Source organism: Enterobacter sp. PL1 (assembly GCF_945957325.1).
In the GTDB taxonomy this organism is placed as follows: Bacteria; Pseudomonadota; Gammaproteobacteria; order Enterobacterales; family Enterobacteriaceae; genus Enterobacter; species Enterobacter roggenkampii.
This window is the reverse complement of record NZ_CAMFKT010000018.1, coordinates 1-57124: the sequence shown is the minus strand read 5'-3', so window position 1 is coordinate 57124 and position 57124 is coordinate 1. Positions and strand designations below refer to the sequence as shown.

The window sequence follows — 57124 nt, the reverse complement described above, 5'->3', positions numbered from 1 at the left end:
TTTCCCCTGCCGCGATGCGGTCGGTCCAGTCCGGGTAAGCGATGGTGGCACGGCCAACGGCAATCAGGTCGTAACCGTGGTCCAGCGCTTCATTGGCATCGGCGGCATTCACCACGCCGCCCACGCCCATCACCGGTACCTGAGCCAGCGTTTCAGAACGCATCGCGCAGTATTTTTCGATCAGCGGCGTCGGGTCCTGGGTGTCAACAATGGAAGGACGCAGGGTCGCGCCGACGGAGAAGTGGAGGTAGTCCACGCCGCGAGCCGCCAGTTTTTCCAGCAGGTACATGGTGTCTTCAAAGCGGATGCCCGGCACTTCAAGCTCTTCAGGAGAGAAGCGGTAGCCAATAATAAAGGCGTCGTCCGCGTACTGGCGCACCATTTTGTGGGTGATATCCAGTACTGCCAGCGGGAACTTCGCGCGGTTGTCGCGGCTGCCGCCCCACTCGTCATCGCGCTGGTTAGAGTTTGGCGAATAGAACTGCTGAATCAGATAGGTGTTTGCCCCGTGGATTTCCACGCCGTCGAAGCCGGCCTGGATGGCGCGGCGCACCGCTTCACCAAACTTGCCGATCATGCCTTCCACTTCTTCGCCAGTCAGTGCCACTGGCGTTGCTGCGCCCTCACGCGGCGCGGCAACAGCGCTTGGGCCAACCGGCGTACGGCCACCGATCAGTTTCGGGTCGACCATGCGGCCGCCGTGGTAGATCTGCAGCAGGGCTTTAGATCCTTTGGATTTGATCGCCTCCGCGATTTTCGCCAGCCCGGCAATTTTCTCATCATTATCAATCCCGATCGCGCCCGGGAAGGCGAGACCGAGATCGTCGACGAAGCAGCACTCCACAATGATGGTGCCGATGCTTCCGGAACGGGCACGATAGTACTCCACCAGTTCGCTGGTGACGGTGCCGTCGTAATAGCCGGTGCAGGTGGTCATAGGGGCCATTAACAAACGGTTTTTCAGTTCAGTGCCATTCGGTAATGTGAAGGGGCTAAGAATACGTTCGTTAGTGCTCATAATTGAAACTCCAAACTTTTTAAAATTAAGAATTCGTTATCGGATTGATTTTTTAGTTCGTCGTTATTTGCCGATGTCATGATATTAATATAATGATTTTTTTAGTTTCTAAAGTTATTACGTTAGTTAAAAAACTATTTAATCCCTGCAATAACACAATTAACACATTGGTGTTAGCGAATGTCATTTAGCCATTCACAATAATTTAAAATTCGTTAAATAATGATTGGTAAAACCACTTCTCCAAATCACTAAAAAAACCAAACAAAACAAACATATATAAAATCACAGAAAATAAAAATGTTACAAAAATGATAAAATAAACCAATAAAAAAGGGAATACCCACATACGCCAGAGTGGTTATTAATAAAAGCATAAAAATAACGCTGCAATTCTATTTTTTTGATCGCGATCAATAGTTATGGCATCCAAAAGCGCAATATAAAAACATCATCAATTTTTAATTTAGCGCCTCCATAAAAGCGTTAAATTGCTATTACTGAAAATACAAAATCGCACCTTTAATAACTAAAAAAAGCAAAGAAACTTAAGAAAGCAATTTTGACTTTTCAGTGCGACCGAATTTTTGACAACTTAAGACGTGAAACTATGAATACAAAAACTGCTGTAACGCCCCCTGTGGCGAACCAGGCATCAAATGGAAACGCAAAACGTCTGCTGATGATGGCACTGCCCGTCATCGTCGCCGTACTGCTGCTGTTTGTTCCGGTACCGGAAGGCCTGCCTCCTTACGCGTGGCACTATTTCGCTATCTTCGTTGGCGTGATCGTCGGTTTGATCTTCGAACCGCTGCCGGGCGCGGTGATCGGTCTCACCGGCGTGGTCGCCATTGCGCTGTGCAGCCAGTGGGTGCTGTTTAGCCCTGAACAGCTGGCTGATCCGAAATTCAAGCTGGCGGGCGCCTCCTTTAAATGGGCGGTGAGCGGGTTTGGTAACTCTACCGTCTGGCTAATTTTCGGTGCCTTTATGTTCGCCGCAGGCTATGACAAAACCCGCTTCGGCCGCCGTCTGGCGCTGATTCTGGTGAAATACCTCGGCCGTCGCAGCCTGACGCTCGGTTACGCGATTACGTTTGCTGACCTGCTGCTGGCACCGTTCACCCCGTCCAACACCGCGCGCAGCGGCGGGACCATCTACCCGATCATCGCTAACCTGCCGCCGCTGTACGGTTCTAAACCGAACGACCCAAGCGCGCGTAAAATTGGTTCGTACCTGATGTGGGTGGCGATCACCGCGGCCTGTATCACCAGTTCAATGTTCCTCTCCGCCCTCGCGCCGAACCTGCTGGCGCTGGCGCTGGTGAAAAGTACGGTTGGGATTGATATCTCCTGGGGCACCTGGTTCCTCGCCTTCCTGCCTCTGGGTATCCTGTTGATTCTGGCTATGCCGCTGCTGGCCTACTGGTTCTACCCGCCAGAAGTGAAGGTGAACAACGAAGTGCCGCTGTGGGCGACCCGTGAGCTGGAAAAACTGGGCAAACTGTCCCGCAACGAAATCCTGCTGCTGGTGTTCGTGTGCTGTGCGCTGCTGATGTGGATCTTCGCCGCCGCGTGGATTGAACCCGCTATGGCTGCCCTGCTCATCGTCGGCCTGATGCTGTGGACCGGCGTGCTGGAGTGGAACGATATCACCGGTAACAAAGCCGCGTGGAACACCTTCGTCTGGTTCGCCACCCTGGTTGCGCTGGCGGACGGCCTCTCCTCTACCGGCTTTATCAGCTGGCTGGGTAAAGAAGGTGGTCTGTTAATGAGCGGTATCTCTCCGGGCGTAGCGACCATCGTCCTGCTGCTGGCGTTCTACCTGCTGCACTACCTGTTTGCCAGCACCACCGCGCACACCACGGCGCTGCTGCCAGCGATGCTGACCATCGCCTCCACCATTCCGGGCATGAATATGGAAGTGTTCGTTCTGCTGATGGTGACCTCGCTGGGCGTGATGGGGATCATCACCCCGTACGGCACTGGCCCAAGCCCGATCTACTACGGTAGCGGCTACCTGCCAACCAAAGACTACTGGCGCCTCGGCACTATCTTCGGTGCCATCTTCCTGGCGGCCCTGCTGCTGATTGGCTATCCGTGGATGTCCATGATGTTCTGATTCCTGACCGCCGGACTTCTCCTCCGGCGGTTTTATTTTTTTGGAGCAAGCTATGTCAAACAAACCGTTTTTTTATCAAAACCCCTTCCCACTGGCGCACGACGACACCGAATACTATCTGCTGACCAAAGAGCACGTTTCCGTTGCCGACTTCGACGGTCAGGAAGTCCTGAAAGTCGAGCCAGAGGCGCTGACGCTGCTGGCGCAGCAGGCGTTCCACGACGCTGCGTTTATGCTGCGTCCTTCCCATCAGAAGCAGGTCGCCGCCATTCTTAACGACCCGGAAGCGAGCCAGAACGATAAGTACGTTGCCCTGCAGTTCCTGCGTAACTCTGAAATCGCCGCTAAAGGCGTGCTGCCAACCTGCCAGGATACCGGCACGGCGATCATCATGGGTAAAAAAGGCCAGCGCGTCTGGACCGGCGGCGGTGACGAAGCGGCCCTGAGTCAGGGGGTGTACAACACCTACATTGAAGACAACCTGCGCTACTCCCAGAACGCGGCGCTGGATATGTATAAAGAGGTGAACACCGGCACCAACCTGCCGGCGCAGATTGACCTCTACAGCGTTGACGGCGATGAGTACAAATTCCTGTGCATGGCAAAAGGCGGCGGTTCTGCCAACAAAACCTATCTCTACCAGGAAACCAAAGCGCTGATCACCCCGGCGAAGCTGAAAAACTATCTGGTTGAGAAGATGCGCACTCTCGGTACCGCGGCCTGCCCGCCGTACCATATCGCGTTCGTGATCGGCGGCACCTCGGCGGAAGCCACGCTGAAAACCGTGAAGCTGGCCTCCACGCGCTACTACGACGCGCTGCCAACGGAAGGTAACGAACACGGCCAGGCGTTCCGCGACGTTCAGCTCGAACAGGAGCTGCTCCAGGAAGCCCAGAACCTCGGCCTCGGCGCGCAGTTTGGCGGGAAATACTTCGCCCACGACATCCGCGTGATCCGCCTGCCGCGCCACGGCGCCTCCTGCCCTATCGGCATGGGGGTCTCCTGCTCCGCGGACCGCAACATCAAAGCGAAAATCAACCGCGACGGGATCTGGATTGAGAAGCTGGAGCACAACCCGGGCCAGTACATTCCTGAATCACTGCGCCAGCAGGGTGAAGGCGACGTGGTTAGCATCGATCTGAACAAGCCGATGAATGAGATCCTGGCGCAGCTTTCCGCACACCCGGTCTCTACCCGCCTGTCGCTGAACGGGACCATCATCGTGGCGCGCGACATCGCCCACGCGAAGCTGAAAGAGCTAATCGACAACGGTGAGGAACTGCCGCAGTACGTCAAAGATCACCCGATCTACTACGCAGGCCCGGCCAAAACGCCGGAAGGCTACGCGTCTGGCTCCCTCGGCCCAACCACGGCAGGGCGCATGGATTCGTATGTGGACTTACTGCAGTCCCACGGCGCGAGCATGATCATGCTGGCGAAAGGCAACCGCAGCCAGCAGGTGACGGACGCCTGCCATAAGCACGGCGGCTTCTACCTGGGCAGCATCGGCGGCCCGGCGGCGGTGCTGGCGCAAAACAGCATCAAGAGCCTGGAGTGCGTGGCGTATCCTGAGCTGGGCATGGAAGCTATCTGGAAGATCGAGGTCGAGAACTTCCCGGCGTTTATCCTGGTGGATGACAAAGGCAACGATTTCTTCCAGCAGATCCAGAACCAGCAGTGTAAAGGCTGTTCACAGCGCTGATTGCTTCCATACATCCGGCAAGAGCGACAGCGTTTCAGCGATTGTGCTGCGCTTGTCGCTCCCCGGCTTCCAGATGGTGACCATCGTCTGACCAATCCCCTGGCTGCCCACTTCGGTGTGCAGCCTTTTTACGTTTTGCCACTGCCCGGCGTGAAAATGCGTCGGTAAGAATCCCCAGCCGCAGCCGCGCTCCAGCAGACCGCGCAGCATCTCCGGCTCATTGGTAAAGAGGGTATGCCCGGAAATCTGCAGGCGGCGCGCCACCGGCTCGTCCGAGGCGGGGTGCATGACGACCTGAGGTACCAGGGAGAGATCGAGCAGCGACAGAGGGGAAGCACTGTCCGCAAACAGCCCGCTGGCGGCATAAAAATCCATATCGATGGCCCCCAGGGCACGCCACTCCATGTCGTTGCCCACGCTGCGGTTGCGCGCCTGGCAGATGGCCAGATCCGCGTCGTTATTCGCCAGCAGCCGTTCCGATTCATCCCGCGAGGCGCAGATAAGGCTCAGGCGGATTTTTCGCACCGCCATTTCAGCAATCACCCCGTGCAGAAAGGCTCTGGGCGTAAAAGGATCGTAGACCAGCGTCAGGTCCTGCGTCGCACCGTGCGGCACCTCTCTGGCAAACGCCTCAAAGGCTTTTACCTGCCGCATCAGGAGGTGCGCCTGGCGCTGAAGCTGTTCCCCTTCGGGCGTGAGCCGCAGGGTGCGGCCGTCGCGAATAAACAGCGCGTAGCCCAACCCATCCTCAATAAAATCAACCAGATCGCGAAGCGTCGTGCGGTCCTTCTTCAGCGCCACCGCGGCTTTACTGAGGCTCCCATTCTCGGCCACGGCGGTAAATGCCTCGAGCTGTGCAAAAGAGTAAATCAGTCCCGCCACGCTACGCTCCCTCTGTTTTTTTGGGGGATTTTCCCCCATTACGCGTTTTTTATTATAGCCCCGGGGTTTTTAAACTGAAGCCGTTCTTGACCTGTAAGAGACGGATATGAAAAACAGTAAAGTAAACCATGCCCTGCTGGCGGGCCTTGTCTTCAGCACCCTGATCTCCCCTGCGGCAGTGGCGGCCTGTAAAGGCACCGACCTCAGCGCCTGCCCTGCCCCCTTCGACACCACGCTGCCTGACACCCATAAGATGCTCACCTGGAGTCAGGCCGATCGGGTGGTGGGCTTTCGCAATGACTACCGCAACTACACCGGGGATGTTTTCCACCACGGTAACGCTGTGCCGCTGGAAATGTCGGACAAGCCGCTCACGGACGCACACTATCAGGTCAACGGCAGGCGCTACGGCCTTAAGGACTACCTCCAGCGGCAAAACGTCAGCGGCATGCTGGTGCTGAAGGACGGCAAAACCGCCTGGAAGTATCTTGGAGAGGGCAATACCGACTCGACGCTCTGGACCTCGCGCTCGGTTGGGAAATCGGTGGTATCGGCGCTGGTGGGCGTGGCCCTCAAAGAGGGAAAAATTCACTCGCTCGACGACCTGGTCACGCGGTATGAACCCGACCTGAAAGGCACCGCGTGGGACGGCGTGACGCTTAAGCAGCTTATCACCCATACCTCCGGCGTGGCCTGGAACGAGGATTACACCAACCCTAAATCCGACTTCGCGCAGCTCACCGAGTGCGAGGCGAAGCCGGGTACCTATGACTGCGTGCGCAAGCTGGTGAAGGGGTTACGCAGGGCGCACCCGGCCGGAGAGAACTGGTCTTACTCTTCGGGCGGCGCCTGGCTGCTGGGTGACGTGCTGGAGCGGGCCACCGGCATGACGCTCGCAGCCTATCTGGAGAAAAGCATCTGGCAGCCTTACGGCATGGCGAGCGACGGCGTGTGGCATGCCTACAGCAAAGGCCAGCACGACGTCGGCGCGCACGGCTTTAACGCCACGCTGGAGGACTGGGGACGCTTCGGGCAATTTATCCTGAACAACGGTACGTTACCGAACGGTAAGACCATCCTGCCGGAAAACTGGATCCGGCAGTCGTCAGACTGGACGAAGGCCAAAGGCTCGGTCTCAGACGCCCATCCCGAGGGGCTGTACGGCTACCAGTGGTGGAACAATGAAGTGCCCGCCAACGCCGCGGGCGTAGAGCCGACGGCACAGGATTCGCTGAAAGGTTCGCTCTGGGCGCTGGGCATTTTCGGACAGATGATCGTGGTGAACCCGAAGGAAAATCTGGTCATCGTCCAGTGGTCTACCTGGCCGCAGGCGGAACCGTCCTTCAGCGCCCAGCCGCTGGAAGCCTCTCTGATGTTTAGCGCGATTGCCAGGGCGCTGCGCTAAATGGCCTCCGCCGGGTAATAAAGCGGTTACCCGGCTCATTCTGAAACGCGCCTCTGCGCCACATCACAAAATCGCAATATCAGAGACTTACAGAATATTGGTGAATAAAAAGCCAACATTTTGTTAAGTTATTGTTGCCATTAATTGTATTTATTCGCCGGATTATATTCATGCAAGAAATGCATCAGTCGATGCGGCATTTGCGCTTATCTAATTCCTCATCCTGATCCAGTTTTCAGAAACAGACGCGTAAAACGTCAACAATAAACTGGAGATAACCATGTTTTCCTCAACCTCACCTGCAACCGTACGTTCGAAGGCGGGCGCGATACTTCGCGTCACGTCCGGCAACTTTCTTGAGCAATTCGATTTCTTTCTGTTCGGCTTCTATGCCACCTACATCGCCCACACGTTCTTCCCGGCGAGCAGTGAATTTGCGTCGCTGATGATGACCTTCGCCGTCTTCGGCGCGGGCTTTTTGATGCGTCCAATCGGCGCCATTGTGCTGGGGGCTTATATTGACAAGGTTGGCCGCCGCAAAGGGCTAATAGTGACGCTTTCCATTATGGCGGCAGGCACCTTCCTGATCGTGCTGATCCCGTCTTATCAAAGTATTGGGCTTTGGGCGCCGCTGCTGGTGCTGACGGGCCGTCTGCTGCAGGGCTTTTCCGCCGGCGCGGAGCTTGGGGGCGTGTCGGTCTATCTCGCGGAAATCGCCACACCGGGCCGCAAGGGCTTTTACACCAGTTGGCAGTCCGGTAGCCAGCAGGTCGCCATTATGGTCGCCGCCGCAATGGGCTTTGCGCTGAACGCGGTGCTGGAAGAGAGCGCCATCCGCGAATGGGGCTGGCGCATCCCGTTCCTGTTCGGCTGTTTAATCGTGCCGTTTATCTTTTTCCTGCGCCGCAAGCTGGAGGAGACGGAAGAGTTCAGCGCGCGCCGCCATCACCTGGAGATGCGCCAGGTCTTTAAAACGCTGCTCGCGAACTGGCAGGTAGTGGTCGCGGGCATGCTGATGGTGGCGATGACCACCACGGCCTTTTATCTGATCACCGTTTATGCGCCCACCTTTGGTAAAAAGGTGCTGATGCTGAGCGCGTCAGACAGCCTGCTGGTCACGCTGCTGGTGGCGATCTCTAACTTCGTCTGGCTGCCGGTGGGCGGTGCCCTGTCGGACCGTTTTGGCCGCAAGCCGGTGCTGATTGCCATGACCCTGCTGGCGCTGGCGACCAGCTACCCGGCCCTGACGCTGCTGGCGAACGCGCCCAGCTTCTCGATGATGCTGAGCGTGCTGCTGTGGCTCTCCTTCCTCTACGGTCTCTATAACGGCGCGATGATCCCGGCGCTGACGGAAATTATGCCTGCTGAAGTCCGCGTGGCAGGCTTCTCTCTGGCTTACAGCCTGGCAACGGCGGTGTTCGGTGGCTTTACCCCGGTGATGTCCACCGCGCTGATTGAATACACCGGTGACAAAGCCTCGCCGGGCTACTGGATGAGCTTCGCTGCGGTATGTGCCCTGCTGGCAACGCTCTACCTCTACCGCCGTCGTGCGATGTCGCTGCAAAATACCGTCAAGTCACAGGGGGCCGCATGAAACGCACGTCTCGCTATACCGCCAGCGCGCTGGTGCTGATGTTCCTGAGCGTGAGCGCCTGCGCGCAGGACGTGAAGGTCATGATTTCCGGCGGTTTCAAAGCCGCCCTGGAAAAGCTGGCGCCGGAGTATGAACGCCAGACCGGGGATAAAATTGTGGTCATCCCCGGCCCCTCAATGGGCAATACGCCGCAGGCGATCCCAAACCGGCTCGCGCGCGGCGAGAAGGCCGACGTGGTGATTATGGTGGGTGATGCGCTGGAGAAGCTCGAAAAGGCCAGCCAGACCCGGCCGGGTTCGCGAACGGAACTTGCGGACTCTCCCGTCGGCATGGTGGTAAAAAAAGGAGCGGATATACCGGACATCAGCAGCGACGCGAAACTGCGTGAAACGCTGCTGCAGGCCAGCTCCATCGCCTACTCTGACAGCGCCAGCGGCAGGTACGTCAGCCAGGGGCTGTTCAAAAAGCTGGGCATTGAAAAGGAGGTCGCCGATAAAGCGACAATGGTCGAGCGCATTCCGGTCGCCTTAGAAGTGGCAAAAGGAAAATACGCCGTCGGTTTCCAGCAGGTTAGCGAGCTGTTGCCGGTTCAGGGCGTCACCTTTGTCGGGAAAATCCCTGACAATGTGCAATACATCACGCGCTTCGCGGGTGCGGTCACTCGTCACGCTGAACATCCTGACGAGGGGAAAGCGCTGTTGACCTATCTCGCCTCACCGCCCTCACGCGCCGTCATCGAGAAGACGGGGATGATCCCCGTTACGTCCGGCGATACTGCTCGGTGATCTGCTTTTCCAGTTCAGCCGCAATGTAAGACTGGATGCGCCCCCGGCGCCGGATAAGCCCAACGGTGCGTTTCACTTCCGGCGCCACCAGCGGCAGATGCGTCAACAGCGTGTGCTCTGAGGTCGGCATTGACATGGCGGGAACGGCAGCGATGCCAATCCCCGCCTCTACCATACCGAGCATCGTGGTGACGTGACGCGTTTCGCAGACGCTGGGGCGCCCGGGAACTATATCCCCCAGCATCCGATCGAGCAGGTTACGGTTACCTGACGTTTTATCGAGGGAGATATAATCCTGCTGGTAAAACGCCTGCCACGTCAGGTGACTCTTCTGCGCCACGGGGTGATCCTTTCGGCACGCCGCGACGTAGACATCCTCCACCAGCGGCAAAAATTCGATTTCAGACGGCAGGTTTCCTGCGAAGCAGATGCCGAAATCCGCCTGGCTGCGGGCCACGGCGTCAATCACATTCCCCGCGCTGCTGTCGATGAGCTTGATGCGAACGCGCGGATAGCGAGACTGAAAACGCCGGATCACGTCAGGCATAAAGTAACAGGCCGCGGAAGGTACCGCGGCAACCGCGATCAGCCCCGTCCGCTCTTCGCTGGCCTTATCGACATCCGCGAGCATTGACTCCACGCTGTCGAGCAGCTGCGCGGAGCGCTCGGCAAAGTTTTGCCCGTAGAGCGTCAGCGCCACGCGGCGGGTGGTGCGATCGAACAGCCTGTTTCCCAGCGCGGCTTCCAGCTTTTCAATCCTGCGGCTCAGCGCCGACTGGGATAAGCAGATAGATTCAGCAGCGACACGGAAGTTACCGTATTCCACTAACGCTCTGAAAGCATAAAGATCGTTAAGGTCAAAATTCACGGGCATAGCGTCTGGATGTCCTGTCAGGGAATACGCAACAAAGTCAAAAATAATAGCGTCTTATTGACCTGCCGCAACCGGCCAGGCGTTGAAATACCGATCAGAGGTCGTTGAGATGCAGGCGGACGTACCCGGCGCGGTCGGCAATGGCCTGCCGATCCTCTTCCGTCATGTCCGCAAGCTGTTTAAAGACAATGCCCAGGCGGGGATTGTTGCCGAGACGCGCCTGATTGCGCGCAAAGAAGTCCCAGTAAAGGGCATTGAAGGGGCAGGCCTGCTCTCCGGTACGCTGGTTGTGCTGATACCGGCACCCCTGACAGTAATTACTCATCTTATGAATGTATGACGCGCTTGAGACGTAGGGCTTACTGGCCAGCAACCCGCCATCGCCAAACTGGCTCATGCCGAGGGTATTGGGCAGTTCCACCCACTCAAAGGCGTCCATATAGACGCCCAGATACCATTCATGAACCGCCTGCGGCGACAGGCCGCTGAGCAGGCTAAAGTTTCCAATGACCATCAGGCGCTGGATATGGTGGGCGTAAGCCTCGGTGAGCGACTGCCCAACGGCATGCGCCAGGCAGCGCATCTGCGTTTTGCCCGTCCAGAACCAGTCCGGCAGCGGGGCGTGCTGGTCTAAGGCATTCAGTTCCCGATAGCCGGGCATCTGCGACCAGTAGATCCCGCGCACATACTCCCGCCAGCCGAGAATTTGCCGGATAAACCCTTCAACGGCAGGCAGCGGCGCGTGGCCCAAACGCCACGCCTGCTGGGCGGCGGCAACCACTTCCCGCGGATTAAGCATCTTTGTATTCAGCGCAAACGAAATTAACGAATGGAAAAGAAAAGGTTCCTCCGTGTGCATCGCGTCCTGCCAGTTTCCAAACTGCGGGAGCACGTGCGTGATAAATTCATTCAGCCTGGCTTTGGCTTCAGAACGGTTGAGCGGCCAGCGAAAATTGTCGGCCTGCGGTTCGCCGAAGGTTTTTACGCCGCAGCGTTGGATCTCCGCCCATAAGGCGGAACGATCGTGGCAGGGACGCGCGTCCCCCGGCGCGGGAGGCTCGCCGGACCAGCGCTTGCGGTTTTCAGCATCGAAATTCCATTTCCCCCCTTCCGGCTCGCCTGCTGACGTCAACAGTACGCCATACTGACGACGCATTTCCCGGTAAAAGTATTCCATTCGCCAGCTTTTGCGCGACGCAAAAAACGCGCTGACCTGTTCCCGCACGGTGAAAAAATGCTCGCTGCTGACGCAGGCCGTGTCAACGGAGACCGTCTTCGCCCACGCCTGCAGCTGCGTATCAAGACGCCATTCGTCGGGCTCCTGCCATATCACCCTACCCGCGCCGTAATGCGCGACAAGCGCGTTGAGATTGTCTTCCAGCGCGCCGCGGTTTGAGTCATCAGAGAGCCGGACATACCTCACCCGATGCCCCTTCTCCTTTAATGCAGAGGAAAACGCGCGCATGGCGGCGAAGATAGCGATAACTTTCTGGGCGTGATGAAGCACATAGTCGGTTTCTGACCGGAGTTCCAGCATCACGTAAATGATGTTCGGACTGCAGGTATCAAACCAGCTGTGATGCGGATTAAGCTGATCGCCCAGGATCAGACGTAGCTCGGTCAACGGTGGCTCCTGCGACAGCGCTCAGAACAGTATTTAACCTCATTCCAGCATTTCGCCCATTTCTTGCGCCACGTCATGGGCCGCTGGCAGTGCACACACAGTCGACTGGGCAGGTCCTGCTTGTTACCTTTGAAATCGCTCATCTTTTCAATACCGTACTGATTTATTCACCCCACCTGCGGATAAAGGCTACGACAGACTTCACAAAATGAAGGTGATGCCCGCAAACCGCTACCCACCGCTACGTACGAAATGATAGTTTATTCAGGCTGGATTTGTCGCAGCAGGCGATATTCTGGCATCTTAACCGAATCTGACTTTCCCATTTTTGTTCAAGTGACGAGTTTGCGAGCAAAGCGATGATAAAGTGGCCCTGGAAAACGAATGAGGCTGGCCGGGATGTGGCGCTGCCATGGGATGACGCGCTGACGATCCCTGTTCTGGCTAATCTAAACCCGGATGAACAATCGAAACTGGTTCAGCTGGCGGATCGTTTTTTACAGCAAAAGCGCCTGGTGCCGCTGCAGGGGTTTGAACTCGATCCCCTGAAAAACGCCCGCATCGCGCTGCTTTTCTGTCTGCCGGTGCTTGAACTCGGCATTGAGTGGCTGGACGGTTTCCACGAAGTGCTTATCTATCCTGCGCCGTTCGTGGTGGATGACGAATGGCAGGACGATATTGGGCTGGTGCATAACCAGCGCGTGGTGCAGTCCGGACAAAGCTGGCAGCAAGGGCCGATTATCCTCAACTGGCTCGATATTCAGGACTCGTTCGACGCCTCCGGTTTTAATCTAATTATCCATGAAGTGGCACACAAGCTGGACACCCGCAACGGCGATCGCGCCAGCGGAGTACCGCTGATCCCGCTTCGCGAAGTGGCGGGCTGGGAGCACGACCTGCACGCGGCGATGGATAACATCCAGGATGAAATAGACCTGGTGGGCGAAAGCGCGGCCAGCATTGACGCCTATGCGGCAACCGACCCGGCAGAGTGCTTTGCGGTGCTCTCCGAGTACTTCTTCAGCGCGCCCGAGCTCTTCGCGCCCCGTTTTCCGGCCCTCTGGCAACGTTTCTGCCAGTTTTATCAGCAGGATCCGCTACAGCGCCTGCGGCAGAATGAGGCGTCCGGCGGGCATTCGTCCCGCCAGGTCCATTAAGCTTTTTCAGCAGGGGTACGCTCGGTTGACCATACCCCTATGCTCAGGGCTAAAAACAGCAATGCCATTCCCCACGCGGCCACCGTTAAAGACTGCTCCCCGTAAAAGCGCGTCACGACCGGCACAATCAGCGCGCTGACGCCGTAGCCTAACGTGTGGCTGGTGGCGATGACGCCCGCCCCTTTCCCCGTGGTTAGCCGATCGTTCAGCAGCAGCTGGTAGCCCGGCGTGGCCATCGCCGCCCCGAGTGACGTGATAACAATCCCCACGTAGAACAGCGCTAAACCGGCGACAGACATCAGCCCAAGACCGGCCACCATCAGCACCGCCGCGATGCAGAGCAATGTCACCGGGCTGAAATGCTGCGGGCGGACCACCAGAAACTGTGCCGCGAGCGTGGCCAGCGCGGCCACGCTCAGCAGGAGCGCAACATGATGGCTGATCTCCCGGGCGTTGCCGTTCAGCAACGGGCTTAGATGCGGTGACAGGCCAAGCTGCATCAGGCTCACCAGCGCCGCCAGCAGCAGCGCCAGCAGCAGGAACGGCAGCATGGAGGCCTGCAGGCGGGTTGCCTGGTGGGCTACCGGCGGCAGCGGCGGGTCAGCGACTTCGCGAAGCACCAGCAGCAGAGCGAGAAGCGGCGCAATCGCCATCAGCCAGAGCGGTGCTACCGGATTAACGCTGAGCATCAGCGCCGCCAGCGGCGGGCCGAGCAAACGCCCGCAGCTGAGGCCGGAGCTTATTGTCGCCAGCGCCGCCATTCTTTTCTCCAGTCCCGCACGTTGAATCGCCCACGTCTGGGCCGCAGGCACCAGCCCCGAGACCGTCAGTCCATAGAGCAGGCGCGAGAATATAAGCCCCGCCAGCCCCCAGACCGTATCCAGCCTTCCGGCCGCCATCGCCCAGACCACCAGCGCCATCACAACAAAACTGGCCAGATAGCCGCTTAGTGAGGCCAGCATGACGGACTTACACCCCTTCCGCTCGCTCTGACGCCCCCACCAGGGTGATGCCGGTAAAAAGAGCATGGATCCAAACATCAACAGCCCGGCCCAGACCGAGAGTGACAGCCCGGTCAGGGTGACCAGCTGCGGGAGCATCACCAGCAAACCGTTTTGCCCGATGCCCAGTAACCCCGCAGATAGCGCCAGAGGCCAGTTAGCTTTTGAAGTGACGTTTTCCGTCAAGGTTTCAGAGTCAGCGCGCATGAGAATGAGAACATAGTGTCAATAAATGTGTGGAAATTATGAAGTTTATGAAAACAAATATTGCAAAAATGGTTGCGAGTGTAAACAGAATGAATATCATAACGAGAATTATTATCAATCATGGAATGAGGTACATCTATGCGTGCTCTGCTCCGCGCCGCCGGTACAGACGTTGCAGCCCAGTGCTTTTTAAACGCCCTGTTGCGTGAAACGAAAGACTGGCGCTATCTCCCCGCTACCGATGCGGATGCGCTATCTGAGATCCATATCCCGCTTTCCCAAACCCAGGCGCTTCGGGTGCCGGTACGCTATTTCTCACCCACCCAGCATCATCAGTACCGTTTCCCGGCAACGCGGATTCAGAGCAACAGCGACAGGGGTGACGCCGTCACTTTCCCTCAACTGGTTGATTTAATTCTTGAAAAACCGTCCGTAAAAGGCTCGCTGGATGCCGATACGCTGGCGCGTTTTAACCAGCGCGTTCTCGAAAGCCATGCCCACACCTGGCAGGCGATTGATTTACGCCACCGCTGGGCAACCCTGCGCGATAAGCCGCTGACGTTTGCCGAAGCGGAACAGGCGCTGCTGGTCGGCCATGCGTTTCACCCGGCACCGAAGTCCCACGAGCCGTTCAACGAAGCCGAGGCGCGCCGCTACCTGCCTGATTTCGCCTCCCGCTTCCCGCTGCGCTGGTTTGCCGTTGAGAGCACGCTCGTTGCCGGCGACAGCCTGAACGCCTCCCTGCGTGAACGTCTGCTGCGCTTTGCGGCCCAGAGCGCGCCCGAGCTGCTCGGCCACTTTACCGACACCCGCTGGCTGCTGCCGATGCACCCGTGGCAGGCCGACTATCTGCTGGAGCAGGACTGGTGCCAGCGTCTGGTGGAAAACGGTTCGTTGCAGGACCTGGGTGAAGCGGGCGCACAGTGGCTGCCCACCAGCTCCTCCCGCTCGCTGTACAGCGAGACCAACAGCGACATGATTAAGTTCTCCCTCAGCGTGCGCCTGACCAACTCCGTGCGCACGCTGTCGGTGAAAGAGGTAAAGCGCGGCATGCGCCTGGCGCGTCTGGCAAAAACGGAACGCTGGCAGGAACTACAGGCACGCTACCCGACCATGCGCGTGATGCAGGAAGACGGCTGGGCGGGGCTGCGTGACGAAAGCGGCACTATTCAGGAAGAGAGCCTGATGGCCCTGCGCGTCAATCTGCTGTTCGATACGCCAGACACCCAGACCAACGTGCTGGTGAGCCTGACGCAGGCCGCGCCGGACGGCGGTGACAGCCTGCTCGCCGCGGCGGTGCGCCGTCTGAGCCAGCGTCTTGATTTACCGCTCGCCCAGGCCGCCCGCTGCTGGCTGGACGCCTACTGCGACCGCGTGTTACTTCCGCTGTTCAGCGCCGAGGCGGACTACGGTCTGGTCCTGCTGGCGCACCAGCAAAATATCCTCGTTGAGATGCAGCAGGATTTCCCGGTCGGGCTGATCTACCGCGACTGCCAGGGCAGCGCGTGGACCGAAAGCGCCGACGCGTGGCTGAAAGAGGCGGGCGAAACTGAGGTGGAAAACCGCTTTGGCGAGAGCCAGCTGCTGCGCTACTTCCCTTACTACCTGCTGCTGAACTCTACCCTTGCCGTCACCGCCGCCCTTGCCGCCGCCGGTTTTGACAGCGAAGAGAGCCTGATGTCCCGGGTGCGCGACGCGCTGGCAGAACTGCGCCGCACGGCGAAGCAGACCCGCTGCCTCGACTACGTGCTCGACAGCCCGACCTGGAACTGCAAAGGCAACTTCTTCTGCTACCTGCACGATCGCAATGAAAACACCATCGCCGATCCGGCGGTGATCTATTTCGACTTTAGCAACCCGTTCTACAAGGAGAAGGCGTGATGGCTATCGCGAATATCGTCCATTCCGGCTACTGCTTTCACTGCACCGCAACGGATCGCGCCCTGCCGCTGGCGTTGGGTCTCGACGGCAGCGCGGTGCTGGAGCGTCTGAAGGGGATCCCGGACGGCTGGCTGGTGGAAGCCCTGGATCAGCTGTTTGTGGCCGCCCCCGCGCTGACCGGCATTACGTTGCCGTGGGCGGACTGGCAGGATGAACCCCAGGCGCAGGCGCTGTTTGGCCTGGCCCACGGTGATTATCTGGCGCGCGACGCCTTCTGGCAGTTGCCGCTGTGGCTGAAGGGCGAACGCCCGCAGGCGAGCGGCGGAATGCAGTTTGACGAGAGCCGTCAACTGTACTTCCCGCTGCGCCCTCGCCGCCCGCAGGGTGAGGTGTATCGCCGTTACGATCCGCAAATTAAGCGTACCCTCAGCTTCCGCGTGGCCGACGTGGCGCTGGACGGCGAGCGTTTTACCCGCTGGATGAATAACCCGCGCGTGAACGCCTTCTGGGAGATGGCGGGCCCGCAGGCCGAGCAGGAAAACTACCTGCGCCGTCAGCTCGACTCGACCTACTGCTACCCGGTTATCGGCTGCTTCGACGATCAACCGTTCGGCTATTTTGAACTCTACTGGGCACCGGAAGACCGCATTGGCCGCCACTACCGCTGGCAGCCGTTTGACCGCGGGCTACACATGCTGGTGGGGGAAGAGAACTGGCGCGGCGCGCAGTACATCCGCAGCTGGCTGCGCGGTCTGAGCCACTACCTGTATCTCGATGAACCGCGCACCACGCGCATCGTGGCCGAGCCACGCTTCGACAACCAGCGCCTGTTCCGTCACCTTTCCTCTGCCGGTTTTGACACGGTGAAAGAGTTCGACTTCCCGCATAAACGCTCGCGCCTCATTATGAGCCAGCGTCACCGCTTCTTCAGCGAGGTGGGCCTGTGAACGCGCTCTGGGAAAAAGTGAACCGCGAGATGGTGGCGAAGATCCTCGCCGAGCTGGAATACGAGCGCACCCTGCGCGCCGAGCCGCTTTCGTCGGACGCCTGGCGCATCACCATGGGCAACGCGTCCTGGCAGTTTTGCGCCACGCGCGGGATCTGGGGCTGGCTGCATATCGACCCGGACAGCCTGACCACCGCCAGCGGCGATGCCGTCGAAGCGGAAAGCGCGCTGCTGCAGCTGGCGACGGTGCTGGAGATGAGCGACGCGCAAACGGCAGAGCACATGGAGGACCTCTACGCCACGCTGCGCGGCGACATGCAGCTGCTGCAGGCGCGTGACGCGCTGGATGCGGACGCGCTGATCCACCTCGATCCGGACGAATTACAGTGTCTGATGCGCGGTCACCCGAAGTTTATTTTCAACAAAGGTCGCCGCGGCTGGGGGCTGGACGCGCTGCGCCAGTACGCGCCTGAGTACCGCGGACGTTTTCGTCTGCACTGGGTTGCCGTTCAGCGAGAGCATCTGGTCTGGAGCAGCGACGCCGATTGCGATATCAGCGCCCTGCTGGCGAGCGCCATGGACAACGCCGAGCGCGCCCGCTTTGACGCCCGCTGGCAGGCGCTGGGCCTCGACGAGAGCTGGCTGCCCGTGCCGCTGCACCCGTGGCAGTGGCAGCAGAAGATTGCCATTCATTTCCTGCCGCAGCTGGCGCGCGGTGAGATGGTTGAGCTGGGCGAGTTTGGCGATGAGTACCTGGCGCAGCAGTCCCTGCGCACGCTCACCAACGCCAGCCGTCGCGCGCCGTTTGACATCAAGCTTCCGCTGACGATCTACAACACCTCCTGCTATCGCGGTATTCCGGGCAAATACATTGCCGCCGGGCCGCTGGCCTCGCGCTGGCTGCAGCAGCAGTTTGCCACTGACGCTACGCTTGCCCGCTCTGGCGCACAGGTGCTTGGCGAACCCGCCGCCGGATATCTGTCGCATCCGGGCTATGCGGCGCTGCCGAAAGCGCCGTACCGCTATCAGGAGATGCTGGGGGTGATCTGGCGCGAGAACCCGTCCTGCTATCTGCAGGAGGGCGAACAGGCGGTGCTGCTGGCGGCGCTGATGGAAACCGACAACGCCGGGCGCCCGCTCATCGACGCGTGGATCAGCCGTTCCGGGCTAAGCGCCGACGCGTGGCTGGAAAAGCTGTTTGAGTCATCGGTGATCCCGTTCTATCACCTGCTCTGCCGCTACGGCGTGGCGCTGATCGCCCACGGCCAGAACGTGACGCTGGTGATGAAAGACTCTATCCCGCAGCGCATCCTGCTGAAGGATTTCCAGGGCGATATGCGCCTGGTGGACGAGGATTTCCCGCAGGCCCGGAGCCTGCCGGAACAGGTGAAGGCCGTCACGGCGCGCCTGAGCGCGGATTACATCATCCACGATCTGCAAACCGGCAACTTCGTGACGGTGCTGCGTTTTATCTCGCGCCTCACGCTGCAAAGCGGCGTCAGCGAAACGCGTTTCTATCAGATCCTCGCCGGCGTTCTGCACCGCTATATGGCCGCGCACCCCGAGCTTGCCGAGCGCTTTGCGACGTTCGACCTGTTTAAGCCGCAAATTATTCGCGTGATCCTCAACCCGGTCAAACTGACCTTCTCCGAACACGACGGCGGCAGCCGCATGCTGCCGAACTACGTCACCGACCTTGATAACCCTCTTTTTCTGGCCTCCCGGGAGTCCGCGCAATGAAAACCTATGATTTCATCGGCATTGGTATCGGCCCGTTTAACCTTAGCATCGCCGCCCTCGCAGAAGGGCTGGACGGCTTTAGCTCGCTGTTTCTTGAGCGCAAACCGCACTTCTCCTGGCACCCGGGAATGATGGTGCCGGACTGCCACATGCAGACCAGCTTCCTGAAGGATCTGGTCAGCGCCGTGGAGCCGACCAACCGCCACAGCTTCCTGAACTACCTGGTGCAGCGTAAAAAGTTCTACCGCTTCCTGACCACCGAGCAGCGCACCGTTTCACGGGAGGAGTTTGCCGATTACCTGTGCTGGGCGGCGGACAACCTCACCAACCTCGCCTTCAGCCAGCAGGTACAGCAGGTGAGCTTTGATGAGAAAAGCGGCCTGTTTGAGGTAGTGACCCAACGCGATCGCTTCCTGGCGCGCCACGTCTGCGTGGGGATCGGTAAGCAGATCAACCTGCCGGACTGCGTCACGACGCAGGACGATAGCTGCTTCCATGCCAGCGAGATGATGCTGCGCACGCCGGATCTCGCGGGCAAGCGCGTTACCGTCGTCGGCGGCGGCCAGAGCGGTGCCGACCTGTTCCTGAATATTTTCCGTGGCGAATGGGGCCAGCCGCTGAGCCTGAACTGGGTCTCGCGCCGCAACAACTACAACGCGCTGGATGAAGCCGCCTTTGCTAACGAGTATTTCACGCCGGAGTACGTGGACAGCTTCTCCACGCTCGGTGAAGAGGCGCGTCGTCAGATGCTGCACGAGCAGAAGATGACCTCCGACGGGATCACCACCGAATCCCTGCTGGCGATTTACCGCGCCATGTACCACCGTTTCGAAGTGCTGCGTGAAAAACCCTGGGCGCACCTGATGCCGTCCCGCTCGGTGACGGCCCTGACGCGCCTGGAAAACGGACAGCGTCTGAGCATACAGCATCACCTCGACGGCGGCCGTGAGCAGCTGGAGAGTGACGTTGTGATCTTCGCCACCGGCTATCGCGCCGTGCAGCCTGCATTCCTCGCGCCGCTGTCTCACCGCCTGCATCTGGATACGGACGAAGCCTTCTGCATCAACAACGATTTCACCCTCGAATGGGACGGCCCGCAGAGTAACCGCCTGTTTGCCGTGAATGCCGGGATGCACCGTCTCGGCATTGCCGAACCCCAGCTCAGCCTGATGGCCTGGCGCGCGGCGCGAATTTTGAATCGCGCGCACGCCGACGAGCCGTTTGAGCTGGCTACCACCCCCGGCGTTATCCACTGGCGAAGCACCACCAGCCCGGAGAACAGCCAGGTTTTTAAATCATTAGCAAAAACCTCCGAGTACTGACACACACAATCAGGGTCAACATAACAATGAAACGTTCTCATCTTTGGGTTTTAAATCCTTGCTTGCTTGCAATGCTTTCTACCTCTGCGTGGGCGGAAGAACAAAAGGAAGAAAATATCGTGGTCTCCGCCAGCCGCGCGCACCGCAGCGTGGCGGAGATGGCGCAGACCACTTGGGTCATTGAGCGGGCTGAAATTGAGCAGCAGGTTCAGGGCGGGAAAGAGATTAAAGAAGTGCTGGCGCAGCTGATTCCGGGCATGGACGTCAGCAGCCAGGGACGTACCAACTACGGCATGAACCTGCGCGGCCGCTCCATGATGGTGATGGTGGACGGCGTGCGCCTGAACTCGTCCCGCAGCGACAGCCGCCAGCTCGACTCTATCGATCCGTTCAACATTGACCGTATCGAGGTTATCTCCGGCGCCACGTCACTCTACGGCGGCGGCAGTACCGGCGGTCTGGTGAACATCGTCACCAAAAAAGGCCAGCCTGAGACCGAAGTCGAATTCCAGACCGGGGCTAAAAGCGGGTTTAACAGCCACAACGACCACGATGAGAACGTGTCGGCAGCGGTCAGCGGCGGCAACGATAACGCGTCCGGTCGTCTGTCGGTGTCGTATCAGCGCTACGGCGGCTGGTATGACGGCAATGGCGACGAGGTGATCATTGATAACACCCAGACCGGCTTACAGTATTCTGACCGTATCGACGTGATGGGCACAGGCACCCTCAACATCGACGATCATCAGCAGCTGCAGCTGACGACCCAGTACTACAAGAGCGAGTCCGACGGCAAGCATGGTCTCTATCTCGGGAAGAACTTCTCGGCGGTCACGGGGGATGCGACCGCGTACAACAAAGGTAACCTCGATTCTGACCGCGTGCCGGGTACCGAGCGCCATCTGATCAACCTGCAGTACTCCAATACCGACTTCTGGGGCCAGGATCTGGTCGCGCAGATTTACTATCGCGACGAGAGCCTGACCTACTATCCGTTCCCAACCCTGACCAAAGGCGTGGTCACCAGCATCGGCGCGTCGCAGCAGAAAACCGATTTCTACGGCGGCAAGCTGACGCTGAACAGCAAACCGGTGGACGATTTGACGCTGACCTGGGGTATGGATGCCGACCACGAAACCTTCGATGCCAACCAGCAGTTCTTCAACCTGAAAAAAGCTGCGGCGAGCGGCGGCATGGAGCTGGATAACGCCTACAACGTGAGCCGCTACCCGGGTTATAGCATCACCAACCTCGCCCCGTTCCTGCAGGCCAGCTATGACATTGACGCCATCACCCTGAGCGGCGGCGTGCGCTACCAGTACACCGAGAACAAGGTGGACGATTTTGTCGGTTACACCCAGCAGCAGGCCATCGCTACCGGGAAAGCTACCTCCGCCGACGCGGTGCCGGGCGGGAAAACCGATTACAACAACTTCCTGTTTAACGCCGGGATCCTCGGTCGGCTGACCGAACAGCAGCAGGTGTGGTTTAACTTCTCCCAGGGCTTCGAAATCCCGGACCTGGCGAAGTACTACGGCTCCGGGACCTATCAGCTCAGCAACGGTCACTATCGCCTGCTGAACAGCGTCAACGTCAACGACTCGAAGCTGGACGGTATCAAGGTCAACGCTTATGAGCTGGGCTGGCGCTACACCGGGGATAACCTGCGCACCCAGGTTGCGGCGTATTACTCGCTCTCGGATAAAACCATCACCATCAACAAGACGGACATGACCATTAACCTGGAAGACGACAAGCGTCGTATCTACGGGGTGGAAGGTCAGGTGGACTACTTCTTCACCGACAGCGACTGGAGCACGGGCGCGAACTTTAACGCCATTAAGTCGGAAACTCGCGAAAACGGGAAATGGGAGAAGCTGACGGTAGACAGCGCCAGCCCGTCGAAAGCCAGCGCGTGGGTCAACTGGGCGCCGGGCGACTGGACCCTGCGCGTGCAGAGCACGCAGACCTTTGACGTCTCTGACGCCGACGGCAAGAAGATCGATGGCTATAACACGGTCGACTTCCTGGGCAGCTACGCCCTGCCGGTGGGTAAAGTCAGCTTCAGCGTGGAGAACCTGCTGGACAAAGACTACACCACCGCCTGGGGCCAGCGCGCGCCGGGGCTGTATAGCCCAACCTACGGTGCACCGGGTCTGTATACCTATAAAGGCCGTGGACGGACGTTTGGTCTGAACTACTCCGTTCTGTTCTAATCCTCAGCGTCGCCTGCGGGCGGCGCATTTTGCTGTGTAATTTCGAAGCAAATTTACTATAAAATCAGCGATTTGCTGAAATTGTCGGCAAACGAACAAAAAGCGCGATTTCACCCTTTGACAAGGCGAACTGAGGTCGCTACTATGCGCCTCGTTCACACGATTCCTCTGTAGTTCAGTCGGTAGAACGGCGGACTGTTAATCCGTATGTCACTGGTTCGAGTCCAGTCAGAGGAGCCAAATTAGAAAAGCCTGCTTTTGAAGCAGGCTTTTTGCTTTTCTGCGTCGGGTAAAATTGTCGGGTGGCGGCTTCGCCTTACCCGACCTACGGAACTGCATCTCTGAAGTTATCTCTAAATCGCATCCAGCCTGGCAATCACCTTTATCTCAAACTGGAATCCGTACAGCCACGTCACGCCGATCCCGGTCAAGGTAGGATAAGGCGCGTCCCCCCAATATTCTGGCAGGATACTCCAGATAGCGTCGAGGTTTGACTCGGGATCGACGACAAAGAGGGTCACGTCAACCACGTCAGCGAACGTGCAGCCCGCAGCCGCGAGGACAGCATTAAGATTATCGAAGGCCAGCCTGACCTGCGCTTTCAGATCGGGTTCAGGCGAACCATCCTCGCGACTACCCACCTGCCCCGAAACGAACAAGAAACCGTTGGATTTGATGGCCGGTGAATAGCGATTGCGCTCATAGAGCGCCTGCCGACCGGAGGGGAAAACTGCTTCGCGTGCTGTCATGTTTGTACCTTTGCAATAGGGCAAAATCAGCCCGTTGAACATAAAGACACTTTACAGGTGCAGGTTCGGGCGGATAAACAAGCGACTTTGTCCATCATTGTTTGTAATATCCAAACAATCGGTGAAAAGAGAGGATAAGGAATGGATCGTTTCGACGCGATGCGCACCTTTGCTCGCGTGGTGGAGGCAGGTAGTTTCACAAAGGCTGCCCAAACGCTTCATATGAGCAAAACCACGGTGACGCAGCTCATTCAGCAGCTGGAAGCGCGCCTGCGCGTCAAATTGCTCCATCGCACCACCCGCAGGCTCGGTGTGACCCCCGATGGCGCGGTCTACTACGAACGCGTCATCCGCCTGCTGGCGGACATGGAAGATGCTGAAAACAGCCTGTCCAGCGCGACGATGACGCCCAGGGGACGGCTACGGGTTGATGTGCCCAGTCCGCTGGCCCGCCTCATCCTGGTGCCGGCGCTACCGGCTTTTCACGCACGCTACCCGGATATCCAGTTCGATATGGGCGTGAGCGACCGGGTGGTGGATCTGATCGGCGACAACGTGGATTGCGTCCTGCGCGGTGGCGAAATCAACGACCAGTCCCTGATCGCACGCCATGTCGGCGATTTGCACATCGGTGTTTACGTCGCACCGAGCTATCTGGAACGCCTCGGCGCCCCGGCGCACCCGCGAGAGCTGGAAAACACCGACCATCGCATTGTAGGGTTCTTGTCCTCACGCACCGGTAAGATTGATCCGCTGGTACTGCGCAGTGAGAGTGAACATATTGACATCACGGGCAGCTATGTCCTTGCCGTGGATGATGGCAATGCTTACCTCGAAGCTGGGTTAGCCGGGTTAGGCGTGATTGCGCTGCCGGTCTATATGGCAGAAGCGCATCAGGCTTGTGGTTCCTTGATTCGGCTATTCGAACATTGGCGTATTAAGCCAATGCCCCTGTACCTGGCATTTCCGCCTAACCGCCACGTCAACGCCAGACTGCGCGTTTTTATTGATTGGATCGTTGAATTGATGCAGCAGCATATCCCTAATTCCAATAATAAGTCACTCCCTCCCAGCCCCTGATTCGCTCATTAGGGTTGGTTACTTTCCACAGCACTCACCGCTCGCCGCCAGGCCGCCACCTCCTCATCCAGCCACGCCACAAAAAGCCCCACCTCCGGCTTCTCCTCCTTTGACTGCGCTGTCACCAGCCAGTAAGGCCAGGGATATGGCGCAGTGATGGAGGTTAGCTGGACCAGTTCACCTCGGGTGATGGCATCCTGAACCAGAGAGCGACGCTCCAGCGCGATGCCTTTCCCGAGCCGAACGGCTTCGATAATGATATTAGAGTCGTTAATACATAAACCGCCAGGCACGATCTCTTTCTCCAGCCCCGCATTCACGCACCACGTTTTCCACGACTCCATGGAAAAAATAAGATGACTCTTTGCAATCTCCGCTGGCGTAGCGGGCAGCACGCCCCCGTTATAGCCCGGTGCGGCCACCACAATGAGCTCATCGGAAAAAAGATAATGACTTTCGCTCCCTTCCCAGTTTCCCTGCCCCATCCGTATCGCGATATCTATCCCTTCCTGCTGCAGGCTGGTGACCGTCAGACTGGCCTGGATCCGCAGGGTGATAAGCGGATACTTCGTCCGAAAGCGTTCCAGACGCGGTAATAACCAGTGGCATCCAAATGACGGCACCATCGCCAGCGTCAACTCCTGCTTTCTCGGCTTCACCTGCACGAGCCGGGTGGCATCCGCGATGTGGTTCAACGCCTCGCGTACCTGTAAGGCATAGAGCCGCCCTTCTTCGTTGATCTGCACTCCTCGCCCCTGACGGATAAACAGCTTTACGCCCACCATCTCCTCCAGCGTTTTGATCTGCTGGCTGATAGCGGAATGGGTAACGTGGAGTTCTTTCGCCGCCAGCGTCACGCTGCCAAGACGGGCGACGGCTTCAAAGCTTCGCAAACTGGCAATGGGTGGAAAATCCGACATGAAAGCACTTCCTTATCTGCGCTGGATATACAGCGGCAACCTGACCATATGTCAGTAATACTAACCCTTACGGTAAGATACTGAAGATATTCGCCATGCAAATTGTATTGTAATGTCGGGTCATCCTTTTCAATGACGCGTTCTTTCACACAGACAGGAAAACGGGAAAGATGATTAAGCTTGTTGGCATGATGGATTCACCTTATGTACGGCGCGTGGCGATCTCCCTTGAGCTTTATGGCGTTGAGTTTGAAAGCCAGCCGCTGTCAGTCTTTAGCACCTTCGACGCATTCTCCCGGATCAACCCCGCGGTAAAAGCCCCGACGCTGGTTCTGGATAACGGAATACGTCTGATGGATTCCTCGCTGATTCTGAATTATTTTGAGGCTCAGGCCGACCCCGAGCGGAGACTCCTGCCCGTCACGCCGGATGCGCAGGCAAACGATCTTCAGACGCTGGGCTTTATTCTCGCCGCCGCTGAGAAAGCGGTGCAAAATGTGTATGAACACAACCTGCGCCCGGTGGAAAAGCAGCACGTTTCATGGGTCGAACGCATTACAATCCAGCTGCTGGCGGCCTGCAGGGAATGGAATACCTTACTGGAGGGGCGTCCCGCCACCGCCGTTCCCGATCAGGTTGCCGTCACGAGCACGGTTGTCTGGACTTTTATTCAGTCGATGATCCCGCAGGTCGTTAACGCAGCGGATTTTAGAACGATTCAGGCGTTTGCCGAATCATTCGAATCGCAGTCGGCCTTCAAAAAATATCCATTCAATTAAATGCAGAGCCCGGTAAGCACTCGCCACCGGGCAAACCCGCACCTAAATCTGATAATCAATCGCCACTTCTTCCGGCTCCATCACCTGACGTTTAATCTCATCCACCGACAGCCCGGCGTTGCAGAGCTCGATAAAGCGCCACACATAGTTACGCTGCAGCTGTCCGCGCTTCAGGCCAAGCCATACGGTGTTGGCGTCAAACAGATGACGCGTGTCAAGACGCACCAGGTTCCCGTCCTCGCGTTCTCCGCTGGACTGTTCCGCCACCAGGCCAATACCCAGACCCAGCTCGACGTAGGTTTTGATGACGTCAGAGTCCTGCGCGCTCAGCACGATGTCGGGCGTTAACCCTTTACGATTGAAGGCTTCATCTATACGCGAGCGTCCCGTGATCCCCTGGCGATAAGTAATGAGCGGCCATTTCGCAATGTCTTCCAGCGTCAGGGGAGAGACCTGATTCAGCGGATGATCGACCGGGAGCAGTAAGCTGTGATACCAGCGGAACCAGGGGAACGCCACCAGCAGCGGGTCGTTGCTCAGGCGTTCGCTGGCGATACCGATATCCGCCCCACCGTTTTGCAGCAGCACTTCAATTTCCTGCGGCGTGCCCTGGATAAGCTCCAGACGCACCTCCGGAAAAAGTTCGCGGAACGCCTTAATCACCGGCGGCAGGCTGTAGCGCGCCTGGGTATGGGTGGTGGCGATGGTGAGCACGCCGGAGGCATCATTGGTGAAGAGATCCGCCAGGCGACGCACGTTGCTGGCCTCGTTGAGGATCCGCTCAGCGATGGTGAGCAATGCCTTACCCGGCTCCGTCATGCCGAGCAGCCGCTTGCCGCGACGGATAAAGATCTCTATGCCCAGCTCCTCCTCCAGCTCGCGGATATGGCGGCTGACGCCGGACTGAGAGGTATAAAGCATATTGGCGACCTCGGTCAGGTTGTAGTCCCGCCTGGCCGCCTCACGGATAATTTTAAGTTGCTGGAAATTCACGATTCACTCCGGCGCATCTGACATAGCTCTATTGTTAGAGTCAGCCGAGCTGCAGAACAAATAATAAAAACCAGCATCTTATGCTTTTATGGAATATCAGCTCACGAGCTGGAGTTCACGGTTCTCAAGCGATGGCTTGCTGACCAGCGACATCAGAATCTCTTTTACCGCCTGCGCCTGTGGCGACAGCGAACCGCGTGCGGACATATTCAGCGAGAGCGGCAGGCTCATCGAAGGCGTGGTGATCCGCGCCATCCAGCCGTTTGCCGCGCTGCACAGCGAACGCGCGGCGGATTCCGGCAGCACGGTGACGCCCATGCCGCTGGCAATGGCCGCGGTCAGCGTGGAAATCGAGTCAATTTCGCCGATGATTTTGGCCGTCAGGCGGCGCAGGGAGAACGCTTCGTCCACGCGCACGCGCACGGCGCTGTAGTCGCGCGGTAGATAGAGGTTCATCTCTGCCACGGCGGTAAGGTCGACACTCTGGCCCGGACAGTCGCGGGTGCCCACGAGATAGAGATCTTCTTTCAGCAGCGGCTGGCTGGTGATCCCGGCCACCGGGGAGCGATCGTAAAGGACCGCCATGTCCAGCTGGCCGTTGAGCAGTTTGTCATTCAGTACGGACCCGCTGTTTTCGTGCAGGTACACCAGCACTTCAGGCAGCTCAGCGCGAACGGCCTGCAGCAGCGGCATGGTAATAGAGGACGCGGCCGTTCCCGGCGCCAGGCCAATAGAAACGTGTCCGCTCAGGGTCTGGCCCACGTTATTCACCGCCAGCTGCGCCTGCTCGCACTGGCGCAGAATCGTGCGGGCATGGGTATAGAGAATTTTTCCGGCTTCCGTTGGCGTGACGCCGCGTTTGGTGCGGATCAACAGCTGCTGATCCATCTCGCCTTCCAGAGTAGCCACCTGCTGGCTCAGCGCAGGCTGCGCGATATGCAGCACTTCTGCTGCTTGAGTCAGGCTGCCGATATCGACGATTTTTACGAAGTATTTCAGTCGTCTTAAGTTCATTTTGCCCCCTGTTCGAAATGCTGTGCCGGAACCGGCTGTCGTTGTTGAACAGGTTTTGCAATATGAATGCCACTTTTACCAGGCGGTCTGAATCGGGCGCTAAGCGCCTGAAAATAAGGAAACCTAATCATGGAGGGGGGTTTTATTACCGAAACAGCAGTTTATGATCTGCCCCATTAGAGGTATATCCGCACCAAAGCGGTGCATTCCGCTGTCAAAAACAGCACTTTGCCGATTTTGTCAGCAAACGATCAAAAGGCGGCGATCCACCCTTTGACAAGGTGAACGCAGGTCGATAATATGCGCCCCGTTCACACGATTCCTCTGTAGTTCAGTCGGTAGAACGGCGGACTGTTAATCCGTATGTCACTGGTTCGAGTCCAGTCAGAGGAGCCAAATTTGAAAAGCCTGCTTTTAAAGCAGGCTTTTTGCTTTTCTGGGTTGGGTTAAATTGTCGGGTGGCGGCTGCGCCTTACCCGACCGACAAAAACCTCGAATCGTAGGCCGGGTAAGGCAACGCCGCCACCCGGCGAAAATGTCCTCAATTGCCGAGCTTCACCGGCATCCCTGACCGCCGTTCCAGCTCAGCACCTGCACCCTCGTTGATCAACTCTGTCCGCAGCGCGGCCGATATCGGCAGCGGCACTTTCCGGGTCGATTCAAATTCCGCACGGTTACGTGACAACGGCTCATGCACTTCCACCCAGCGGCTGCCGTCCGGTTCCGTGGTGACTTTAACGGGCCGATCGATAAGCTGCACGCGGGTTCCGACGGGAACATTATCGAAAAGGTATTTGATGTCGTTATTCCGCAGACGAATACAGCCCTGGCTCACCCGCAGCCCGATGCCGAAATTAGAGTTTGTGCCGTGTATGGCATACAGCCTGCCGATATAGATCGCATACAGCCCCATCGGGTTATCCGGCCCGGCGGGTACGAAGGCAGGCAGAGTTTTTCCCTCTGCCGCATAGGCACGGCGCGTATTGGGCGTCGGAGACCAGGTGGGTCCCACCTGCTTACGTTCAACCGCCGTTACCCAGTTACGCGGGGTTTCGCGCCCGGCCTGACCGATGCCGATGGGCAGCACTTCAACGGTATTGCTGCCCGGCGGGTAATAGTAGAGACGCATTTCCGCCACGTTAACGACAATCCCCTCGCGAACGGTGTCGGGCAAAATCAGCTGCTGGGGAATGACCAGCCGGGTGCCGGATTTAGGCAAAAAAGGATCCACGTCCGGGTTCGCTTCCAGCATATTGCTCAACCCCTGCCCGTACTGCGCGGCAAACGCCTCAAGCGGTAACGTATTATGATCCGGCACGGTAATGACCTGCGAGCTCCCCACCAGGCGACTGCCCGTCGGCGGTAAAGGATAGCTCACCGCCTGCACGCTCTGGCTGATGAGTAACGCAGCAAGACAGCCCAACGCCTTTTTACGACACATATTCCCTTCCTCAGTCGCTTCGCTCTTTAGTAAGCATAGCGTAGCCGTTTTGCATTACCCATCAGGAAATAAAATCAGTTTGCACAGGCCCCCTGTCGCGGTAGTCTCATAGGTTCCGTTTATATGACGGCCGCTATGTGAGTGACCTTTTCTTATACCAATAATTAAAAATCAGTGCAGACAGGACAACTATGGACTCCACTCTCACCTCCACACATCCCAACGAGGAGACACCTTCGCTCAATCGTGCCCGCCGCGCCGCACTCGGCAGCTTCGCGGGTGCCGTCGTCGACTGGTATGATTTTCTGCTCTACGGCATTACCGCCGCGCTGGTGTTTAACCGCGAATTTTTTCCGCAGGTCAGCCCCGCGATGGGCACCCTCGCCGCGTTTGCCACCTTCGGCGTCGGTTTTCTGTTTCGCCCGCTGGGCGGGGTGATCTTCGGCCACTTTGGCGACCGCCTCGGCCGCAAGCGCATGCTGATGCTTACCGTCTGGATGATGGGGATCGCCACGGCGCTGATTGGCATTCTCCCGTCGTTTTCCGCGATTGGCTGGTGGGCACCGGTATTGCTGGTGACATTACGGGCGATTCAGGGCTTCGCCGTGGGCGGTGAATGGGGCGGTGCGGCGCTGCTATCCGTTGAGAGCGCGCCCAAAAATAAGAAAGCGTTTTACAGCAGCGGCGTGCAGGTCGGATACGGCGTGGGTCTGCTCCTTTCTACCGGGCTGGTCTCCTTGATCAGCCAGCTCACCACCGACGAGCAGTTCCTGAGCTGGGGCTGGCGCATTCCGTTCATCTTCAGCATCGTTCTGGTCATCGCCGCGCTGTGGATCCGTAACGGCATGGAGGAGTCGGCAGAGTTCGAAAAGCAGCAGGAAAAACCGGCCGTCAAAAAAAGGCTGCCGGTCATGGAGGCACTCGTCCGGCATCCTGGCGCTTTTCTGAAAATTATTGCCCTGCGCCTGTGTGAACTGCTGACGATGTATATCGTCACGGCGTTTGCCCTGAACTACTCGACGCAGAACCTCGGCCTGCCGCGTGAACTGTTCCTGAATATCGGCCTGGTGGTTGGCGGGATCAGCTGCCTGACCATCCCCTGCTTCGCCTGGCTGGCGGACCGCTTTGGCCGCCGTCGCGTCTATATCACCGGGGCGCTGGTGGGAACCCTCAGCGCCTGGCCATTCTTTATGGCGCTGGAGGCACAGTCGATCTTCTGGATTGTCTTCTTCGCCATCATGCTCGCCAACGTCGCTCACGACATGGTGGTCTGCGTCCAGCAGCCGATGTTTACCGAACTGTTCGGCGCCAGCTACCGCTACAGCGGCGCGGGCGTGGGCTACCAGGTCGCAAGCGTGGTCGGCGGCGGGTTTACGCCATTTATTGCCGCCGCGCTGGTGACCTTCTCCGGCGGGAACTGGCACAGCGTGGCGATTTATCTGCTGGCCGGTTGCCTGCTCTCTGCTGCGACGGCCCTGGTGATGAAAGAGCCCCGCCACACCTGATCGCCCTTTTGTTTCACAGGCGTGTGACATACTATCGGGTAGAGTCGCACACCTGTGGAACAAGGAGACAGAGATGAATAATAAGGGCTCCAGCCTGACCCCGGCTCAGGCGCTGGAAAAACTCGACGCGCTGTATGAACAGTCCGTCAATGCGCTGCGCAGCGCCATCAGCGAATATATCGAAACAGGGAAACTTCCCGACCAAAAGGCCAGAAACGAGGGCCTTTTTGTTTATCCATCGCTCTCTGTGACCTGGGACGGCAGCGCCAGCACGACGCCAAAAACCCGCGCCTACGCCCGTTTTACCCACTCCGGTTGCTACAGCACCACCGTCACCCGCCCGGCCCTGTTCCGCCCGTATCTTGAAGAACAACTTACGCTGTTGTACCAGGATTACGGCGCGCACATTGCCGTTGAGCCCTCGAAGCATGAGATCCCCTATCCGTACGTAATTGACGGTTCGGCGTTAACCCTTGACCGCTCCATGAGCGCGGGGCTGACCCGCCACTTCCCGACGACGGAACTGTCGCAGATTGGCGATGAGACCGCCGACGGGATTTATCACCCGGCAGAATTTTCTCCTCTGTCGCACTTTGACGCCCGCCGGGTCGATTTCTCCCTGGCGCGACTGCGCCACTACACCGGTACGCCCGCTGAACATTTTCAGCCGTTCGTACTCTTTACCAACTACACCCGCTACGTCGACGAGTTTGTCCGCTGGGGGTGCAGCCAGATCCTCGACCCGGAAAGCCCGTATATTGCGCTCTCCTGCGCGGGCGGGATCTGGATCACCGCAGAGACCGAAGCCCCCGAGCAGGCCATCTCCGATCTGGCATGGAAAAAGCATCAGATGCCGGCCTGGCACCTGATCACCGCCGACGGTCAGGGCATTACGTTGATTAACATTGGCGTCGGCCCCTCGAACGCCAAAACCATCTGCGACCATCTGGCGGTACTGCGCCCTGACGTGTGGCTGATGATTGGCCACTGCGGCGGCCTGCGTGAAAGCCAGCTGATTGGCGACTACGTGCTCGCCCACGCCTATCTGCGCGACGACCACGTGTTGGATGCGGTGCTGCCGCCGGATATCCCGATCCCGAGCATCGCCGAAGTACAGCGTGCGCTGTATGACGCCACCAAAGCGGTCAGCGGCATGCCGGGTGAAGAAGTTAAGCAGCGCCTGCGCACCGGTACGGTCGTCACGACGGATGACCGCAACTGGGAGCTGCGTTACTCAGCCTCCGCGCTGCGGTTCAACCTGAGCCGCGCGGTGGCCATTGATATGGAGAGCGCCACCATCGCCGCACAGGGCTATCGCTTCCGCGTCCCGTACGGCACGCTGCTGTGCGTCTCCGATAAGCCGCTGCACGGCGAAATTAAGCTGCCGGGCCAGGCCAACCGTTTCTATGAAGGGGCCATCTCAGAGCATCTGCAAATTGGCATTCGCGCCATCGACCTGCTTCGGGCGGAAGGTGACAGACTGCATTCCCGCAAGCTGCGCACCTTCAACGAGCCGCCGTTCCGCTAATAACGATAAGGAATAACCATGTCCAGCACATCTCCGCTCTCTGCCCTGCGCCACTGGCTTGAGGCCAGCCATCTCGACGGGATGATCGTCCCGCGTGCGGATGCGTGGCAGAGCGAATACTGCGCGCCCTGTGACGAAAAGCTGGCCTGGCTGACGGGCTTTGACGGTTCTGCCGGCGTCGTGCTGGTACTGAAGGATAAAGCGCTGCTGTTCGTCGACGGGCGCTATCAGGTGCAGGCCCGCGTTCAGGTGAATCTGGACGAGATTGAAATTCACCACCTGCACAACGAGCCGCTGGCTGAATGGCTGGCAGAAAACGTGGAGGCAGGCACGCGCATCGGTTTTGACGCACTGCTGATGACCAATACGGAGTTTGAGCAACTGTCCGCCACGCCGTGCAAGCTGGTACCGCTGAAGGCTTCGCCGTTTGACGCCTTATGGACCGATCGCCCTGCCGCACCGGCGGGGCTTATTCGTGAAATGCCGGTTGAAGTAAGCGGTGAAAGCAGCCAGGACAAACGTCAGCGCGTCGCTGCCGTGCTGGCCGCGAACAATGCTGATTATCTGGCCGTTACGCTGCCGGATAACATTGCATGGCTGCTCAACGTAAGGGGCTCAGATATCCCAACCAGTCCGGTACCGCTCTCATTTGCCCTGCAGAGTCGTGACGGCCACGTTGAGTGGTTTGTAAACGACAACAAGCTCGGCGCCCTGCCTGAAGACGTGCGTAATGCGTTTACGATTGCCCCGCAGGACGCCTTCATCGAACGCTGTCAGCAGATTGCTGCAGGCAAACGGGTGATGGTTGATGCCGATTCCGCTCCGGTCGCCCTGCGCTTTGCCATTGAACCACGGGGAGAGATTGTCTGGCGAACCGATCCCATCACCCTGATGAAGGCCACCAAAAACCCGATCGAGCTGGCTGGGTATCGCGCGTGCCATCACCAGGACGGTGCCGCCTGGGTCAACTTCCTGGCCTGGCTGAGCCGCGAAGTGCCGCTGCGCGAGGCGGCAGGAAATCCGCTCACCGAGCTGGAAGTGCAGGCGCAGCAGCTCGCGTTCCGTAAACAGCAGCCCGGGTTTATCGAGCAAAGCTTTGCGACCATCTCCGCCTCTTCGAGCAATGCGGCGATGTGCCACTATCATTCGAGCGAGGCCAGCAACAAGCCCATCGGCCATGATCATTTTTACCTGAACGATTCCGGCGGTCAGTACGTTAATGGCACCACCGACGCCACGCGCACGCTGGTCTGGGGTAAGGTCGACCCGCAGCAGCGCCTGCACTACACCGCCGTGCTGAGAGGCTTTCTGTCGCTCATTACCCTGCAGTTCCCCTCTGGCACTCAGGGGCATCAGCTGGATGCCTTCGCGCGTCGTCCGCTGTGGGAGATGGGGCTGGATTACGATCACGGCACAGGGCATGGCGTGGGGCATCAGCTTCTGATCCATGAGAACCCGCATCGCATCGCCAAATAGGTCAACCCGTGGCCGCTGGTGGCGGGCAATATCATGACGATTGAACCTGGCTACTATCTGGGCGATAGCCACGGGATTCGCATTGAAAACCAGGTGGAGATTGTGGAGAGCCGTCCGGGATTCTGTAAATTTGCCTCGCTGACGCTGATCCCGATTGATTTAAGCCAGGTCGAGCTGGATCTGTTGAGCGAACAGGAAAAAGCGTGGCTGGATGCGTATCACCAGCAGGTGCGTGAGGCGCTGTCACCACTGGTGAACAGCGATGCGCGTTCGTGGCTGGAAGAGGCGACGGCACCGGTTCGTGTGAACGGATAGTGCGGCTTTTACCCGACGCAGAAAAGCAAAAAGCCTGCTTTAAAAGCAGGCTTTTCAAATTTGGCTCCTCTGACTGGACTCGAACCAGTGACATACGGATTAACAGTCCGCCGTTCTACCGACTGAACTACAGAGGAATCGTGTGAACGGGGCGCATATTATCGATGCTCCCCCATGATGTCAAAGGCAGAATGCATATTTCCGATCGTTTGCCGATTTATTCTCCACTTCGCGCAATTGTCAGGCATTTTTCCGCGGGTATTTCCACAGCCAGCGCCCGCTGACCATGCGCCAGTAGAACAGCGCGCCCCGTACGGCCCAGTCCAGGAACATACCCAGCCAGACGCCGACTACGCCCCATCCGAGCATCACCCCGAGCGTATACCCCGCCACAACGCGACATCCCCACATGCCGAGCATCGACACCCACATCGCAAAGCGGGCGTCACGCGCGCCCTTCAGCCCGGCTGGCAGTACCCATGAGGCCGCCCAGATGGGCATAAAGGCCGCATTGAGCCAGATGAGGATTTTAACGACCTCTTTAACGTCCTCTTCGTGGGTATAGAACGAGGCCATCAGCCCGGCAAACGGCGCCGTTCCCCAGGCAATCACGGTCAGTCCAATGGTTGACAGCCAGAAAACGTGGCGCAGCTGCCGCTCAGCCTGGCCAATCTGTCCTTTCCCGAGCCGTTTCCCGGTAATGATAGTCGAGGCCGAACCCAGCGCGTTACCCGGCAGGTTAATCAGCGAGGCGATAGAAAAGGCGATGAAGTTACCGGCGATAACGTCGGTGCCCATCCCGGCGACAAACATCTGCGTCAGCAGCTTCCCGCCGTTAAACAGCACCGACTCAATACTGGCGGGAATGCCGATCCCCATCACTTCCCAGATAATGGCGAAGTTAAAGGGGCGGAAATAGCTCTTCAGCGTGAGGCGCAGCGAGGGGGTGATCCCCGCCATCAGCACCCCGATAATCGCCGCCGCACCGATATAGCGTGAAATGGTTAACCCCAGTCCGGCGCCGACGAACCCCAGCCCGTCCCACGAGAACACGCCGTAGATCAGCACGCTGCTGATGATGATATTCAGGATATTCATTCCGCCGTTGATCAGGAGCGGAATTTTGGTGTTACCTGCCCCGCGCAGCGCGCCGCTGCCAATCAGGGCGATAGCCGCCACCGGATAGCTGATGACGGTCATCTCCAGATAGGTCAGCGCCAGGTCTTTAACCTCGTTCGTGGCTTCCCCGGCGACAAAATCGATAATCTCTTTACCGAAATAGTGAATCACCGCCGCCAGAACAATCGAAAAGACAGTCATGATCATCAGCGACTGGCGGGCTGCCTCGCGCGCACGTTTGGGATCGAGCTTGCCGAGGCTAAAAGCCACCACCACCGTCGTCCCGAGATCGATGGCAGCAAAAAATGACATCACCACCATGTTAAAGCTGTCCGCCAGCCCGACCCCCGCCATCGCCTCTTTCCCCAGCCAGCTCACCAGGAAGGTGCTCAGTACCCCCATCAGCAGAACGCAGGTATTTTCCAGGAAGATAGGCACAGCAAGAGGGGTGATTTCACGCCAGAACAGGACACGATAGCTTTTACGTTTTGCATACCATGGCGTGCGCGCGATCGCCTGGCGTAAGGAGGCAGTGACGTTCAAAATGGACCTTAGCGAGAAAAGTTGAAACTCCATTTCAAATGATGGGGGAGAAATGCTAATCCTGCAAAGTATTTTCCTGAAAAAAGATGTGTGGAATTACAACAAACTGACGACAGAATCAGCAATCAGTCGATTTTCCCTAAGATCAGGTTTGACAAAAGTTTTTTCGCCGCTAAGATAAGCCTCCACAACGATTCCTCTGTAGTTCAGTCGGTAGAACGGCGGACTGTTAATCCGTATGTCACTGGTTCGAGTCCAGTCAGAGGAGCCAAATTTAAAAAGCCTGCTTTTAAAGCAGGCTTTTTGCTTTGCGGATGAGGGAAAATGAACGCTCTGTTTGTCTACGGCACGCTGCGCCCGGGCCATTCTAATGCGCATATCCTTGAAAACATCGGCGGTGAATGGCTGGCCGGTTTCGTCTCCGGTACGTTCTACGAGCGCGGCTGGGGTGCGGCGGCGGACTTTCCCGGGATTGTCCTCCACTCCGATGGACCGCGCGTCGAAGGCTATCTGTTTATCTCTGATAACCTTTCCGCACACTGGCAAATGCTGGATGAGTTTGAAGACGGCTATGACCGGGTTGAGGTCACGGTGACCACCACTGAAGGCAAGCAGGTTCAAGCCTGGATTTATCAGCTACAGCCACATTCTGAGTCATAAAAAAAGGCTCTCTGTCACCAGAGAGCCTTTTTCACGATTCGCTGCGATTACTCGCTTTTTGCTTCGCCGTTTTTGATTTCGCCCATCACTTTCAGCTTCTTAGAGATGTCGCGACGCTCTTTGGACAGTTCAGCATTTTTGATGATGTAATCATCAACACGGTCTTCATAGTCGCTCTTCATGCTGGCGATGATGCCCTGAATAGCTTCAACGCTCATGCCTGGCTTGATATAGTCGCTCAGGTTGTCGAGCAGCAGAACACGTTTCTGGTTGTCACGGATCTTCTTCTCAACGTCCTGGATTTCACGCTGCAGCTTGTTTTTGCGGCGGAACAGGCGGACGAATTCCAGAACATCCTGGAACGAAGGCTTGGTAGTTTCCATTTTTACACCCCTGATAATGTGAGATTCGGATTCGTTAAAGCAACCGTTGTAACAATAACCTTACTGACAGCGGCTGCGAATGACAATGAGTATATCGTTTAAACCTATCATAACCCCAATTGCTGCTGAATCGAAGCAGCAGGCGTCACATCCGCGTTTTATTTGCGCAGCGCCCGACAAATCAGATGCGATAGCAGCTCAAGCTGTCGCGCCAGTTCCATACTCAGCCAGACATAGCCATGAATGGGCGTTTCCGCCACGTTATCGCCCTGCCGCTCATTGATTAACTGCTTCAGCTCCGCAACGATCTCATTCAGCCGCTCGCTGTTTGCCAGTATCGGCTGCGGGTTACCTTCGTAGAGCGCATGAGCGATGGTCAACAGCGTTTGCTGCGTCATCTGCTGGGTCTCTTTGAGGGTCTGCGCGTTAAGCATCAACAGATGGCTCGGGCGAGAGGCCCAGTGCGCGTTGATTTGCAGTTCAAGCATGCACACCAGGTTGCGGCTTACCGTCTGGATGGCTTCGAAAATCGCTTTCTGAATATGGGTCTCTTTGCTGGCGGGCGTGATCAGGCCGCGCATTTTGACCACGTCGTTGAGAATGGTTTGCAGATGCTTTTCCAGCCGGGGGCGTTCAACCAGATTAGGGGAAAAACCGGCCTGATAGACGCGGTTAAACGCGGTGACATAGTTGGCCATCTGGATACGCCAGTGCAGAAAAGCCCGCTGCGGCCAGATGCCGGTAAACAGCATGGCGAGCAGTGAACCCAGAATGACATCCCCGCTTCGCCACAGCGCCGTGGTCATATCGCCGGCGGGTGCGCCGACCACCACCGCAAGCGTGATACCAATCAGCAGCGCCTGATAAGGACGCTTGCCCAACGCCAGCCAGCCGCACAAGAACATGGCGGCACCGCACCATATCAGCATGACCGGAAACGAGATAAGCTCCAGCTTCAGGGCGATAAGCCCCAGGGCCGAACCTAACACGGTCCCGCCAATACGCTCGAAGGCGCGCGGGACAACGTTGCCCCAAAACGAGATGGGCCCCATCACCACCACCAGCGTGATCAGCGGCCACGTCCCTTCCGGAACCTCCAGCAAGCGGACCAGTACAAACGTCAATACGAATGCCAGCGCGATGCGACACCCGTGCACCACGCGGTAGTGTTTATACAACCGAATTTCAAAAGGGGTTAATGATTTGTCGGGACGCACACCCGCTCTCCAGCTACACGGCAAATCACAATTGTACTGTGTTTTCAGCCGGGCGGAACGGTCCCGGCTGAAAAACCCTTTATTCAGCAGGCCTAAACCGGTTTGTGCTCAACCGCGATATACATTTCAATATCCCAGTAGCCATCCGCGTTGCCGTCATTCAGGTAGCGCTCGAAGCAGGGTTTGAGCGCCATCTGATACGTATTGTCCTGCAGCAGGGAATTGAAGAACTGATACCACGGCGTGGCAAAGTCGTAGTTTTCCACACGCGCCGTCGCCACGGCATAATCCCCTCCCGCGATTTCCGTCATCATGACGCCTTCGCTGTTTTCCGGGATAACAAAATCGTCCGGTACGGTAACGGCCGTATCGCAGCGCAGTTTTTCGGCCGGGACCTCATCGGGGTTATCGTAGTAGACCGCCACCCACTCCAGCGGCTCAATGTGACGCCCGTCGACCCACATGACCAGCTGTTCAAAGCCCTGTTTTACCGTGTGTTCCCACGGACCGACCAAATGAAAACCGGCAATCTTACGTTTCTGTTGCTGCGTAATGCTGTAGTCCATGCTGCCTCCGCTTATCACTGTATATTTATACACTATAAAACTGGATTATCATTATCAGCAAACAAGGAGTGTTTATTATGTGAGCAGACTCGCAACCCTGCCAGTCTGCTCATCGGCGGTTAAAGCGTGTGATGCAGATAATCGCTCAGACGAGAGAACAGGCCGCCTTTATCAACGGCTTCCAGCGTGACCAGCGGCCAGTGGGCTACCACCTTGTCGCGATCGTAAAGCTGGATCTCCCCGACACGCTGATGCGCGGCAATCGGCGCTTCCAGCTCTTTTTTATCCAGCACGTATTTGGCTTTGATGTTGGGCACCTCCGCTTTCGGCAAGGCCAGCCAGAAGTCCTGGTCGGTGCCCAGTTTTACCTGCTCCTTGTCGCCGTACCAGATGCGCTCCGTTCCCACTTTTTTTCCGTTATGCAGGATCTGCACCGTATCGAAATTCTGCTGACCCCAGTGCAGCAGTTTCCGGGCCTGGTCTTCGCGCCCTTTCGGGCTGTCCGCCCCCATCACTACCGCGATTAACCGGCGCTGGCCGTCAACGGCGGACGCAATCAGGTTAAAACCCGCACCCGAGGTATGCCCTGTTTTCAGCCCGTCCACGTTCATGGTTTTATCCCACAGCAGGCCGTTACGGTTTTGCTGGGTGATCCCGTTCCAGGTCAGGCTCTTTTCGCTGTACATATGATAAAACTCGGGCTCACCGTGGATGATGGCGCGGGAGAGTACGGCCAGGTCATAGGCCGAGCTGTGCTGGCCCGGCGCGTCCAGCCCGTGGACGGTTTCAAAATGCGTATCGCGCAGGTTCAGCTTCTGCACGTAGTCGTTCATCATCTTCACAAACTGCGGCTGCCCGCCCGCCACGTGATCGGCCAGCGCCACGCAGGCGTCGTTGCCGGAATCGACAATCAGGCCGCGGCTCAGATCGCGCACGGTGACGCGATCGCCCTCCTTCAGGAACATCAGCGATGAACCGTCAAACACCGGGTTCCCTTTTGCCCAGGCATCACGCCCTACGGTGACGATGTCATCCGGGGTAATGCGGTGGCTGTCAATGGCCCGATCGACTACATAGCCCGTCATCAGCTTGGTCAGGCTCGCCGGATTACGTTGTTGATGTTCGTTGCCCGCCGTTAAAATCTGACCAGTCGTGTAATCCATCAGCACCCAGGAGCCAGCCTGAATGGCCGGAGGCTGCGGCGAAAAATCCAGTGGTTCGGCCGCAAAAGCAGATGAGACACTCGAAGCGAGTAAAGAAACAGCAATAAACAGACGGCGTTTCAACGGTATATCCTCAGGTCATTAAAAATCGATGACCTTTTTACGGGAGTTCTGATGTCGTTACCTGGCTTAATTGCAAAAAAATGTGACAGAGCGCAGATTTTTCTCTGAAGCTGGCGCGCAAATTTGCGACGCGGCGGTGCTTTTTATTCGGTCTGACCCGCACGATCGTTTACCATAGTGACGTCATTTTTTAACAGGATGGTATTACTGGTGTCTGACTCTGCCGCTCGCCCGACTTTTTTGTTCCACGACTACGAAACCTTTGGTACGCATCCGGCGCTGGACCGACCGGCGCAGTTTGCCGCCATCCGTACCGACGACGAATTCAACATCATCGGCGAGCCTGAGGTCTTTTACTGCAAGCCAGCGGATGATTACCTGCCGCAGCCCGGCGCGGTGATGGTCACTGGGATCACCCCGCAGGAAGCGCGGGAAAAAGGCGTTAACGAGGCAGAATTCGCCCGACGCATCCACGACCTGTTTACCGTTCCCAATACCTGCGTGGTCGGTTACAACAACATCCGCTTCGATGACGAAGTGACGCGCAACATCTTCTATCGCAACTTCTACGATCCCTACGCCTGGAGCTGGCAGAACCGCAATTCACGCTGGGATTTACTCGACATCATGCGCGCCTGCTACGCCCTGCGTCCTGAAGGCATTCACTGGCCGGAAAATGAGGAAGGTCTGACAAGCTTCCGGCTGGAACACCTAACGCGCGCCAACGGTATCGAGCACAGCAATGCCCACGACGCGATGGCGGACGTCTATGCCACCATTGCCATGGCAAAGCTGGTGAAAAGCGCACAGCCCCGGCTGTTTGAGTATCTGCTGAGCCATCGCAGCAAGCAGAAGCTTATGACCCTTATCGACGTACCGCAGATGAAACCTCTGGTGCATATTTCCGGCATGTTTGGCGCCTGGCGCGGCAATACCAGCTGGGTTGCGCCGCTGGCCTGGCATCCGGACAACCGTAATGCGGTCATCATGGTGGACCTGGCGGGCGATATTTCACCGCTGCTCGAACTCGACAGCGATACCCTGCGCGAACGGCTTTATACCCCGAAAAACGAGCTCGGCGATCTGCCGGCGGTGCCGGTCAAACTGGTGCATATCAATAAATGCCCGGTCCTGGCGCAGGCGAATACGCTGCGCCCGGAAGATGCTGACAGGCTGGGCATTAACCGCCAGCACTGCCTCGATAATCTCAAAGTGCTGCGTGAAAATCCGCAGGTGCGCGAGAAAGTCGTGGCCATTTTTGCCGAAGCCGAGCCGTTCGTGCCGTCTGAAAACGTGGACGCCCAACTCTATAACGGTTTCTTCAGCGATGCCGATCGCGCGGCCATGAATATCGTTCTGCAAACAGAGCCGCGCAACTTACCGGCGCTGGATATCACCTTCGCCGATAAGCGCATCGAAAAGCTGATGTTTAATTACCGCGCGCGTAATTACCCCGGCACGCTGGATGAAGCCGAGCAGGAACGCTGGCTGCAGCATCGTCGCAACGTGTTTACGCCAGAGTACCTGCACAGCTATGCACAGGAGCTGGAGATGCTCTACGGCCAGTATGAAGGGAATGCTGAAAAACAGGCGCTGCTGAAATCCCTGTTCCAGTACGCGCAAGAGATAGTTTGATCGATGGGTATAAAAAAGCCGGAGGCGATGTCTCCGGCTTTTTTTTGCCCGGTGGCGCGGCGCTTACGCGGGCCTACGGGTTATGGAGGTCGGGTAAGGCATAGCCGCCACCCGACACAGTCTTACGCGACGTCTTCGTACTGTGGAACCGGGTTACGGAAGCTCTTCGTGACGCAGGCCAGGTAAACCAGACCGATACCCGCCCAAATCAGGCCAAGCACCATTGAGCTCTCTTCCAGGTTAACCCACAGCGCGCCCACGGTCAGGGCACCGCACATCGGCAGGAACAGATACTGGAAGTGATCTTTCAGCGTCTTGTTACGCTTTTCACGGATCCAGAACTGAGAGATAACCGACAGGTTAACAAAGGTGAACGCCACCAGCGCACCGAAGTTAATCAGCGCCGTTGCCATCACCAGGTCAAAGTTAATCGCCAGAAGCGCGATCGCACCGACCAGGATAATGTTCATCGCCGGGGTACGCCAGGTTGGATGCACGTAGCCGAAGAAGCTTTTCGGGAATACGCCATCGCGGCCCATTACGTACATCAGACGCGCAACGCCTGCATGCGCGGCCATACCGGACGCCAGTACGGTGATGGTGGAGAAGATCAGCGCGCCGACCTGGAACGCTTTACCCGCCACGTACAGCATAATTTCCGGCTGAGACGCATCCGGATCCTTGAAGCGAGAGATATCCGGGAAGTACAGCTGCAGGAAATAGGTCGAGAAAATAAAGATCAGACCGCCAATCAGCGCCGTCAGGAAGATGGCACGAGGAATTACGCGCTCTGCATCTTTGGTTTCTTCAGAGAGGTTGCTGATCCCGTCAAAACCGGTAAAGGAGAAGCACAGAATGGTTGCCCCGGTAATCATCGGGATAACATGCGCATCACCAGACCAGAACGGCTTGCTGCTCGCCAGGGTGCCCGCGCCTTCGCCGTGGAATACGCCGTAAATCACCATGCCAAGAATAACCGCAATCAGGACAACCTGAAGCACAACGATAACGGAGTTAAAGTTGGCGACAGACTTGATGCTGCGCAGGTTAAAGGCCGTCATAAAGGCCACCAGCGCCACAACGAACATCCAGGATGGAATCGACGGCACCAGCGCTTCAAAATAGATTTTTGCCAGCAGAATGTTGATCATCGGCGCGAACAGATAGTCGAGCAGCGAAGACCAGCCCACCATAAAGCCAACCGTCGGGCTGATGGATTTCTGGGCATAGGTGTAGGCGGAACCCGCAGACGGGTAGCGACGCACCAGTTTACCGTAGCTCAGCGCGGTAAAAAGGATCGCAATCAGCGCGAAGCCATATGCCGTTGGCACATGACCGTCTGTGAGGCCTGATACGATACCGAATGTATCAAACAGCGTCATCGGTTGCATATAGGCCAGGCCCATCATAACAACCGGAATCAACGTAAGCGTTTTACGTAATTCCACGCGAGAGGTGTTTGGAGTTGCGTTATGCGACATAGTTATTCTCCTTTACGGTGATAACCGCCACGTAAGCGAAAAATTGCCCCATTTCTTTCTTCCTCAGCGACAACAACTGTCGGATTTTAGTAAATATCTATCCGGTACGAAGCCCGGCCTCTTGGTTTTTAGTTTCGTTTCGTACATGCAAAAAAAAATAACCGACGCCTTTTATATCGTCGATTATTCATTTGGTTGCAGCGGCGGCATTTTGCCCCACATCGGATACAAAAGGCAATACTTTGCAACGCACCGGGTAATTTTCTTTTTGCTAACTGGCTGATTTCTCGACGCTGCCCTGAGCATATACAGCAGCGATAGCACTATTTGCTAAAATTTCGTCCCGCCACCAGGCACTCGCCAGCCCGGCGGTCTGTTCATTCCAGCCCACCCACACCGATTCATGGCTGTTTTGAGCAAGTACCTGTTTTTCAACAAGCGCACCGCTGTCAATAAAGCGCTGCGCCAGATAGCGGGGTAAATAGCCGCAGCCCAGACCGCTAATTTGCAGCTCAAGCTTGGTTTTAAAGTCGAAAACGGTAATCGCTTCCTGCTCATCAAGCAGCTGCGAGGAGACCGCACATTCCGGGCGAGAGCTGTCACCCACTACAATCGCGCGGTAGCCTTTAATCACGCGGCGGTTAAGCGGCTCGGGCTCCTGAGCCAGCGGATGATGAGGCGCCACGGCAAATACCTGCTCCAGCACGCCAAGGCGGGCAAAACCAAATTCACTGAGTTGGGGAGGCTCATGCAATGCACCGACAAAAATGTCCGCCCTGCCCTGGGTTAAGGCATCCCAGGAACCGCCCAGCACGCCGTTGATGAAAATAAGCCGGGTGACGCTGTGATGTTGGTAAAACATTTCAATCAGCGGCGTCAGGAGAGAAAACGGAAAGGTGTCATCCACCCCAATCACCAGCTCGTTTTCCCATCCCTGATGCAGTTTGACGGCCTGTTTTTCCAGTTCACGAACGGTATGGAGGACTTCGCGGCCTTTTTCCAGCAGCATCTGTCCGGTGCGGGTAAAGCGTGCGCGATGCCCGGAGCGATCGAGGATCTGGATATTGAGGTCGCTTTCCAGTTTTTGGACGGTATAGCTCAGGGCCGAAGGGGTTTTGTAGAGCTTTGCCGACGCAGCGGCAAAGCTCCCCTCTTTTTCCAGTGCATCCAGAATAATAAGAACATCCAGCAGCGGTTTCATGCTCGCCCCCTTCTGGTGTGCGATCGTCTCCGCTGCGTAACTTATTCCATGGGCATCACCAGCGGATCGGGATACTGATACTCAAACCCCAGCTCATGACAAATGCGATTGCCATCAACAATTTTGCCTTTACTGCCATCTTTTGCCTCACCAAAGACCGGCGGAGCCAGGCCCAGCTGACGTGCCATCAGCGGGTAAAAGGTGCTGCGCGCCGGATGAGTCGGTGCACATATATTATAGATGTGTCCGCCTTTCGGAGCCTGTAAGAGTAGCTCAATTGCGCCAATAACATCCTCAAGATGGACAAGATTCACGCCATGCTGGCCGTCTGGCGCAGTCTTTCCGGCAAAGAAGCGTCCCGGATGGCGGCCAGGGCCCACCAGCCCCGCCAGACGAACGATATCGACCTGCGTGCCGGGAAGATTGTGCAGCCAGTCTTCCAGCTCTTTCAGGACCTGACCGCTCGCGGTAACGGGACGGCGCTCGGAACTCTCTTTCACTACGCCCTCAACCTCACCATAGACCGACGTCGAGCTGGTGAAAACAATGCGCGGTACGTGATGCGCCAGCGCGCTGTCGACTATCTCCTGCATCGCCTGCAGATAAAATGATTCACCCGGGCCGCTGCGCCGCGCGGGTAGCGTAATCACCAGCGCATCGACGTTCATCAGCGTGTCCAGATCGTCCGCATCACATACCAGTTCCGGCTCCAGACGCAGTTCAACGCCCTCAATACCGCACATGCGCGCCGCTTCGACCCCATCTCGGGTGGTCTTGCTCCCGGTCACCTGCCAGCCTTTCGCGGCTAATGACATCGCCAGCGGCATTCCCAGCCATCCTAAACCGACAATCGCGACCTTTTTCATGCGAATTCTCCTGACTCTCACTCGTCTTTCATAAGGCTACGCCAGCCCGGCAGAACACACAATTCATAGCATCAATATGAAATGAATTAATGATCAAAAAAAGCCCTTGCAATATGTCGCACAACTGGTTTAGGTTAAAAGACATCAAATGAATAAGCATTCATCGAGAATTTATATGACACGCGTTCAATTTAAACACCACCATCATCACCATCATCCTGACTAGTCTTTCAGGCGATGTGTGCTGGAAGACGTTTGGATCTTCCAGTGGTGCATGAACGCATGAAAAAGCCCCCGGAAGATCTTCTTCCGGGGGCTTTTTTTTGGACCGAATTCAGACAGGTTAAAACAGGTTAACGAGGAATAAAGAATGTTAGATAACTCACGTTTACGCATAGCTATTCAAAAATCAGGCCGTTTGAGTGACGATTCACGCGAACTGCTGGCCCGCTGCGGGATTAAAATTAACCTGCACACCCAGCGCCTGATTGCTCTGGCTGAAAACATGCCCATCGACATTCTCCGCGTGCGTGATGACGATATTCCCGGCCTGGTGATGGATGGCGTCGTTGACCTCGGCATCATCGGTGAAAACGTGCTGGAAGAAGAGCTGCTGACCCGCCGCGCGCAGGGCGAAGACCCGCGTTACTTCACCCTGCGTCGTCTGGACTTCGGCGGCTGCCGCCTGTCGCTGGCGACGCCGGTTGATGAAGCCTGGGACGGCCCGGCCGCGCTGAACGGCAAACGTATCGCCACCTCCTACCCTCACCTGTTAAAGCGCTATCTGGATCAGAAAGGCGTGCAGTTTAAATCCTGTCTGCTGAACGGTTCTGTTGAAGTGGCGCCGCGTGCGGGTCTGGCGGACGCCATCTGTGACCTGGTCTCTACCGGCGCGACGCTGGAAGCGAACGGTCTGCGCGAAGTGGAAGTGATCTACCGCTCTAAAGCGTGCCTGATTCAGCGCGACGGCGAGATGGCCGACGCTAAGCAGCAGCTGATCGACAAACTGCTGACCCGCATTCAGGGCGTGATTCAGGCACGTGAATCCAAATACATCATGATGCACGCCCCAACCGAGCGTCTGGATGAAGTGATTGCCCTGCTGCCGGGTGCCGAGCGCCCAACCATCCTGCCGCTGGCGGGCGATCAGCAGCGCGTGGCGATGCACATGGTGAGCAGCGAAACCCTGTTCTGGGAAACCATGGAAAAACTGAAGGCACTGGGCGCAAGCTCCATCCTGGTGCTGCCAATTGAGAAGATGATGGAGTAATGGCCATGAGCTTTAACACAATCATCGACTGGAATACCTGCAGCGACGCACAGCAGCGCGAGCTGCTGATGCGCCCGGCGATTTCCGCCTCTGAAAGCATCTCGCGCACCGTGGCGGAGATCCTGGATAACGTCAAAGCCCGCGGCGATGACGCGTTGCGTGAATACAGCGCGAAGTTTGATAAGACGGACGTCGGCGCATTAGAGGTTACCGAGCAGGAAATCATTGATGCCAGCAATCGCCTGGGGGATGACATCAAGCAGGCGATGGCCGTCGCGGTGAAAAACATTGATACCTTCCACACCGCGCAAAAGCTGCAGACCGTGGATGTCGAAACCCTGCCCGGCGTGCGTTGCCAGCAGGTGACGCGCCCGGTTGCGTCCGTCGGCCTCTATATTCCCGGCGGCTCTGCCCCGCTTTTCTCCACCGTGCTAATGCTGGCGACTCCCGCACGCATTGCCGGGTGTCAGAAAGTGGTGCTGTGCTCACCGCCCCCGATTGCCGACGAGATCCTTTACGCGGCGAAGCTGTGCGGCGTGCAGGCGGTCTATAAAGTGGGCGGCGCGCAGGCGATATCCGCCCTGGCATTCGGCACGGAATCCATTCCCAAGGTCGACAAAATCTTTGGCCCGGGCAATGCGTATGTGACCGAGGCTAAGCGTCAGGTCAGCCAGCGTCTGGACGGCGCGGCCATCGATATGCCTGCCGGCCCGTCTGAGGTGCTGGTGATTGCCGACAGCGGCGCCACGCCGGATTTCGTCGCGTCCGACCTGCTTTCCCAGGCGGAACACGGCCCGGACTCGCAGGTCATCCTGCTGACGCCGGATGCCGATATGGCGAAACGCGTGGGTGAAGCCGTGGAGCGTCAGCTTGCCGACCTGCCCCGCGCCGACACGGCACGCCAGGCGTTAGCGGCCAGCCGACTGATTGTGGCGCGCGATCTCGAGCAGTGCATTGCCATTTCTAACCAGTACGGTCCGGAGCACCTGATTATTCAGACCCGAAATGCGCGCGATCTGGTCGACAGCATTACCAGCGCGGGCTCGGTGTTCCTCGGCGACTGGTCACCGGAATCCGCGGGCGATTACGCCTCCGGCACCAACCACGTGCTGCCAACGTATGGCTATACCTCAACCTGTTCCAGCCTGGGGCTGGCGGATTTCCAGAAACGCATGACCGTGCAGGAGCTCTCCCGCGAAGGGTTTGCCTCGCTGGCGTCCACCATTGAAACCCTGGCCGCCGCCGAGCGCCTGACCGCTCACAAAAACGCCGTTACGCTGCGCGTTGCAGCCCTGAAGGAGCAAGCATGAACATTGAAGAATTAGCCCGCGAAAATGTCCGTCGCCTGACGCCTTACCAGTCTGCGCGTCGTCTGGGCGGTAAAGGGGATGTCTGGCTGAACGCCAACGAATATCCTACGGCGGTGCAGTTTGAGCTGTCGCAGCAGACGCTGAACCGCTATCCGGAGTGTCAGCCGAAGGCGGTTATTGAGAACTACGCGCAGTACGCTGGCGTGAAGCCAGAGCAGGTGCTGGTCAGTCGCGGCGCGGATGAGGGCATTGAACTGCTGATCCGCGCCTTCTGCGAGCCGGGCAAAGACGCGGTGATGTACTGCCAGCCGACCTACGGCATGTACAGCGTCAGCGCGGAGACCTTCGGGGTGGCGTGCCGCAACGTGCTCTCACTGGAGAACTGGCAGCTGGATCTGCAGGGGATTGCCGACAATCTCGAAGGCGTAAAAGTGGTGTTTGTTTGCAGCCCGAACAACCCGACCGGGCAGATTATTAACCCGCAGGATATCCGCACCCTGCTGGAGATGACGCGCGGTAAAGCCCTGGTGGTCGCGGACGAAGCCTACATCGAGTTCTGCCCGCAGGCGACGCTGGCTGGCTGGCTGGAAGAGTACCCGCACCTGGTGGTACTGCGTACGCTGTCGAAGGCTTTCGCCCTCGCGGGTCTGCGCTGCGGATTCACCCTGGCGAATAAAGAGGTCATCGACCTGCTGCTGAAGGTGATCGCCCCGTACCCGCTCTCAACGCCGGTTGCCGATATTGCGGCACAGGCGCTGACGCCTCAGGGGATTAGCGCGATGCGCGAGCGCGTGGCGCAAATCCTGGAGGAACGTCAGTACCTGGTGACCGCCCTGAAGGATATACCGTGCGTGGAGCAGGTGTTCGACTCGGAAACCAACTACATCCTGGTGCGCTTTACCGCCTCCAGCGCCGTATTTAAATCTTTATGGGATCAGGGCATTATCTTACGAGACCAGAATAAACAACCTTCTCTGAGCGGATGCCTGCGCATTACCGTCGGCACCCGTGCAGAGAGCCAGCGCGTGATTGACGCCCTGAAAGCGGAGAAAGTATGACCCAGAAGATCCTTTTCATCGATCGTGACGGCACCCTTATTTCGGAGCCACCAGCTGATTTTCAGGTCGACCGATTCGACAAGCTGGCGTTTGAACCTGACGTGATCCCGGTGCTGCTCAAGCTGCAAAAAGCCGGGTACAAGCTGGTGATGATCACCAACCAGGACGGCCTGGGTACCGACAGCTTCCCGCAGGCAGACTTTGACGGCCCGCATAATTTAATGATGCAGGTGCTGACCTCTCAGGGTGTGGTGTTTGATGAAGTGCTGATTTGCCCGCACATGCCAGCCGACGAGTGTGACTGCCGTAAGCCAAAGGTGAAGCTGGTTGAGCGCTATCTGGCAGAGGATGTGCTGGATAAGGCCAACAGCTATGTTATCGGCGATCGCATCACCGATATTACGCTGGCGGAGAACATGGGCATCGCGGGGCTGCGCTATGACCGCATCAACCTTAACTGGGCGATGATTGGCGAGCAGCTGACAAAACGTGACCGCTACTCGCACGTTGAACGCAACACCAAAGAGACGCAAATTGATGTGAAGGTCTGGCTGGACCGCGAAGGCGGCAGCAAGATCCACACCGGCGTGGGTTTCTTCGACCATATGCTGGACCAGATTGCCACCCACGGCGGTTTCCGCATGGAGATCGCGGTAAAAGGCGACCTCTATATTGACGATCACCACACCGTGGAAGATACCGGCCTGGCGCTGGGTGAAGCCCTGAAGCTGGCGCTCGGCGATAAACGCGGCATCAACCGTTTTGGCTTTGTCCTGCCGATGGACGAGTGTCTGGCGCGCTGCGCGATGGATATTTCCGGTCGTCCGCATCTGGAATACAAAGCAGACTTCAATTACCAGCGCGTGGGCGATCTGAGCACCGAAATGGTGGAGCACTTCTTCCGTTCATTGTCCTACACCATGGGCCTGACGCTGCACCTGAAAACCAAAGGCAAGAACGACCACCACCGCGTGGAGAGTCTCTTCAAGGCCTTTGGCCGCACGCTGCGCCAGGCAATTCGCGTGGAAGGCGACGCCCTGCCCTCATCAAAAGGAGTGCTGTAATGAACGTGGTGATTCTGGATACCGGATGCGCCAACCTCAACTCCGTAAAGTCGGCCATCACCCGCCACGGCTACGAACCGGTGGTCAGCCGTGACCCTGACGTGGTGCTGCGTGCCGACAAGTTATTTCTGCCGGGCGTGGGCACTGCGCAGGCCGCGATGGATCAGATTCGCGAGCGCGAGCTGGTCGATCTGATCAAAGCCTGTACCCAACCGGTGCTGGGCATTTGCCTGGGTATGCAGATCCTGGGCCGCCGCAGCGAAGAGAGCAACGGCGTTGACCTGCTGGGCATTATCAACGAAGACGTGCCGAAAATGACCGACCACGGTCTGCCTCTGCCGCATATGGGCTGGAACCGCGTGTACGCCAAAGCGGGCGACCGGCTGTTTCGCGGCATTGAAGACGGTGCGTACTTTTACTTTGTGCACAGCTACGCCATGCCGGTGAACGTCAATACGATCGCCCAGTGCACTTACGGCGAGGCGTTTACCGCAGCCGTGCAGAAAGACAATTTCTTCGGCGTACAGTTTCACCCAGAGCGCTCGGGCGCCGCGGGCGCGCAGCTGCTGAAAAACTTCCTGGAGATGTGATGATTATTCCCGCGTTAGATTTAATTGACGGCACGGTTGTCCGTCTGCATCAGGGTGATTACGGGCAGCAGCGAGACTACGGAAACGATCCGCTGCCGCGCCTGCAGGAGTATGCCGCCCAGGGTGCGCAGGTACTGCATCTTGTGGATTTGACGGGCGCGAAAGATCCGGCGAAGCGCCAGATCCCGCTGCTGAAAAATCTGGTTGCCGGTGTTGATGTGCCGGTACAGGTCGGCGGCGGCGTGCGTACGGAAGATGACGTGGCGGCGCTGCTGGACGCGGGCGTGGCGCGCGTGGTGGTCGGTTCAACCGCCGTCAAAGATCCTGAGACGGTGAAGGGCTGGTTCCGCCGCTTTGGCGCCGACGCGCTGGTGCTGGCGCTGGACGTGCGCATTGACGAACAGGGTAATAAACAGGTGGCGGTCAGCGGCTGGCAGGAAAACTCCGGCGTGACGCTGGAGGCGCTAGTTGATACCTATCTGCCCGTTGGCCTCAAGCACGTGCTGTGCACGGATATCTCCCGTGACGGCACGCTGGCGGGTTCCAACGTTTCTTTATATGAAGAAGTTTGCGCCCGTTATCCGCAGGTGGCGTTCCAGTCATCTGGCGGCATCGGTGACTTAGCCGATATCGCTGCGCTGCGGGGAACCGGCGTGAAGGGCGTGATTGTGGGCCGGGCCCTGCTGGAAGGTAAATTTACGGTGACGGAGGCGATTCAATGCTGGCAAAACGGATAATCCCTTGCCTGGACGTGCGTGACGGCCAGGTCGTGAAAGGCGTGCAGTTCCGCAACCACGAGATCATTGGCGACATCGTTCCGCTGGCAAAACGCTACGCCGATGAAGGCGCAGACGAGCTGGTGTTCTACGATATTACCGCGTCCAGCGATGGCCGCGTAGTCGACAAAAGCTGGGTCGCGCGCGTAGCGGAAGTGATCGATATTCCGTTCTGCGTGGCGGGCGGGATTAAATCCGCCGACGACGCCGCCAAAATTCTCTCGTTTGGTGCCGACAAGATTTCCATCAACTCTCCTGCCCTGGCCGACCCGGAGCTCATTACCCGCCTCGCCGATCGTTTTGGCGTGCAGTGTATAGTGGTAGGGATTGATACCTGGTTCGACGCCGCGACCGGCAAATACCACGTCAATCAGTATACGGGTGACGAAAGCCGCACGCGCGTTACGCAGTGGGAAACGCTCGACTGGGTGCAGGAAGTGCAGAAGCGTGGCGCGGGCGAGATTGTCCTCAACATGATGAACCAGGACGGCGTGCGTAACGGGTATGACCTCGAGCAGCTGAAAAAAGTTCGTGAGGTCTGCCACGTTCCGCTGATTGCCTCCGGCGGCGCGGGCACCATGGAACACTTCCTGGAAGCCTTCTGCGATGCGAACGTAGACGGCGCGCTGGCCGCTTCCGTGTTCCACAAACAAATTATTAATATTGGTGAGTTAAAAACGTACCTGGCCGACCAGGGCGTGGAGATCAGGGTATGTTAACAGAGCAACAACAGGCGCAGCTGGACTGGAAAAAAACGGACGGATTACTGCCGGTGGTTGTCCAGCATGCCGTCTCAGGCGAAGTGCTGATGCTGGGCTATATGAACCAGGACGCGCTGGCGAAAACGATCGACAGTGGCAAAGTGACCTTTTTCTCGCGCACGAAACAGCGCCTGTGGACCAAAGGCGAAACCTCGGGTCATTTCCTGAACGTGGTCAGCATTACGCCGGACTGCGATAACGACACCCTGCTGGTACTGGCAAACCCCATCGGTCCGACCTGCCATAAGGGCACCAGCAGCTGCTTTGGAGAGGCGAGTCACCAGTGGCTGTTCCTGTACCAACTGGAGCAGCTGCTGGCGGAGCGTAAATCGGCGGATCCGGAGAGTTCTTATACCGCGAAGCTGTACGCCAGCGGAACCAAGCGTATTGCACAGAAGGTGGGTGAAGAAGGCGTTGAGACAGCGCTGGCCGCGACCGTGCATGACCGCGAGGAGCTGACGAACGAAGCGTCTGACTTGATGTATCACCTGCTGGTGCTGCTGCAGGATCAGGCGCTGGATTTGACGGCGGTGATTGAGAATTTACGTAAAAGACATAAATAAACACCCTACCTGGGGAGCACTCGCCTCCCCTTTTCCTGTAATAAAGCAGTTATCATTCCTTCCGCGAGCGGGTATCATCAGCCGATAGTGTAACGCACGATTTTATGCGTTAAGAGTTACTCATTTAACATTGAGGTTGAAGATGAAATTTCTGGTCACCGGCGCTGCCGGCTTTATCGGTTTCCACGTCAGCGAGCGCCTGTTGCAGGCAGGACATCAGGTTGTAGGAATTGATAACCTTAATGACTATTACGATGTCAATCTGAAGCAAGCACGACTGGATCTGCTTACGTCGGACAATTTCACTTTCTATAAGCTGGATCTGGCGGATCGCGAAGGGATGGCCTCGCTGTTTGCTACTGAGAAATTTGACCGCGTGATCCACCTCGCCGCGCAGGCTGGCGTACGTTACTCTCTTGAAAATCCGCACGCTTACGCGCAATCAAACCTTATTGGCCATCTCAACGTACTGGAAGGCTGCCGACACAATAAGGTGCAGCATTTACTGTATGCTTCTTCCAGCTCTGTTTACGGCCTGAACCGGAAGATGCCGTTCTCCACCGATGACTCGGTTGATCACCCGGTTTCCTTGTATGCCGCGACGAAAAAATCCAACGAACTGATGTCGCACACCTACTCTCATTTGTACAATCTGCCGACAACCGGCCTGCGCTTTTTCACCGTGTATGGGCCATGGGGCCGACCTGATATGGCACTGTTCAAATTTACCAAGGCGATGATCGAAGGTAAAAGCATCGACGTTTACAACTACGGCAAGATGAAGCGCGATTTTACCTATATCGATGATATTGCCGAAGCCATTATCCGTCTGCAGGACGTTATCCCTCAAGCCGATGCGAACTGGACCGTTGAAACAGGGTCCCCGGCGACCAGCTCTGCCCCGTATCGCGTTTACAACATTGGCAACAGTGCGCCCGTGGAGCTGATGGATTACATCACCGCGCTGGAAGAGGCGTTAGGCAAAGAAGCAGAGAAAAATATGATGCCTGTTCAACCTGGTGACGTGCTGGAAACGAGCGCGGATACCACGGCGCTGTATGACGTCATTGGCTTTAAGCCGCAGACGTCGGTGAAGGAAGGCGTGAAGAATTTTGTGGACTGGTATCGTAATTTCTACAAGGTCTAAAAAACAAAACCCGGCGAATGCGCCGGGTTTTTTATTTGTTACGAACACTATTCAGTCGCTACCGAACAAATCGCGGGTATACACTTTATCCGCAACGTCCGCCAGCTCTTCCGCCATACGGTTAGAGATGATCACGTCCGCCTCTTTCTTGAATGCATTCAGATCGCGCACCACGCGGGAATGGAAGAACTCATCTTCCTTCATTACCGGTTCATAAATAATGACCTGTACACCCTTGGCCTTAATGCGCTTCATGATGCCCTGAATGGAAGAGGCACGGAAGTTATCTGAACCACTTTTCATAATCAGGCGATAGACGCCCACCACTTTCGGCTGACGGGAAAGGATTGAATCAGCAACAAAATCTTTGCGCGTCCGGTTGGCATCAACAATCGCCGAGATGATGTTGTTAGGAACAGACTGATAGTTAGCCAGCAGCTGCTTAGTATCTTTCGGCAGGCAGTAACCGCCATAGCCAAACGACGGGTTGTTATAATGATTGCCGATACGTGGATCCAGACAAACGCCTTCGATAATTTGACGGCTATTCAACCCCAGGCTCTCTGCATAGCTGTCCAGCTCGTTAAAATATGCCACACGCATGGCAAGATACGTGTTAGCAAAAAGCTTGATGGCTTCCGCTTCGGTCGAATCGGTAAACAGCGTCGGGATATCTTTTTTGGTCGCCCCTTCCTGGAGCAGCGCGGCAAACCGCTCGGCGCGCTCTGAACGCTCACCAATAACGATACGTGATGGGTTCAGGTTATCGTACAGCGCACGCCCTTCACGGAGAAACTCCGGTGAGAAGATGACATTATCAATGCCGTATTTTTCTTTAACGGACTGGGTAAAACCAACCGGGATGGTGGATTTAATGATCATCACCGCGTTCGGGTTGATTTCCGTAACATCGCGGATAACCGACTCAACGCTCGACGTGTTGAAGTAGTTGGTTTTAGGATCATAGTCGGTCGGCGTGGCGATAATCACATAGTCCGCCCCACGGTAAGCATCCTGCTTGTCGGTGGTTGCGCGGAAGTTTAGCGGCTTCGTTGCCAGATACTCTTCAATCTCTTTATCTACAATCGGGGATTGCTTCTTGTTAAGCATGTCCACTTTAGCCTGCACGATATCCAGCGCAACCACTTCGTGGTTCTGAGCAATCAGAATACCGTTGGAGAGACCTACATAACCTGTACCGGAAATTGTTATTTTCATTCGCGAATAACTTCTGTAAGTGAGCTGTAGAGATGACCGCAGGGCCATCACGATAATCAATAACTGTAGGGCTTTTTACCTCCTGCCTTGTGGGAGTGTCAAGGCGAAGCCTCAGGAATAGCCCATCCAGGTACAACATTCAGACTACTTCGAATATATGGTTGTGATTTTGGTGAAAAAAAACCCGGAGAATATCTCCGGGTTTATATAACAACCTGAGGCTAAATCAGATTAGTCCAGCCATTCCGTGTGGAACACACCTTCTTTATCTGTACGTTTATAAGTATGCGCACCGAAATAATCACGCTGAGCCTGAATGAGGTTAGCCGGCAGTACCGCAGCACGATAGCTATCGTAGTAGGCTACTGCAGCAGAGAAGGTCGGAACCGGGATACCGTTCTGCACAGCGTAGGCAACCACGTCACGCAGCGCCTGCTGGTATTCGTCCGCAATTTTCTTAAAGTACGGTGCCAGCAGCAGGTTGGCGATACCGGCGTTTTCAGCATAGGCATCGGTGATTTTCTGCAGGAATTGTGCACGAATGATGCAGCCCGCGCGGAAGATCTTCGCGATTTCACCATAGTTCAGATCCCAGTTGTTCTCGTCTGATGCCGCACGCAGCTGAGAGAAGCCTTGCGCGTAAGAAACGATTTTCCCCAGGTACAGTGCACGACGCACTTTCTCAACGAACTCCGCTTTATCACCCGCAGGTTTAGCCTGCGGGCCAGACAGCACTTTAGATGCTGCCACGCGCTGCTCTTTCAGGGAAGAGATGTAACGCGCGAAGACAGATTCGGTGATCAGAGACAGCGGTTCGCCCAGATCCAGAGAACTCTGGCTGGTCCATTTACCGGTGCCTTTGTTCGCTGCTTCATCCAGAATCACATCAACCAGGTATTTACCCTCTTCATCTTTCTTCGTGAAGATATCTTTGGTGATGTCGATCAGGTAGCTGTTCAGCTCGCCTTTGTTCCACTCGGTGAAGGTTTCCGCCAGCTCTTCATTGGAGAGGTTCAGGCCGCCTTTCAGCAGGGAATATGCTTCCGCGATCAGCTGCATATCGCCGTATTCAATGCCGTTGTGCACCATTTTAACATAGTGCCCTGCACCGTCCGGACCGATATAGGTCACACACGGCTCGCCATCTTCTGCAACAGCTGCGATTTTTGTCAGAATAGGCGCCACCAGCTCGTATGCTTCTTTCTGGCCGCCAGGCATGATGGATGGGCCTTTCAGCGCGCCCTCTTCACCACCGGAAACACCGGTGCCGATGAAGTTGAAGCCTTCAGCAGACAGTTCACGATTACGACGAATGGTGTCCTGGAAGAAGGTATTACCGCCATCAATGATGATGTCGCCTTTTTCGAGGTAAGGCTTCAGGGAGTCGATAGCAGCATCGGTACCCGCGCCCGCTTTCACCATTAACAGGATACGACGAGGGGTTTCCAGAGATTCAACGAATTCTTTCACCGTATAGAAAGGGACCAGTTTCTTGCCTGGGTTCTCGGCAATCACTTCTTCGGTCTTATCACGGGAGCGGTTGAAAACGGAGACAGTATAACCACGGCTTTCGATGTTGAGCGCCAGGTTGCGCCCCATCACTGCCATACCGACAACGCCGATTTGTTGCTTAGACATTACATACTCCTGTCAGGTGTGGATACCCAGCCAGATAAAGACCTGGCGGGCTTAAAAGCAAGTAATAATTATGTTAACTCAATACTCAGCTAAAGATATAGCAACTGATGCGCTATAGCCCACGCTCATTGCCTCGCTCATGACCTAACAAGCGTGTCAGCGCAACAGTTGGTTGACTCTCTATATCTGCCTGAATAAACGACAATAAAAATTGTACGCCAAGTATAATAGGTAACGCAGCGAGCATCACTGTACCACTTGTTGCCGGAGTATTCGTTGCGACAGAGTGATACCAGGCACCAGTACCATAAATGATCCCGAAGATGAAGAGTAATGTTCCTAATACTAATTCAATAGAGGCAATCGAAAACCCACGAAGGAAATAATTATAAAATATACGCTTACAAAGATTCTTAATATTACCTTTCAAAAAAGGAAATAATATTTTCTTAATATTAAGGTTTGATACCTCATCACCGTAAACAGCATCCATTGGGAT

At 57.1% G+C, this 57124-nt stretch carries 49 protein-coding genes, 4 tRNA genes, 2 pseudogenes and 1 other annotated feature (1 of these 56 cut by a window edge); of the genes and pseudogenes, 31 read left to right on the top strand and 24 right to left on the bottom strand.

The features are described 5' to 3' along the window. Nucleotides 1–1018, bottom strand: the 5' portion of a protein-coding gene (locus tag N6P30_RS16540) for a flavocytochrome c (RefSeq protein ID WP_023293866.1). It extends 1763 nt beyond the left edge of the window; the window shows 1018 of its 2781 coding nt (coding positions 1–1018); its start codon is at nt 1016–1018; its stop codon lies beyond the left edge, outside the window. A 610-nt stretch (nt 1019–1628) separates the two neighbouring features. On the opposite strand from N6P30_RS16540, the gene N6P30_RS16535 reads away from it, so the two are divergent. Together N6P30_RS16535 and fumA are read left to right on the top strand one after the other, a co-directional pair. Next, nucleotides 1629–3137 (top strand): anion permease, encoded by a 1509-nt coding sequence (locus N6P30_RS16535; protein WP_008500292.1) that lies wholly within the window; start codon nt 1629–1631, stop codon nt 3135–3137. 52 nt (nt 3138–3189) lie between these two features. After that, nucleotides 3190–4839 carry a class I fumarate hydratase FumA gene (fumA, locus tag N6P30_RS16530; protein WP_023293865.1) on the top strand — a complete coding sequence of 550 codons (1650 nt, stop codon included), beginning with the start codon at nt 3190–3192 and terminating at the stop codon, nt 4837–4839. On the opposite strand, the gene N6P30_RS16525 is transcribed toward fumA, so the two are convergent. Beyond that, entirely contained in the window at nt 4828–5760 is a 933-nt protein-coding gene (locus N6P30_RS16525; protein ID WP_050582417.1) for a LysR family transcriptional regulator, read from the bottom strand. The genes fumA and N6P30_RS16525 overlap by 12 nt on opposite strands. Before the next feature lie 67 nt (nt 5761–5827). Between N6P30_RS16525 and N6P30_RS16520 the strand changes: the two genes are divergently transcribed. The 3 genes from N6P30_RS16520 to N6P30_RS16510 all read left to right on the top strand — a co-directional run bounded on the left by N6P30_RS16520 (nt 5828) and on the right by N6P30_RS16510 (nt 9505). After that, complete coding sequence (locus N6P30_RS16520; protein ID WP_023293863.1) at nt 5828–7126, top strand: serine hydrolase domain-containing protein; 1299 nt, start codon at nt 5828–5830, stop codon at nt 7124–7126. Between the two features lie 280 nt (nt 7127–7406). Next, nucleotides 7407–8720: an MFS transporter gene (locus N6P30_RS16515; RefSeq protein WP_023293862.1), complete on the top strand. Its 1314-nt coding sequence runs from the start codon at nt 7407–7409 to the stop codon at nt 8718–8720. After that, on the top strand, nt 8717–9505 hold the full coding sequence (locus N6P30_RS16510) for a substrate-binding domain-containing protein (protein ID WP_023293861.1): 789 nt from the start codon (nt 8717–8719) through the stop codon (nt 9503–9505). Before N6P30_RS16515 ends, N6P30_RS16510 begins: the two co-directional genes overlap by 4 nt. On the opposite strand, the gene N6P30_RS16505 is transcribed toward N6P30_RS16510, so the two are convergent. From N6P30_RS16505 to N6P30_RS16495, 3 genes are all read right to left on the bottom strand, one after another. Further along, the gene (locus tag N6P30_RS16505) at nt 9480–10379 is read right to left on the bottom strand and encodes a LysR family transcriptional regulator (protein WP_023293860.1); all 900 of its coding nucleotides are present in this window, start codon (nt 10377–10379) and stop codon (nt 9480–9482) included. The genes N6P30_RS16510 and N6P30_RS16505 overlap by 26 nt on opposite strands. Before the next feature lie 94 nt (nt 10380–10473). Beyond that, the gene (locus tag N6P30_RS16500; RefSeq protein WP_023293859.1) at nt 10474–12003 is read right to left on the bottom strand and encodes a cryptochrome/photolyase family protein; all 1530 of its coding nucleotides are present in this window, start codon (nt 12001–12003) and stop codon (nt 10474–10476) included. Beyond that, on the bottom strand, nt 12000–12146 hold the full coding sequence (locus N6P30_RS16495; protein WP_071530926.1) for a DUF2256 domain-containing protein: 147 nt from the start codon (nt 12144–12146) through the stop codon (nt 12000–12002). The genes N6P30_RS16500 and N6P30_RS16495 overlap by 4 nt, the downstream gene beginning before the upstream one ends. A 216-nt stretch (nt 12147–12362) precedes the next feature. Between N6P30_RS16495 and mtfA the strand changes: the two genes are divergently transcribed. After that, the gene (gene mtfA, locus N6P30_RS16490; RefSeq protein WP_023293858.1) at nt 12363–13160 is read left to right on the top strand and encodes a DgsA anti-repressor MtfA; all 798 of its coding nucleotides are present in this window, start codon (nt 12363–12365) and stop codon (nt 13158–13160) included. Here mtfA and N6P30_RS16485 read toward each other — a convergent pair. Then, nucleotides 13157–14368: an MFS transporter gene (locus N6P30_RS16485; RefSeq protein WP_023293857.1), complete on the bottom strand. Its 1212-nt coding sequence runs from the start codon at nt 14366–14368 to the stop codon at nt 13157–13159. The genes mtfA and N6P30_RS16485 overlap by 4 nt on opposite strands. A 138-nt stretch (nt 14369–14506) precedes the next feature. On the opposite strand from N6P30_RS16485, the gene N6P30_RS16480 reads away from it, so the two are divergent. From N6P30_RS16480 to N6P30_RS16455, 6 genes are all read left to right on the top strand, one after another. After that, on the top strand, nt 14507–16249 hold the full coding sequence (locus N6P30_RS16480; RefSeq protein WP_023293772.1) for an IucA/IucC family protein: 1743 nt from the start codon (nt 14507–14509) through the stop codon (nt 16247–16249). Continuing rightward, a complete protein-coding gene (locus N6P30_RS16475; protein ID WP_021241408.1) occupies nt 16249–17196 on the top strand; it encodes a GNAT family N-acetyltransferase in 948 nt (315 codons plus the stop codon). The genes N6P30_RS16480 and N6P30_RS16475 overlap by 1 nt, the downstream gene beginning before the upstream one ends. Further along, entirely contained in the window at nt 17193–18935 is a 1743-nt protein-coding gene (gene iucC / locus N6P30_RS16470; RefSeq protein WP_021241409.1) for an IucA/IucC family protein, read from the top strand. The genes N6P30_RS16475 and iucC overlap by 4 nt, the downstream gene beginning before the upstream one ends. Further along, nucleotides 18932–20257 (top strand): lysine N(6)-hydroxylase/L-ornithine N(5)-oxygenase family protein, encoded by a 1326-nt coding sequence (locus N6P30_RS16465; RefSeq protein ID WP_021241410.1) that lies wholly within the window; start codon nt 18932–18934, stop codon nt 20255–20257. Before iucC ends, N6P30_RS16465 begins: the two co-directional genes overlap by 4 nt. Before the next feature lie 26 nt (nt 20258–20283). Continuing rightward, a complete protein-coding gene (locus tag N6P30_RS16460; protein WP_032663244.1) occupies nt 20284–22473 on the top strand; it encodes a TonB-dependent siderophore receptor in 2190 nt (729 codons plus the stop codon). Between the two features lie 164 nt (nt 22474–22637). Beyond that, nucleotides 22638–22713: transfer RNA gene (locus tag N6P30_RS16455), tRNA-Asn, on the top strand. A gap of 113 nt (nt 22714–22826) precedes the next feature. Here the strand turns inward: N6P30_RS16455 and N6P30_RS16450 are convergent. Further along, nucleotides 22827–23222: a RidA family protein gene (locus N6P30_RS16450; protein WP_023293769.1), complete on the bottom strand. Its 396-nt coding sequence runs from the start codon at nt 23220–23222 to the stop codon at nt 22827–22829. A gap of 141 nt (nt 23223–23363) precedes the next feature. On the opposite strand from N6P30_RS16450, the gene N6P30_RS16445 reads away from it, so the two are divergent. After that, nucleotides 23364–24302, top strand: coding sequence for a LysR family transcriptional regulator (locus N6P30_RS16445; RefSeq protein WP_023293768.1), 939 nt, complete (start codon nt 23364–23366; stop codon nt 24300–24302). Between the two features lie 8 nt (nt 24303–24310). Here N6P30_RS16445 and gcvA read toward each other — a convergent pair whose 3' ends face one another. Next, the gene (gene gcvA / locus N6P30_RS16440; RefSeq protein ID WP_032663243.1) at nt 24311–25222 is read right to left on the bottom strand and encodes a transcriptional regulator GcvA; all 912 of its coding nucleotides are present in this window, start codon (nt 25220–25222) and stop codon (nt 24311–24313) included. Between the two features lie 170 nt (nt 25223–25392). Between gcvA and N6P30_RS16435 the strand changes: the two genes are divergently transcribed. Then, on the top strand, nt 25393–26001 hold the full coding sequence (locus N6P30_RS16435; protein WP_023293763.1) for a glutathione S-transferase family protein: 609 nt from the start codon (nt 25393–25395) through the stop codon (nt 25999–26001). A 42-nt stretch (nt 26002–26043) separates the two neighbouring features. Here N6P30_RS16435 and cbl read toward each other — a convergent pair whose 3' ends face one another. Together cbl and nac are read right to left on the bottom strand one after the other, a co-directional pair. Next, on the bottom strand, nt 26044–26994 hold the full coding sequence (cbl, locus tag N6P30_RS16430) for an HTH-type transcriptional regulator Cbl (protein ID WP_023293762.1): 951 nt from the start codon (nt 26992–26994) through the stop codon (nt 26044–26046). Nucleotides 26995–27090: 96 nt separating this feature from the next. Beyond that, complete coding sequence (gene nac / locus N6P30_RS16425; RefSeq protein ID WP_008499475.1) at nt 27091–28008, bottom strand: nitrogen assimilation transcriptional regulator NAC; 918 nt, start codon at nt 28006–28008, stop codon at nt 27091–27093. Nucleotides 28009–28328: 320 nt separating this feature from the next. Here nac and N6P30_RS16420 point away from each other — a divergent pair. Further along, a tRNA-Asn gene (locus N6P30_RS16420) sits at nt 28329–28404 on the top strand. 145 nt (nt 28405–28549) lie between these two features. Here the strand turns inward: N6P30_RS16420 and ldtA are convergent. Next, nucleotides 28550–29449: a L,D-transpeptidase gene (ldtA, locus tag N6P30_RS16415; RefSeq protein WP_023293773.1), complete on the bottom strand. Its 900-nt coding sequence runs from the start codon at nt 29447–29449 to the stop codon at nt 28550–28552. A gap of 191 nt (nt 29450–29640) precedes the next feature. Here ldtA and shiA point away from each other — a divergent pair, with 191 nt between their 5' ends. The 3 genes and pseudogenes from shiA (at nt 29641) to N6P30_RS16400 (ending at nt 34273) form a co-directional block, all read left to right on the top strand. Next, a complete protein-coding gene (gene shiA, locus N6P30_RS16410; RefSeq protein WP_008499472.1) occupies nt 29641–30954 on the top strand; it encodes a shikimate transporter in 1314 nt (437 codons plus the stop codon). A gap of 73 nt (nt 30955–31027) precedes the next feature. After that, entirely contained in the window at nt 31028–32482 is a 1455-nt protein-coding gene (locus N6P30_RS16405; protein WP_023293774.1) for an AMP nucleosidase, read from the top strand. 18 nt (nt 32483–32500) lie between these two features. Further along, nucleotides 32501–34273: pseudogene (locus tag N6P30_RS16400) on the top strand (aminopeptidase P family protein). 61 nt (nt 34274–34334) lie between these two features. On the opposite strand, the gene N6P30_RS16395 reads toward N6P30_RS16400, so the two are convergent. Both N6P30_RS16395 and emmdR read right to left on the bottom strand, forming a co-directional pair. Further along, a tRNA-Asn gene (locus N6P30_RS16395) sits at nt 34335–34410 on the bottom strand. Between the two features lie 103 nt (nt 34411–34513). Beyond that, a complete protein-coding gene (gene emmdR / locus N6P30_RS16390) occupies nt 34514–35968 on the bottom strand; it encodes a multidrug efflux MATE transporter EmmdR (RefSeq protein WP_123277552.1) in 1455 nt (484 codons plus the stop codon). A gap of 162 nt (nt 35969–36130) precedes the next feature. On the opposite strand from emmdR, the gene N6P30_RS16385 reads away from it, so the two are divergent. Next, nucleotides 36131–36206, top strand: a tRNA-Asn gene (locus N6P30_RS16385). 53 nt (nt 36207–36259) lie between these two features. Beyond that, on the top strand, nt 36260–36595 hold the full coding sequence (locus tag N6P30_RS16380) for a gamma-glutamylcyclotransferase family protein (RefSeq protein WP_008499468.1): 336 nt from the start codon (nt 36260–36262) through the stop codon (nt 36593–36595). A 47-nt stretch (nt 36596–36642) separates the two neighbouring features. On the opposite strand, the gene N6P30_RS16375 is transcribed toward N6P30_RS16380, so the two are convergent. The 4 genes from N6P30_RS16375 to dacD form a co-directional block, all read right to left on the bottom strand. Further along, nucleotides 36643–36978 (bottom strand): DUF496 family protein, encoded by a 336-nt coding sequence (locus N6P30_RS16375; RefSeq protein ID WP_008499467.1) that lies wholly within the window; start codon nt 36976–36978, stop codon nt 36643–36645. A gap of 158 nt (nt 36979–37136) precedes the next feature. Next, nucleotides 37137–38195: an FUSC family protein gene (locus N6P30_RS16370; protein ID WP_008499466.1), complete on the bottom strand. Its 1059-nt coding sequence runs from the start codon at nt 38193–38195 to the stop codon at nt 37137–37139. Between the two features lie 92 nt (nt 38196–38287). Then, nucleotides 38288–38761, bottom strand: a complete 474-nt coding sequence (sbmC, locus tag N6P30_RS16365; RefSeq protein WP_023293783.1) for a DNA gyrase inhibitor SbmC — start codon at nt 38759–38761, stop codon at nt 38288–38290. 119 nt (nt 38762–38880) lie between these two features. After that, entirely contained in the window at nt 38881–40047 is a 1167-nt protein-coding gene (gene dacD, locus N6P30_RS16360) for a serine-type D-Ala-D-Ala carboxypeptidase DacD (RefSeq protein WP_008499464.1), read from the bottom strand. Nucleotides 40048–40245: 198 nt separating this feature from the next. Here dacD and sbcB point away from each other — a divergent pair, with 198 nt between their 5' ends. Beyond that, nucleotides 40246–41682 (top strand): exodeoxyribonuclease I, encoded by a 1437-nt coding sequence (gene sbcB, locus N6P30_RS16355; protein ID WP_369750702.1) that lies wholly within the window; start codon nt 40246–40248, stop codon nt 41680–41682. Between the two features lie 122 nt (nt 41683–41804). Here sbcB and plaP read toward each other — a convergent pair whose 3' ends face one another. From plaP to N6P30_RS16335, 4 genes are all read right to left on the bottom strand, one after another. After that, nucleotides 41805–43163, bottom strand: coding sequence for a putrescine/proton symporter PlaP (gene plaP / locus N6P30_RS16350; RefSeq protein WP_008499462.1), 1359 nt, complete (start codon nt 43161–43163; stop codon nt 41805–41807). Then, a complete protein-coding gene (gene yoeI, locus N6P30_RS16345; RefSeq protein WP_099458931.1) occupies nt 43153–43215 on the bottom strand; it encodes a membrane protein YoeI in 63 nt (20 codons plus the stop codon). Before yoeI ends, plaP begins: the two co-directional genes overlap by 11 nt. Nucleotides 43216–43434: 219 nt before the next feature. Further along, the gene (locus N6P30_RS16340) at nt 43435–44364 is read right to left on the bottom strand and encodes a LysR substrate-binding domain-containing protein (protein ID WP_021241428.1); all 930 of its coding nucleotides are present in this window, start codon (nt 44362–44364) and stop codon (nt 43435–43437) included. Nucleotides 44365–44405: 41 nt separating this feature from the next. Then, nucleotides 44406–45230, bottom strand: a complete 825-nt coding sequence (locus N6P30_RS16335; RefSeq protein WP_023294781.1) for an SDR family oxidoreductase — start codon at nt 45228–45230, stop codon at nt 44406–44408. Between the two features lie 175 nt (nt 45231–45405). On the opposite strand from N6P30_RS16335, the gene hisL reads away from it, so the two are divergent. From hisL to N6P30_RS16285, 10 genes are all read left to right on the top strand, one after another. After that, nucleotides 45406–45456: a his operon leader peptide gene (gene hisL, locus N6P30_RS16330; protein ID WP_001364200.1), complete on the top strand. Its 51-nt coding sequence runs from the start codon at nt 45406–45408 to the stop codon at nt 45454–45456. Further along, nucleotides 45432–45555: a sequence feature (His leader region), on the top strand. It overlaps the preceding gene by 25 nt. A gap of 45 nt (nt 45556–45600) precedes the next feature. Then, a complete protein-coding gene (gene hisG, locus N6P30_RS16325) occupies nt 45601–46500 on the top strand; it encodes an ATP phosphoribosyltransferase (RefSeq protein WP_000886595.1) in 900 nt (299 codons plus the stop codon). A 5-nt stretch (nt 46501–46505) separates the two neighbouring features. Continuing rightward, complete coding sequence (gene hisD, locus N6P30_RS16320) at nt 46506–47810, top strand: histidinol dehydrogenase (RefSeq protein ID WP_023294782.1); 1305 nt, start codon at nt 46506–46508, stop codon at nt 47808–47810. After that, entirely contained in the window at nt 47807–48868 is a 1062-nt protein-coding gene (hisC, locus tag N6P30_RS16315; protein ID WP_008499457.1) for a histidinol-phosphate transaminase, read from the top strand. The genes hisD and hisC overlap by 4 nt, the downstream gene beginning before the upstream one ends. Then, nucleotides 48865–49932 (top strand): bifunctional histidinol-phosphatase/imidazoleglycerol-phosphate dehydratase HisB, encoded by a 1068-nt coding sequence (gene hisB / locus N6P30_RS16310; protein WP_008499456.1) that lies wholly within the window; start codon nt 48865–48867, stop codon nt 49930–49932. Before hisC ends, hisB begins: the two co-directional genes overlap by 4 nt. Beyond that, complete coding sequence (gene hisH / locus N6P30_RS16305; RefSeq protein ID WP_023294783.1) at nt 49932–50522, top strand: imidazole glycerol phosphate synthase subunit HisH; 591 nt, start codon at nt 49932–49934, stop codon at nt 50520–50522. Before hisB ends, hisH begins: the two co-directional genes overlap by 1 nt. Further along, nucleotides 50522–51259, top strand: coding sequence for a 1-(5-phosphoribosyl)-5-[(5-phosphoribosylamino)methylideneamino]imidazole-4-carboxamide isomerase (hisA, locus tag N6P30_RS16300; RefSeq protein WP_008499454.1), 738 nt, complete (start codon nt 50522–50524; stop codon nt 51257–51259). The genes hisH and hisA overlap by 1 nt, the downstream gene beginning before the upstream one ends. Continuing rightward, nucleotides 51241–52017, top strand: coding sequence for an imidazole glycerol phosphate synthase subunit HisF (hisF, locus tag N6P30_RS16295; RefSeq protein ID WP_008499452.1), 777 nt, complete (start codon nt 51241–51243; stop codon nt 52015–52017). The genes hisA and hisF overlap by 19 nt, the downstream gene beginning before the upstream one ends. Next, nucleotides 52011–52622, top strand: a complete 612-nt coding sequence (gene hisIE / locus N6P30_RS16290) for a bifunctional phosphoribosyl-AMP cyclohydrolase/phosphoribosyl-ATP diphosphatase HisIE (protein WP_008499451.1) — start codon at nt 52011–52013, stop codon at nt 52620–52622. The genes hisF and hisIE overlap by 7 nt, the downstream gene beginning before the upstream one ends. Nucleotides 52623–52764: 142 nt before the next feature. After that, the gene (locus tag N6P30_RS16285) at nt 52765–53769 is read left to right on the top strand and encodes an NAD-dependent epimerase (RefSeq protein WP_008499450.1); all 1005 of its coding nucleotides are present in this window, start codon (nt 52765–52767) and stop codon (nt 53767–53769) included. 51 nt (nt 53770–53820) lie between these two features. On the opposite strand, the gene ugd is transcribed toward N6P30_RS16285, so the two are convergent. The 3 genes and pseudogenes from ugd to N6P30_RS16270 all read right to left on the bottom strand — a co-directional run. Next, complete coding sequence (gene ugd / locus N6P30_RS16280; RefSeq protein WP_008499449.1) at nt 53821–54987, bottom strand: UDP-glucose 6-dehydrogenase; 1167 nt, start codon at nt 54985–54987, stop codon at nt 53821–53823. A gap of 231 nt (nt 54988–55218) precedes the next feature. Then, entirely contained in the window at nt 55219–56625 is a 1407-nt protein-coding gene (gene gndA / locus N6P30_RS16275; RefSeq protein ID WP_023325612.1) for an NADP-dependent phosphogluconate dehydrogenase, read from the bottom strand. A gap of 112 nt (nt 56626–56737) precedes the next feature. After that, nucleotides 56738–57124 (bottom strand): annotated as a pseudogene (locus N6P30_RS16270) (glycosyltransferase family 2 protein); the annotation flags it as partial.

What these genes read in the sequence shown, in the direction of transcription:
- N6P30_RS16515 (WP_023293862.1), top strand. Translation starts at nt 7,407, where the DNA reads ATGTTTTCCTCAACCTCACCTGCAACCGTACGTTCGAAGGCGGGCGCG.
- mtfA (WP_023293858.1), top strand. Translation starts at nt 12,363, where the DNA reads ATGATAAAGTGGCCCTGGAAAACGAATGAGGCTGGCCGGGATGTGGCG.
- N6P30_RS16460 (WP_032663244.1), top strand. Translation starts at nt 20,284, where the DNA reads ATGAAACGTTCTCATCTTTGGGTTTTAAATCCTTGCTTGCTTGCAATG.
- N6P30_RS16535 (WP_008500292.1), top strand. Translation starts at nt 1,629, where the DNA reads ATGAATACAAAAACTGCTGTAACGCCCCCTGTGGCGAACCAGGCATCA.
- N6P30_RS16285 (WP_008499450.1), top strand. Translation starts at nt 52,765, where the DNA reads ATGAAATTTCTGGTCACCGGCGCTGCCGGCTTTATCGGTTTCCACGTC.
- hisIE (WP_008499451.1), top strand. Translation starts at nt 52,011, where the DNA reads ATGTTAACAGAGCAACAACAGGCGCAGCTGGACTGGAAAAAAACGGAC.
- hisH (WP_023294783.1), top strand. Translation starts at nt 49,932, where the DNA reads ATGAACGTGGTGATTCTGGATACCGGATGCGCCAACCTCAACTCCGTA.
- N6P30_RS16435 (WP_023293763.1), top strand. Translation starts at nt 25,393, where the DNA reads ATGATTAAGCTTGTTGGCATGATGGATTCACCTTATGTACGGCGCGTG.
- emmdR (WP_123277552.1), bottom strand. Translation starts at nt 35,968, where the DNA reads ATGGAGTTTCAACTTTTCTCGCTAAGGTCCATTTTGAACGTCACTGCC.
- plaP (WP_008499462.1), bottom strand. Translation starts at nt 43,163, where the DNA reads ATGTCGCATAACGCAACTCCAAACACCTCTCGCGTGGAATTACGTAAA.
- nac (WP_008499475.1), bottom strand. Translation starts at nt 28,008, where the DNA reads ATGAACTTAAGACGACTGAAATACTTCGTAAAAATCGTCGATATCGGC.
- sbcB (WP_369750702.1), top strand. Translation starts at nt 40,246, where the DNA reads ATGGTATTACTGGTGTCTGACTCTGCCGCTCGCCCGACTTTTTTGTTC.
- hisA (WP_008499454.1), top strand. Translation starts at nt 50,522, where the DNA reads ATGATTATTCCCGCGTTAGATTTAATTGACGGCACGGTTGTCCGTCTG.
- hisG (WP_000886595.1), top strand. Translation starts at nt 45,601, where the DNA reads ATGTTAGATAACTCACGTTTACGCATAGCTATTCAAAAATCAGGCCGT.
- hisD (WP_023294782.1), top strand. Translation starts at nt 46,506, where the DNA reads ATGAGCTTTAACACAATCATCGACTGGAATACCTGCAGCGACGCACAG.
- N6P30_RS16405 (WP_023293774.1), top strand. Translation starts at nt 31,028, where the DNA reads ATGAATAATAAGGGCTCCAGCCTGACCCCGGCTCAGGCGCTGGAAAAA.
- N6P30_RS16475 (WP_021241408.1), top strand. Translation starts at nt 16,249, where the DNA reads ATGGCTATCGCGAATATCGTCCATTCCGGCTACTGCTTTCACTGCACC.
- N6P30_RS16445 (WP_023293768.1), top strand. Translation starts at nt 23,364, where the DNA reads ATGGATCGTTTCGACGCGATGCGCACCTTTGCTCGCGTGGTGGAGGCA.
- N6P30_RS16480 (WP_023293772.1), top strand. Translation starts at nt 14,507, where the DNA reads ATGCGTGCTCTGCTCCGCGCCGCCGGTACAGACGTTGCAGCCCAGTGC.
- N6P30_RS16340 (WP_021241428.1), bottom strand. Translation starts at nt 44,364, where the DNA reads ATGAAACCGCTGCTGGATGTTCTTATTATTCTGGATGCACTGGAAAAA.
- N6P30_RS16510 (WP_023293861.1), top strand. Translation starts at nt 8,717, where the DNA reads ATGAAACGCACGTCTCGCTATACCGCCAGCGCGCTGGTGCTGATGTTC.
- N6P30_RS16380 (WP_008499468.1), top strand. Translation starts at nt 36,260, where the DNA reads ATGAACGCTCTGTTTGTCTACGGCACGCTGCGCCCGGGCCATTCTAAT.
- ugd (WP_008499449.1), bottom strand. Translation starts at nt 54,987, where the DNA reads ATGAAAATAACAATTTCCGGTACAGGTTATGTAGGTCTCTCCAACGGT.
- N6P30_RS16485 (WP_023293857.1), bottom strand. Translation starts at nt 14,368, where the DNA reads ATGCGCGCTGACTCTGAAACCTTGACGGAAAACGTCACTTCAAAAGCT.
- hisB (WP_008499456.1), top strand. Translation starts at nt 48,865, where the DNA reads ATGACCCAGAAGATCCTTTTCATCGATCGTGACGGCACCCTTATTTCG.
- N6P30_RS16450 (WP_023293769.1), bottom strand. Translation starts at nt 23,222, where the DNA reads ATGACAGCACGCGAAGCAGTTTTCCCCTCCGGTCGGCAGGCGCTCTAT.
- shiA (WP_008499472.1), top strand. Translation starts at nt 29,641, where the DNA reads ATGGACTCCACTCTCACCTCCACACATCCCAACGAGGAGACACCTTCG.
- hisF (WP_008499452.1), top strand. Translation starts at nt 51,241, where the DNA reads ATGCTGGCAAAACGGATAATCCCTTGCCTGGACGTGCGTGACGGCCAG.
- gcvA (WP_032663243.1), bottom strand. Translation starts at nt 25,222, where the DNA reads ATGTCGGATTTTCCACCCATTGCCAGTTTGCGAAGCTTTGAAGCCGTC.
- N6P30_RS16525 (WP_050582417.1), bottom strand. Translation starts at nt 5,760, where the DNA reads ATGGGGGAAAATCCCCCAAAAAAACAGAGGGAGCGTAGCGTGGCGGGA.
- gndA (WP_023325612.1), bottom strand. Translation starts at nt 56,625, where the DNA reads ATGTCTAAGCAACAAATCGGCGTTGTCGGTATGGCAGTGATGGGGCGC.
- N6P30_RS16465 (WP_021241410.1), top strand. Translation starts at nt 18,932, where the DNA reads ATGAAAACCTATGATTTCATCGGCATTGGTATCGGCCCGTTTAACCTT.
- N6P30_RS16375 (WP_008499467.1), bottom strand. Translation starts at nt 36,978, where the DNA reads ATGGAAACTACCAAGCCTTCGTTCCAGGATGTTCTGGAATTCGTCCGC.
- N6P30_RS16505 (WP_023293860.1), bottom strand. Translation starts at nt 10,379, where the DNA reads ATGCCCGTGAATTTTGACCTTAACGATCTTTATGCTTTCAGAGCGTTA.
- N6P30_RS16495 (WP_071530926.1), bottom strand. Translation starts at nt 12,146, where the DNA reads ATGAGCGATTTCAAAGGTAACAAGCAGGACCTGCCCAGTCGACTGTGT.
- fumA (WP_023293865.1), top strand. Translation starts at nt 3,190, where the DNA reads ATGTCAAACAAACCGTTTTTTTATCAAAACCCCTTCCCACTGGCGCAC.
- N6P30_RS16335 (WP_023294781.1), bottom strand. Translation starts at nt 45,230, where the DNA reads ATGAAAAAGGTCGCGATTGTCGGTTTAGGATGGCTGGGAATGCCGCTG.
- ldtA (WP_023293773.1), bottom strand. Translation starts at nt 29,449, where the DNA reads ATGTGTCGTAAAAAGGCGTTGGGCTGTCTTGCTGCGTTACTCATCAGC.
- N6P30_RS16520 (WP_023293863.1), top strand. Translation starts at nt 5,828, where the DNA reads ATGAAAAACAGTAAAGTAAACCATGCCCTGCTGGCGGGCCTTGTCTTC.
- hisC (WP_008499457.1), top strand. Translation starts at nt 47,807, where the DNA reads ATGAACATTGAAGAATTAGCCCGCGAAAATGTCCGTCGCCTGACGCCT.
- sbmC (WP_023293783.1), bottom strand. Translation starts at nt 38,761, where the DNA reads ATGGACTACAGCATTACGCAGCAACAGAAACGTAAGATTGCCGGTTTT.